The organism is Streptococcus sp. 'caviae', from assembly GCF_001937065.1.
Taxonomy (GTDB): domain Bacteria; phylum Bacillota; class Bacilli; order Lactobacillales; family Streptococcaceae; genus Streptococcus.
Window position 1 is genome coordinate 1 of the sequence record NZ_MOWR01000012.1, and the last position, 44,343, is coordinate 44,343.

Genomic DNA, 44,343 nt, shown 5'->3' on the forward strand with positions numbered 1-44,343 from the left:
ATAAGGATTTAATTGACTCTCCGATTTGTCGTAACTCATAGATTTGAATCTTGCTTTCATAGCTTAATTTCATAAAAATAGCACCCCAATCGTTAGATTTTACGTCTAACTTTTGGGGTGCGGTTCAATAGGAGGAGTTTTTCATTATTTTTAAGAATGGCTGAGCTTCTCTTTAAACATATTTTTGACTGCCGGCACCTACTGACAGGCTTCCGGCAGCGGGTCTGTTTTTGGGACAAGTCTCTTTGCTTTAGTTCAATTGGTCAAAAATAGATGCAAAGTCCGTTTTAATCGCATCAAAGCTGACCGTCAGCTCTTCCCGCGTCCGATTATTTTTAATGGTTACCTGGCCGGTTTCAACTTCACTTTCGCCAAGCGTAATAACCGTTTTCGCCTTAAAAGCATCCGCTGACTTAAACTGAGCCTTAATTTTACGGCCAAGATAATCACGCTCCGCAGCAAAACCTTGTTCACGCAGTGCTTGAACAAGCTCCAATGCTTTAGCATTAACACTGCTTCCAAGAACAGCTACATACACATCTAAGCTGTCATCCAGCGGCAGCTTAATGCCTTGTTTTTCAAGAACCAAAAGCAAACGTTCCAAGCCAAGTCCAAAGCCAAAACCAGCTGTTGCAGGACCGCCAAAATATTCAACCAAGCCATCATAGCGCCCGCCCGCACAGATGGTCAGTTCAGATTTATCAACGGTCGTGATAAATTCAAAAATCGTATGGTTATAGTAATCCAGTCCGCGCACCATGTTGGTATCAATGATATACGGAATCCCAAGCGCTTCAAGCATCTCCCGCACTGCCGCAAAGTGCTCCTGCGATTCCTCATCCAAGTAATCCAGAATGGAAGGAGCATTTTCAACAGCAGCCTTGTCTTCTTTTTCCTTAGAATCCAGCACGCGCAGCGGATTTTCTTCCAAACGGCGCTGAGAATCCTTAGAAAGACTGTCTTTCATCGGTGTCAGATAATCAATCAAGGCCTGCCGATAGGCTTTGCGGCTCTCGCTATTACCCAGACTGTTAAGGTGCAAAACAACATCCTTAATCCCCAGCTCAGCAAACAGCTGATAGGCCATGGCAATGGTTTCCACATCAGTCGCCGGATTACTGGAACCAAAACACTCTACACCAATCTGGTGAAATTCCCGCAGGCGGCCGGCCTGAGGGCGTTCATAGCGAAACATGGAGCCAATATAAAATACTTTCACAGGTTTTTGAACTTCTGGTGCGAACAGCTTATTTTCCACATAAGAGCGCACAACCGGAGCAGTGCCTTCCGGACGAAGGGTGATGTGACGGTCCCCCTTATCGTGGAAATCATACATTTCCTTGGTTACAATATCAGTCGTATCACCAACAGAGCGGCTGATGACTTCATAGTGCTCAAACATCGGTGTCCTAATCTCACCGTAGTGATACTTCTTAAAGGTTTCACGCGCAAAATTCTCCACATACTGCCATCTGGCGGTTTCTTTAGGCAAAATATCCTGCGTTCCCTTAGGTTTTTGAAGTTTCATATTTTATGATACAAAAGGCAGCAAGCCTCAGCCAAAATAGAAAGGCGGCAGAAATCCTGATTTCCCAGACACCTTATCTTTTTCGCCCAGCGCTCAGCCTGTGTTTAAGTCCAACACAAAGGCTTTTTGCCTCTTGTCCTTCCTTTCTATACAGATAAAATTCTTATCTATTTTACCATTTTTTAAGCTATTTTTGGAAGATAGCAGAGCTTTTTTCTAAAAAAACTGTCAAGTAACTTTACTTTACAAAAATCTTTTGATATACTGTTAAAGTTGACGCAAGTCATATTAACCCAAAAAATGAATACGGGCTAAAGAGCCCTTTATATCTTATGGAGGAAAGAAAAAATGGCAGTACCTGCACGTCGCACGTCAAAAGCGAAAAAAAACAAACGCCGCACACATTACAATTTGACAGCTCCAGCTGTGAAATTTGACGAAACTACCGGAGATTACTCACGTTCTCACCGTGTATCCCTCAAAGGATACTACAAAGGACGTAAAATCGCCAAAGCTAAGGCTGCGGAATAATTAGAAGGGAGATACCATGCGCGTAAATATTACACTTGAACACAAAGAATCTGGTGAACGCTTGTACCTTACTTCAAAAAACAAACGCAACACCCCAGACCGTCTGCAATTAAAAAAATACTCACCAAAATTGCGCAAACACGTGATTTTTACGGAAGTAAAATAAGACAACATACAGAAAGCCCTTGAAATTAATGTTTCAAAGGCTTTTTTATTTTGATTTTTGCAAAATAACTGAATTTTAACTGATTAAGATAATCAAGTGATTATTTCAGCAAAAATAACTAAACCGCAAGGTAAAGCTGTTTGTTGTAAGACAAGCCATTCCCCCATTAACTTTTAAAGCAAACTACTTAAAGTTTCTTTGATAAGTTGCTCCAAGATTCTGCAGTCTAGCAATGCGGTCATTTTTTGAGGGATGACTACTAGATAAAGAAGCAAAAAGCCCCTGTGCTCCTGAAGCATCAATAGTATCCAAAAGAATACAAAGATCATTACCATAACCAAGACGGTAAGCAAATTCATCAGCTTCATATTCATTTGCTCTACTGGATTTCATTACAAATAGAATGCCAATCCAAGTCCATAGTTTAGTCAGACTAACTACCACTGCTGTTATTAATAAATGATAAATCGTTGAAATAAGAGCGACAATTGCGCCTTCTTGGCCGCCAGCTAATGATGATATCGTGTGAAAAATAAAATGAAATAAATCAATAGCCAATCTGATGAATATGATTATACCTGAAATAATCATATTCCCAACAGAAACGACAAGGATCAAATCCGTATCTTTATGTGCCAAATGTCCAAATTCGTGTGCAAGAATTGCCTTGATTTGACTTTCTGGAACAGATAATAACCCTTCAGTAATGCAAATCGTTTTGCGACCGGTTGCAAAAGCATTTGGAGCTTCGTCTTCATTCATAAATAGTTGAATATCCTCAGGAATTGAAGTGTCCATAGCTCTTGCCTTAGTGTAGACTTCTTGAAAAAGAGGTTCAATGTAATTACTATATTCAACTCTCTTAATGGGTTTACAACCCGTTTGCAGTCTAAGAATCCATTCTCCTATTGGTGACAAGGCAATGAACATTGATACAGCATACAAGGCTAAAGCCAAAAAGAAAGATTGTATAAAGTTTATTTGACTATCACTAAACATTACTTGGATAATGATAGCAATAATAAACACATTAAGCGCTAAATAGATAAGAACAGGGATATTTGATTTCCGCGACATCCTTTTGATAAAGTTAATTAAATACATTAAAACTTCCTCTCGGACATAATACTACCGTTGAATATTACAATGATTACCCTACTATATTAATAGTAAAGATATTATATCATGTTGAGATTAAAATACAACATTCCCATAAATTTAAAAGCTTTGATATCAGCTACAGCAAATAAAAATACTTTAGAAACTCCATTGAAATCCATTTACTTTGGGAGTTTGAAGACTGAGATGTTTTATGGTTACGAATCCACTTTTAAAACGATTGACCAATTGAAACAAGCTATTTCAAACTACATCGATTACTGCAACAACAAACAAATCAAAACAAAATTAAAAGGACTTAGTCCTGTACAATACAGAATTAAATCCTTTCAATAATATTTCTTGTCCAACTTTTCGGGGTCAGTACAGGGTCGGTACAAAACTAGAGTGTTTTTTATTGATTAAAAATCAAAAAGTAAATTCTTAACACAATATAACACTTCTACAACAAGTAATAAATTCAACTAAAAATTGATAGAGATTTACTTATAAAAATCCGTCATTAGATTATTTAAGTCAGTTTTTAAAACAATCTGTCTATTTTGAGTTAATTGACATTTTCCTTCATGAATTAGTTTTTCTAATATCTTTTCTCCTAATGCTCCGCCAATATGAAATTTTCTTTCAGAAAAATCTAAACATAATTTTATATTAGAATTGGGCTGATAGCCCAGCCATTGCTGCATAGCATTACTTCCTGCTTGAGTTAAAGAGTAGTTAATAGGGGATTCTTGTTTCATTAATTTATTTTGAATAAACCACTCAAATATTGTAACTCCTGCTTTTCCTGCCAAATGGTGTAAACATGTTCGTGCTTGGCCAAGCTTAATTGCTTGAGGACGTCTGGCTAGTTTTTCAATGGCTAGTCTTCCTTGCTTTGTGATGGAGACATTATTATTTAATTTATAATAAACCTGCCCGTAGAAGTTAAATAAGACTATTTCAGGACTAGCTTTTAAAAAAGTAACTTCATTTTTCGACAAAGAATGCCCTAGAATTCTTTCAATCTCAATTTGAGTTAGAAAACGATTAGCTGATAAAACCGAAATAATTTGTGACATTGATATAGTAATTCACCACCTTTTTAATGAGTAAAGCTTCAATTCTTAAAGAATTGGTAAAAGTTTGGCATTAGTTGTGTAACGAGCTGTGTTGGCTCATAAAGGACGAATTTTTTCGCTTTTTTAGTGGTTAGTAATTTTGCTTCCTTTAAAATTTGCAGATGTCTGGACACGCTGGAATTACTCATTAATAAAATTTGAGCCAAAGATTTTGTTGTACTGGGTTTATCAATGACATAATTCATAATTTGTAAGCGGACAGGATCACTTAAAGCTTTAAAAATAGTAATCAAATTTTCCGGTGTGGCGTTATAGTAACTTGACTGCTCAGTAATATCATAAGTAATGGCAAGCCCTCGGTCGAAAGTTTCAACAAAGAGGTGAGGCCAAATAAAATAACTTGGTAATAACATGATAGTGTCACTGTCCTTTAGCTGGATTTCTTGATCAAACGGCTTAATAATGACCAGCTCATCCTCTTTCCAATGGATGCGGTCAACCTGTAAATGATTAAACATTTCGATTAAACCGTTTCTTCTTAAAAAAGAAGATTGCTTCTGAATTTCATCTAGCAGTTTCTGCTGAATGGCTTTCTCTTTCCAAGTATTATCAAATATTTCTCGTCTATACCAATCGATAAAGGAGAAAAGTCGTTGGTAGACATCAGAAGCATCCTTTTTTAAATCCTTAAGCAGCTGCTTATCGTTACTCAATGAGAAATCCTTCCACTCCAGTCCTTTTGCTAATGTCGGAATGAAGGAATTTTCTCGGTCACTGGTTACTTTTTCCAAATGCTCAATTAGCTGAGCAGCAGGCAAGTCACTAAGAAATTTCTTTAGATTTTGTATCTCTTCTTCAATCGTTGTTGCATGATAGCGAAAATCGCAAAGCAAGATAGGAGAAACACCGAGTTCATAAAAGAGTTGAAAATAGTGAAGGTTCTCATAGAAATCGTCTGTCAATCTGTCTTGTATCTCAATGACCCAATCAATATTTGTACCATGGTGACGGGGATTTAATAAGACATGTAAACTTCTAAACAATTCATTGAGCGGAGAATAGACAAATTGTATTCTTTGCGTCAATGTTTCGTCTGTTTTCCGAGCATAATTACTAAATTGAACTGTAATAGCCAAATGTTATCCCTCCAAACGATTCGATATTTCTAGGAATGATTGATTATTGGTTGTTTTCATTGTATCATAAACAGCGTTGAAGGAGGTAAATATGAACAGAAGTTTACAAGATTCATTGATAACAGTTATTGCAGGTATGGGGATGCTGCTTTCCACTTTAGACACGGGCATCATCAATGTCGCCCTATCTTTTCTGACGGGAGAATTCCAAACGACAACTAACATTGCATCGTTTACAATAACCGGCTATACTTTAGCATTAGCTAGCTCTATCCTGCCTTTAGGGGTATTAAGCGATAAATTTGGAAAGTTAAAGATTTCCTACTTAGGATTTGTACTTTTTGGACTGAGTTCACTATTTTGTGGGTTTGCTAATAGTGTAGAATGGCTTATTATCGGACGGATTATTCAAGGAATAGGAGCGGCGGCCTTGCAAGCTACTTCAGCAGCTCTGATTACTACTTTAGTCTCTGAAGAAAGCCAAAACAGCTCTATCAGCATTTTAGGCGTTATGATTGGCTTAGGGCCTGTCCTTGGCCCGTCTTTAGGAGGTATATTACTTTCTTTAAATCTCTGGCGCTTTATCTTTTGGCTAAATGTTCCTTTTGCAATCCTCGCAATAATATGCAATCACTACCTTCTTAACAAGGTCTCCGAAGAGACTAGTAAACGGACATTAGATACTCTTGGAACAGTAGTCAATGCTACCGCACTAGTTTGCCTTTTATTAGGATTGTCTTTGTTAAGTAAATCTAATCTGTTAGTAGTTAGTCTTATCTTAATCATATCCGGCCTGTTCCTCGGAATCATCTTTTACCATGTGGAATTTAGGAATAAACAGGCACTTGTTGATGTTGAGGGATTAAAAAACAACCCACAAGTAATCTCCTATTTTTTTCAAACGGTCGCCTTTGGTTTTGCTTCTGCAATGATATTTTTACTGCCTCCCTTTATTTTTGAACAGTTATATCATTTAGGAGTGGGGCAGACTGGCTTTCTTGTGCTAGGCGCACCAGCAGGATTAGTAATCTTTTCAAGATTATCAGGGAAGTACAATGACGGCAGCAAAAATAAAGCCTTTAGCCATTTAGGTCTCGGAATTATTATTGTTTCTTTGCTTTTCCTCCTATTTCTCACTCCTAACTGGCCTTATTTCTTCTTAACTTTAGGATTGTTTATTTATGGTATTGGCGGAGGATACTTTCAGCCTGCCAATATTGCTAGTATTATGCAAGCTAGTCCTATGGAGATGCAAGGCAGCACGGGAGCTTTACAGCGAATGGTACAAAATGTTGCCATTTCAGCTGGTTCAGCAGTTGGATCAACCTGTTTAAATCTTTGGTCAAACAATCTATTATTAGCCACTCGGATTGGATGGGGAATTACATTAGTACTAGTTATTATGAGTTTAAAGAACATAATTTTTTCAAAACACAATAATTGACTATAAAAAAGATTTCAGTGACTACTTACTGAAATCTTTTTTATATATAATTACCCCTTTTCAAACAATACTTTCACACGAGCTAACAAGCTACTCAATAACCCATCTGAAACATTTTCGATATACCGATAGTCTCTAGCATTGAAATCTATCGTCACCAACTGGTCGAGTAAAACTTTACCTGTTGTTTCGGTATCTTTCAGAAGAACATAAAAGGGGTAATCTCTTTTGGTATTGCTGATAGGGGCAAAAATAGCAATGTTAGAATACTTCGTAACAACGCTATGGCTTAAGCAAATATAAGGACGATAGCCTTTTTGTTCATGACCTTGTTTAGGGTCAAGGTTAATTTTAATAATAGTCCCTTGCTTGATACTTACCATTGCTCATTACCAACACTTTCAAAAATGAATGGCGTTACAGAAACTGGCTCACCCTGATAATCTTTGAAAAGATCATCAACTGTTAATTCTGGGACTGTCGTTGCCTTTTTAAGAATAATCTTGTTCCCTGACACTTCATAATCAAGAATATCGTTGGTATGTAATTGTAGTTGCTGTACTAATTGTTTTGGAAGACGTATAGCTGAACTGTTCCCCCATTTATTAACTGTTAGTTGCATAATGCCACCTCCTCTTTTTAAGCATTATATCACAAAAGTATCATTTTGTATATACTTTGAATTATATCAACTCTTTTTATCTAATAGGTCTTGAGTATTCACGATGTATTGCGCTTTTTGGTACAAATCTTCAATTTCTAACTCACTAAGAAATAAGCTAAAATAGACTTATCCTATAAAAGGAGGAAAAGTCTATTTTTTAGCCTAATTCGTGATTATCCGGTACGAAGGAGGCAAAATGAAAACAGAAACAATTAAACGCAACAATAAAAATATTATCAAGAAAACCAAGAAAAATGGTGATATTAGCTACTCTCTTAAAGGGGCTTATCTGGGAATAGATGAAAAAACGGGTAAGCAAGTCACAACAACAATTACTGCTAAAACTTTGAAAGCTTTGGACAGGAGACTTATACAAGCAAAGTTAGATTTTGAGGCTAAGGGGTCTACCAAAAAGAAGAAATTGGAAATTGACCGTTTTAGTGACCTTGTTGAAATCTGGTATAGTAGTTTTCAAACATGGGTAACATCACAAAACACTCTAAATCGAGTAAGAGGGTATATTGACACTTACATTCTCCCTAAATTTGGCGATTATAAACCAGATAAAATTGAATCTGCTGAAATTCAACTCTGGGTAAATGAATTAGCTCAAAAAGCGCAGAAATCTGTTAACAATGGAAATCGACGAGCTCCTAAAGGAAGTGCTAAAGATTTTGGAGCTATTATCCATAAAGTTAGTGATATTTTTGATTTTGGGGTAACGAATTTTGGCTTGACCTCAAATCCTGCTAAAACAGTTAAAATCCCACCAAAACCAAAAGCGCAAAAGAAGCTCGTTATGGTACTTCATGATAAAGAATTAGCAATATGGCTGGCATATTTAGATACCTTACCTAACACAAGAGCAAATAGATGCTTTAAAATCATTTGTGACACCCTATTAGCCTCTGCTCTTCGTATCAATGAGCTATTAGCCTTGACTACTAAAGATTTGGATTTTGCAACGCATGAAATTATTGTGTCAAAAACGCTTATGTGGAAACAGGCAAATAGAAAATTGGGAATCAAAGGTCAAGTTGTTTGTAAAAATACTCCTAAAACTGACTCTGGGTATAGGAGAGTTCCTGTGCCACCTATCATTTTGACACATTTAATTGATTTTCATAATGAAATGGATACTTATTTTGAAAAGCATCAGTTACCAACAACTGATTTAATCTTTCCTACAATATACGGAAACTATATGTGTGATAGAAATGAAAGAACAACTTTAAAAAGAAGACTTTCAGAATTAGGTTTACCTGATTATGGCTTTCATCTTTTTAGACATACCCACGCCTCACTTATGCTTAATGTAGGAACTAACTGGAAAGAGTTACAAGTTAGAAGAATGGGACATAAATCTATTACCACTACAATGAATTTATATGCAGAATTAGCACCTGAAAAGAAATTTGAATCAGTTGATCATTATCTTGATAAAATATCTAAACTTACAAGCTAATTTCATCTCTACTTTTTTCTCTTCCTTTTCTAAAAAGAAAAATCAGATGATTTATAAACCTTGATTTAATGATGTTTATAAGAGGCTAAATTTAGATTACTTCAGCCTTACTGAAGTTAAGTAGGCATTCACTACACGTCAGTTGAGACGAAAAAACTTGATTTTATGCGATTTTTGAAAGATAAATTTTCAGTAGATTGCAATAAAAATCAGCCGAATGACTACATTTCTAGTGAAATAAATTTAAGAAATTCGAAGATATAAAAAGAGAGGCTCTAGCAATGCTAAGGCTTCTTTTTCACTTTTTTGTCAATGAGTTCTTTCAAGGCAGGGAAGTCCTTTTCCTCAACTGTTGTTTCAACTAAATACATAATACTATTGTCAATCATTTTAATTTCCCCTTCTTATTTGCCAAGGGTCACATAATAATCTGTAGCTATTGCTTATAAATCTCGATAATCAAGCAAAGTTACATCTTTATGGTGTAGATAGTTTTTTAAATCAGTATCAATCAGAACCGTTACTTCTTTAGTACGCGGCACTGTTAAACTCGAATGTGTCAAGATATAATCATCCAGATAACCTGGATGAAAAATCGCTAATTGAACCACTTTATCATCAGCTTTTTCAACCATCCGTTTGATCATATCAAATGGATTATAGTTGGGTAACATAGATTCCATATTAAACTGAACCAAGCTGTCACCTATTTGTAAATCTCTGTTTCCTACGGGAAAACCCGAATATTTTAGATTGTATTTGTCTGCCACATATTCCAGCCCCTTGAAAAAATTGGTTGATGCAACAGCATGACCTTCAAAATAATCCGGCTGACACCCGAACAAATCAATAAATTTGTGATACTGCGCTTCAATTTCTAAAACAACTTCATCAAAAACCACAAAATCTTCTTGGCTAGAACGATAAACCTTAGATGATTTGAAATAACCATTCTCATCCACCAAACTCTGAATTAGACTAGGATCTGTTAAAGGTTTTTCAGCACAAATGTTAGTATGAACACCAAGTGCAATATCATAATCCTTAATCAAATCAACACCATGCTGAGTTGCAGGCATATTAACCATGACCCCAAGACTGCGAATAAGCCCATCTTTAATAGACTTTTCAATCCCATAATTAATTGACTCAGAGTAGCCAAGGTCATCTGCACGTAATAAAAGTTTTTTAACCATATCGCTCCTTTACTTCACTAGTTCCATTAAGAAATCGTTTTGAGCTACGTCTGTTTCAATTGTCAGAGAAGTTTCCGAAAAGTCATTGGCATTTGTTACAATGATTGGAGTTACTGCTGACAGACCTGCTTCCGAAATAACCTTCATGTCAAAATTAATCAAAACTTGACCAGCTTTAACTTTATCACCAACTATGACATGTGTCGTAAATCCTTGACCATTCAGAGTAACTGTATCCATACCAATATGAATGAGAATCTCAGCACCCGTTACTGTTTTCAATCCAATTGCATGCCCTGTTGGAAAAAGCAAAGTTACTTCTGCATCTGCTGGTGCAATAACCTGTCCTTTCGATGGCTTAATGGCAATACCTTGCCCCATAGCACCCGACGCAAATACCTCATCTTTTACCTCATTCAATGGAATGACTGTCCCAGAAAGAGGACTATTGATAACTATTGAATCCACATTCCCAGAGATCACTGTCACTTCCTTTTCAAACCCAAAGAAATAGGTCAAAAGAGCTGTGCCGAAAAAAGCAATGACCGTGGCAATGAATCCATTGATGATATTGTTCGTTCCGCCCGCAAAGTAACCAACTACACTGAGAAAGTTAGATGCACCGGCAACATAAAGACCAACCTGAGTTAGGCCTGCATACACACCTGCTAAGCCACCACCGATTGCTAGTGTCACAATCGTCCGTTTGTATTTGAGCATGACTCCGTAAATTGTTGGTTCTGTCACCCCTCCTACAATACCACTAACAACATATCCAAAGGTCAGTGCTTTTTCTTCTTTATCCTTGATACGCAAAGCTGCACCGAAAGCTAAACCAAAGGTTGCCCAAGTTGCAAGAACGGCTGCTACCATGACAAAATTATCAACACCATTTGTCATTAATCCTGTCAATGCAAAGGTAATCAACACCATATGCATACCTGTCATGACAAGTAATTCCCACAGCGCAGCGACAACTGCAACGGCTAGGAAGCCGCCAACATTTCCAAAAGCAATCAGCCCATCACCAATCCATGTTCCTAAAATGTTTCCAATAGGAGCAAGCAGAGTTAAGATAAGTGGTGTCATCACTAACATCGTTAAAAAGGGCACAAAAATCGTTGATAATACAGCTGGAATAATTTTCTTAAATCCTCTTTCAACATAGGACATAATCCAAACACTCAATACTGCTGGGATTACAGTCTGAGAGTAATTATGAATAGTCGTTGGAATAAAACCGTAAATCATAAATGCTTTGCCATCTAACTGAATTAACTCCGGAACTACTAGCAAAGCCCCAATATAAAGCCCCATGACCTGATTGACTCCCAATTTCTTAGCTGCTGTAAAGCCCAGAAAAATCGGAAGAAAGTAGAAAAAAGCACTGTATAAAAATCCACACAAGAGATACAAGTCACTCTTTGAACTGACAATGTTGAGCAGGTCTGGTCCAACTACTACTTGGATAGTTTTAAACATTGCTGCTGTAATCATAGCTGGTATGAGGGGGGTCATACTTCCCGAAAGATAGTCTAACACTTTTGTAAAAGCCATTTTAAATGTTAATTTTTCTTTTGCTTTTTCTGAACTATTGGTCGTTTCAGTAACAGTAAAACCAGCAAGCTCTGTAAATGCGGCAAAAATCTTATCCACTGTTTGTCCGATAATGATTTGGTATTGTCCTGACTGTTTGTTCACACCAATAACACCATCAATAGCCTTAATCTTTTCGTCGTTAGCTAAATTTTCGTCTTTCAAATTAAAACGTAATCGGGTCATACAATGAGTCACATTTGTAATATTAGTAGACCCACCAATCCCATTCAGTATTTGTTGAGCGATTGCTTTAAAATCTTGATTCCCCATAATCAAACTCCTCTTTATTTCTTGATTATAGTATATTGCAATTTTTGCAGGATTTCTATTCCAATTATTTGCTGACATTTTTTTGTTAGCCTTTTCAAAAGCTTTTATTAAAAGCTTTTATAAAATAAAAGCTCTAACACCTTGTTTCAAATCTTGCTTTTAATCGAAAAGAAGACTATACTTAGCGTGAGGAGGGTACTATGTTTACTTATAATTTTCATCAAAATTTTCCAATATCTGTCCCAGGAAATCCCTATATAACCAATATCCATTACATTCAAGCCAAAAATGAGCTGAATTGGTCATTTAAGATGCATACTCACAAAGATAGTGTAGAAATCTCCTATATTTTATCTGGAAAATGCGGTCTCTATATTGATGGCAAAGTATACGAAGCCAAAGCTGGCGATTTTGTCATCAAAAATCAAGGGGTTCCTCATGCTGAGAAAAATAATCTCGCTTATCCCGTGGAACAAATTTGTATCAATATTAGCGGTTTACAAATTGAAGGAATGCCAGCTAATAACTTATTAAGTTCTGAAACATCCCCTGTCATCACTTCTGAAAAACACCAAGAACTCTTGAGCCTTCTTTTTAGAAAGATATTAAATGAGGTCATGGGTAATAATGGCGTTAATGAAGAACTTGCTAACGTACTTATGTGTTCTGCTCTTCAGATTATTCTTTATGAAACCAAAGACTTTCGTATAAAATCCATTAATAAACATGAAAATATTATAAAAGAAATAAAAAATTACATTGATCAGCATTTTAAGGAAAACTTATCTTTAGATCTGCTCTCCACAGCCTTTCATATTAGCATCTATCATTTATCAAGACAATTTAAAAAATACATTGGCTACACCGTCAATAACTATATTGTGAGCTGTAGATTAGGTGAAGCACAGAAAAGATTATTATTCAGCAGCGAAGCAATCGCTGATATTGCAAAGAGCTGCGGCTATTCCAATCTCTCCTATTTTTACACTGTTTTTCGCAAAAAAGTTGGTTATACACCATCTGAATACAGACAACAATACCAAACACACTAAAAAGACTTTGAGGGATGATGTCCGTAACCTTCAAAGTCTTTTTTTAGTAATCATATTTATTTGGCAGCTCATAATGCTTAGTTGGTAATTCGGGTGAAAAAGAAGCAAATTCTGCCCATGCTTCAGTCAGATAGTAAGCAACGACAAAATCACGACGCTTGTCAAATTGTGATGTGAGAACCGGACTAGCCTCAAAACAACGATTGATAATCTCTTTGTCAGTGGTAAAGTTTACCCTTCCACCTAAGCGCAGATAGGTCATGGTCTCTTGGTCACAGATACACAACTGCACATAAGGGTGCACCAGCATTTCCTTGTAAGAGGTATAAAACGTGACCGTATCAAAATAAAGAACACCATCCTTTTCAAACTTAAACTCCAAGGGACGAATCTGCGGATGCCCATCCAACCCTAATGTTGTCCCGTATTGTAAAGGAAACCGCTGAAAAATTCGGGTCACTACTTCTAAAGCATTGTCAAAATCAAGCGATTGAAAAAATGATAAATGTGACAATTTCTTACCTCAGCTAATTCTCTCGTTATACCAATTTCCCCAATCAGACATGCTGTCAATAATAGGTTTCAAGGTCCAACCTAGATCAGTCAAAGAGTATTCTACCCGAGGAGGCACTTCTGCATAGACTTTACGATTCACCAAGCCATTGGCTTCCATTTGTCTCAACTGCTGAGTCAGAACTTTTTGACTAATCGGCGCCAGAGATTTTTTCAATTCACCAAAACGCATAGTTCTCTTAAAAAGATCGCGCAAAATTAACACAATCCATTTATTGCCGACTAAAGATAAGGTTGTCTCTACCGGACAAACTGGTTGATTTTCAGTCATCATAAAATCCTCCAAAAAAATTATTATCGTCAATAAGCTATTTAAGACATTTGGTACCCAAAAGTAACTAGAAAACTTTAAAGTGCGTACTTGCCGATAAGATTTCTTAGGTTTATTATAATGGTGTAACTTGAAAAAAACAAGTTATAAATTTCAGTTTTAAAGGAGTTTTTATTATGGCTGCTATTTCTATTTTCGGTAAAGGTAACATGGCTCAGGCTCTCAAAGCACGTTATGAGGAAGCGGGCAACACCGTTTCATTGATTGGCCATGAGACAGATGCTAACCTCGGCGACATCGTCATTCTGGCTGTTCCATATCCTGCGGTTGCAGAAATCACTAAGAACTATGCCGATGCTTTGGCAGGTAAAATTCTTGTTGACATCACAAATCCACTTGATTTTTCAACATTTGATAGTCTTGTTGTCCCTGCTGATGGTTCCGCAGCTGCTGAGATTGCTAAAGAATTGCCAAATACAAAAGTCTTGAAAGCTTTTAATACAACATTTGCAGCGCATTTGGCAACTAAAAAAGTAGCGGATACCGTTGATACAACAGTTCTAGTTGCCGGTGATGATGCCGATGCTAAAGCAACTTTCACCGCTGCACTCGAAGGTTCTGGTTTGCGTATCATTGATGCTGGCAGTTTGAAACGTGCCCGTGAATTGGAAGCAACCGGCTTCCTCCAACTTACTTTTGCAGTGTCTGAAAAAGTGTCTTGGACAGGCGGCTTTGCTATTCTTGACTAATACCGTTATTCAGACTCATACTGAGGACCAGCCCAATGAAAGGGCTGGTCCTTTTTATATCCATAAAGCTATTTCCTTACGAATCAACTCACTGTAATACCCAATATCCACTTTCTCCAAGGCAAACGCCTCCATAGGTTCCAAGTTTTTTTGACTGCCAGCAACTTCTTTCCAATCCTTGTGAATCGGAAGACTATATCTGATCAGAAAATCCTGCATGTGATTGTCAACCTCTTTTCCTTTACTTGAATAGAATTGCTTGTAATGCCAGGCCTGATGAGATTGGGAGGCAAAATAAGCCTGTGCTGATTGTATCTCGTGGCAGTTATTTCCTTTATAAAGATATTGATAGCGATTTTTTAGTGGGAATAGCGGTACCATGAGGTATTCTTTTATCGTGCTAAAATTAGCTGTTTCTAAAAATGATTGGAGAGAAGTTTCGACCAAATCCTCTCGAACATCCCCTTGTTCTTTAACCATCTTCTGTAAAATAGAATCAACGATTGGTGGTGTATCCATATTTGTTGTCACATCCGCACCCTCATGATGATTAAAAGAAGCCCCTCGGAAAACATAGTCGCCCTCACGCGGATCAAAATAAGTATAATTATTCGTATCCTTAATAATGAGATTTTCAATGATGCGATAATCATAAAAGGTATCAAGCACTTGCAGATACTGTTCAAATCGATCTTTTTGAAAATGAGTTACCTCTAGGAAAATCACTTCATTGTTCAGACTGATGGGCCTCATACCTTCTTCACTTAAAGTCGTCAGAAGACCAACTAATACTAAATTATGCGTAAAACGCATACTGTAAGCATAGTTCGGTGTATGCAAATCATGAGTAAAAGGAGTGTCCATGCTGCCTTGGATAGGGTACAGTAAGCGATTTAAGGCAGGGCGTTTATCTGGACAGCTCTGCCATTTCTCCAAAACCTGACCTAAAGCTTCCCGAAAATAGCTGTCAGCAACCACTTCTTTCATTATTCTGGCTTGAATATGGGTTAGATCAAGTCGAATAGCCTTTTCAAAACGTAAGGGTTTGACTTGACTCGTCCAGGACTTCTTAGGATTATACCCTTTAATTTGAAATCCCATTGGCGCCGATGCGCCTGAAGAAATGATAAAATCTCCCAGCGGTGTTAGTGCACCGTCTTTTCCAAATGCCTTTCTGATAGCCGTTTTGGGCTGTCGTTTCTGATAAGTATGATACAATTTCTCCAGATTTCCCTTCAGAAAATAAGTAAAGGGAAGGTACTTAGGCGGGATAAAGACAGAATTGACATCGCGGAGCTTTCCTCGAGTGTAAAAGGACTCTGTCAATTGCGCATCCGTAGTCGTTGCATTAACTGGAATGTGAAAATGTCCTGCAAATGTTTCCAGAAGATAGGTTTTTTGCTGAAAAACTTTTTGAAAAGCCGGTGTCAGAAATAACATTTCTAGATGTTTCAAATATTCCTGCGGTGTTTCGGCAGGTGTCAATTGAGCTTGAATTTCAAGCCTGTCAAAACGATTATGGTAAATACGGCCATCAAAGGTTTCAATATCCAACAAGAGCGGCTGCGCCAAGAGTTCAAGGTAGTTTTCATAATATTGTTTAGAATACTCCCCTAAAACCTGCCCTAGTCGCTTACTAGGCGCACCGTCCAAAGATTGCAGCTCAGACAATTTTGCTACAACCTCATCATCCGACAAGTCCTTGCCAGCTAAAGTTCGTACGGCGATTATCAAGGGCTTTTCCACATGACTGCCTCGATAAGAAATTTTATAAAGAGATTGATTCGCTGTTAGCCAAGAGAGTTTATCTAAGAATTGTGTTCGATCTTCTCGAAACGAAAACTTAGCATATGTATCTTGATGCCAAAAATGAAGAAATAAATCTTTATCAGTTGTCAATGTATAGTAGATAAATTGATCCATTTTTTCTCCTATCATAATAATATAGGGGATTTCCCCATAATAGTAAATTCCCTTCGTTGAGAGTATCGCCGAAACTATTCGCTGTTATTCTAAACAACTAAACTTGCTCCCAATGAAAATCAGACAGTGATTATTATAGAAAATAAGCATTTTCAGTCTTCAAATAAACGTTTCTAGGCTTTTTTGCTGCTAAAAACATGTCCTATCTACTTGCTGTCTGGTTAGATTTTTAGTCTGCTATTTTTTGTATCTCTTCTTTATAATACGCAATCTTTTCAATCAGCTTCTCCCTGTTTTCCAGTAATTCTGAAATATTGCCGTCCAATAATTTTAAGTGGGATTCCAACAATACGAGTCTTTCATAATAGGTGGTGTCACCTTGTAAACGAAGGTCTGAATAGGTTTTGATGTCTTTGATGGGCATGCCTACTTTTTTTAACCGCTGAATAAACTGAATCCATCTATAATCGTTTTCGTCGTAATAACGTCTATTTCCATCATTTCTCTTTGGAAACAACAGACCTTCCTTTTCATAATATCTTAACGTATGGATGCTAAGATTTGTTAATGCTGACATTTCTCCAATTGAATAGTTCATTTTTTCTTTTTCTCCTTGACCTAGAGTTAACTCTAGAAATTATAATGAAGCTATCTTAAAAAGGAGGAACTTAATAATGACAGCCAAACTTAATCAATACGTTTGCATCACCGGCGCTAGTTCCGGCATCGGACGAGCGTCCGCCAAAGCTTTTGCGCATCTCAGATTCCATCTCATTCTGGTAGCCAGACGAAAAGACTTATTAGAGGAGCTGAAGCAAGAAATTCTGCATACCTATCCCGACCTGGATATTGTTGTCAAAAGCGTTGACCTAGGTATCTCAGATAACGTCTATCAATTATACGAAGACTTAAAGAATTATCATATCTCTGTTTGGATAAATAATGCTGGATTTGGCGATTATAATAGTCTCGCAAATGTTAACCTTGACAAAATTTCTGCTATGATTCATCTAAATATTGAAGCCTTAACAGTCTTATCAACTTTATATGTCAGGGATTATCAGAATATTGAGGGCAGCCAGCTAATCAACATATCTTCTCGCGGAGGATATATGCTTGTAAAAGATGCTGTAACTTATTGTGCTGCAAAATTTTATGTCAGTGCCTTCACCGAAGGACTGGCCCTAGAGATGAAAAGCCAGCACCGTAAACTGCGGGCAAAGGTGCTTGCTCCGGCTGCAACCAAGACCAAATTTGGGCAAGTTGCAACAAACTCCAGCACCTATGATTACGATCAACATTTCAAGCAATACCACACTGCTAAAGAGATAGCTGATTTTCTAATCCAACTGTATCAAAGCGACAGCGTGGTGGGATTAGTGGATATCAAAGATTTTAGCTTCCACCTGAGCCAGCCGCTGTTTAAGCATTAAGATAACTACCATTTAAATGCTGATACATAAAAGTTTAACGTTGAAGCAGTAAAATATCCTAACAATATTAGCGCGACCATGACAGATAGGGTAATTTTACCATGATTTACCGATTTTTATCCTACTCTCTAATGTTTTAATAATCAAAATCATCCTGATCAGCTAAGAGCCTGGTCAAAGCTTGGTGGTCTCGAATGATGATTTGTTGACCTGATTTGCTCAGAATATTTTGAATCGCCAGAGTCTTAGTTAGCTTGGCGACTGTGACCGGATGAATAGCGAGGTAATCAGCGATTTCCTGATATTTGAAGAACTTGGGCAGTTCATAGCGACCGTTGATAAGCTTGCTGTGCTCCAGCAAAAAGCGACAATAACGTAAAGCAACAGGCTCGTCCATCAGGCTTTTAAAGTGCTGGATGAGGTTAATATTATTTTCCGTCAAAGTCTGGGTTACAATTTTCAAAAAGTCATTATCAGTAAGGAGATTCTTAAAGACTTGATGGCTCACCCGGTAAACCTCACAGACCGTACGCGCCTGAATACTGAAAGAAGACCAGAAAACATCGGTTTTGACCAGCTGATGGTGCAGCAACGGCGCAAAATTAATCACCTTTGGTCCTGAATGATAAGCATAGACTTTTTCCCGGCCGCTAAAAGAACTCGACAGCAAAGCACAAGTCCCAGAGGCAAGAAGGTAAATAGCTTTAGTGCTGCCGCCTTCGTCAGATGTCTCCCTTTTTGAAAGTCATCCGTGTTCCCAGTGCAAAATAATTGCTTAAAGTTTTCATAAATCCTCTAAAATCTTAGTTTAAACTATATTTTTTTAGTATAGTTTACCGTAAACTAAGCCTATCCACAAGGAAATGAGGTTATTATTATGAAAAAACTTTTAATCCCCCTGATCACCTTCATTCTAGTTATCCTTTTAGCCGTTGGATTTTTTACCTTTAGGTCAACCAACAGCTCTAACCAGTCAAGTTCCACTACAAAAACTACCACCTCATCAACAGCTAAATCTAGTATCGGTCAAGTCAACAATGCTTTGGCTGAAGACGAAGATGCTCTCATTAGTGATACAACGTCTAAATTCAAGCAAGTTGACTACACTGATGAAGAGACCGGTAAAACCATCACTTACAATGTTTACCTGCCAGAAGATTACGATGAAAACAAAGAGTATCCGACCGTTGTCTTCATCGGCGACAGCAGCACAACCGGTGATGATGCGACCAAGTCTCTGACGCAAGGTCTGGGAGCTAACGTCTGGGCCAGTGATGATTGGCAGTCTGTCAATGAAGCTATCGTTCTCGTGCCAAGCTACCCTGAGACCATCTTGGATGATCACGGCAGTTATACAACGACTGAATATGTCGAGTTGACCAAGCGCTTTATCGACTATGCGAGCGAAAAGTACGCTGTTGATACTGACCGTATCTACGGTACTGGTCAGTCTATGGGAGCCATGACTACCTTGCTCCTTGCTAGCCAATACACTGACCTCTATGCAGGCATCATGATTGTTGATGGGCAGTGGGACATCAGTAAGCTCTCTGGGCTCGAAGGTCAAAACATTGTCTATTTCGCCGCAGAAGATGATGAAAATGCCTGGACTGGTATGCAGGAAGTCATGGACATGTATGACAAAGATGATGAATCGTATACCTATGCTCAATGGGACGGCTCTTGGACACCTGATCAGCTGAGCCAAGCAGGTAAAAAACTGACCGCCAATGGCAATAAGGCCTACTTCATCTCCTGGAAGTCCGGCAGTATCGAGGCTGACAATTCGGGCATGGGCGGCAGCTCAGCCTACCATATGGCCAGCTTTGACTACGCCTACCGCTCCATCGCCATGATGGAATGGCTCTTCCAGCAAGAGAAATAATTTCTTCCAAAAGTTGGATATCTTTGTCAAACGGCTTAATAATGGCTAATCGGTCTTTTTGCCAATGACTGCAATCAATTTGCAGATGATTAAACCATTTTTTCTTAAAAGGATAAAGTAAAAAGGGATTTCACCTAAACTTATGCTGAAATCCCTCTTTTAATTACCGATTTTCTTCAAATAATACTTTGGCACGCGCTCAAAGACTATCTGATAAGCCTTCTTGTCCCACATAGCGATAGTTTCTGGCCTTAAAATCAAGCGTAGCCAATACTTTTCCATAGATTCTGTTCCTTCTATGAAAACGTAAAATGAGTAATCACGCTTGGTGCTGCTGATTAATGCAAAAGCACTTCGTCTTTTGTCAAGTATCAAAAAATATGGAGATGAAAGATAATGAGTAAATCCTAGAATAACATTTTAACTCAGTAATCTTCTTTAAAATGAAAAATTATTTATTTTCAGGCTGTTAGGATCAACAAAAGGAGTTTTGTTTTTTTATTTTACTGGACTTTTCAGATAAATCTTTGACAAAAGTGTTATTAAACTGTATTCTTAAGGTAAGAATACATTAAAATTTTTTGATATGAGGTGATTGCAATCAGTCAGTATAAACGTGATGCTCAAATTTTTAAGGCACTTGCGGATGAGAAACGCCTGCAGGTATTGGATTATTTACAGCGCGGGGAAACCTGTGCCTGTGTCTTGATTGAAGCTTTAGATATTCCCCAGTCGGCACTTTCTTACCATATGAAAATTTTGTGTCAGTCCGGGCTTGTCAGCAGCAGGCAGGAGGGAAAATGGAAACATTACAGCATCAATAGTCAAGGTTCCAGCTATGCCATAGAGCGTCTCGAGCAATTAACCCTTGCTGACAGCAGCCATTCTAGAATGTGCCATTGTCAGCGAAAGTCATCTTAAGTATGACTTTTATTTGAACATAATATATCAAATTTTTTTGATATATTATCTGTAAAATAGGAATGGAGGCAGAATAATGGGGGCATTTATCCAAGATCAGCTACTCGGTATGAAATGGCTCAACAGCCTTATCGGCAGAATCCTGTCATCGCTCGGCCTTGACTTAGAGTCAAGACTGGGCGGCAGCTTACAATTTTTTATTTACGATGTCATCAAGATTACCATTCTTTTATGTGTCTTGATTTTTATCATTTCTTATATTCAAAGTTACTTTCCGCCAGAACGCAGCCGAAAGATTTTAAGCCGTTTTGACGGTTTGGCAGCAAATAGTATCTCTGCTCTGCTGGGAACCGTAACACCTTTTTGCTCTTGTTCATCCATTCCTCTTTTTATGGGATTTTCGAGTGCCGGTCTGCCGGTCGGTGTGACCTTTTCCTTTTTAATTTCATCACCGATGGTTGATTTGGGAAGCTTAATTCTGCTGATGAGTATCTTTGGCGGTAAAATTGCTGTTATTTACGTTGTTTTTGGCCTGATAGTTGCTGTTGTCGGCGGCTCCATTATTGAAAAACTGGGCATGGAAAAATATGTTGAAGATTTCGTCAAAAATGCTCAGGCTGTCAATTTGGAAGCAGCAAGCTTATCCCAGCATGACAGACTGTCTTTTGCCAAAGAACAGGTGGCTGAAACCTTTAAGAAAGTCTTTCCCTATATTCTGGCAGGCGTTGGCATCGGAGCTCTTATTCACAACTGGATACCAGAAGGTTGGGTAACTCAGGTACTTGGCAGCCATAATCCTTTCAGTGTGATCCTCGCAACACTGATTGGTATTCCTATGTATGCGGATATTTTCGGCTCCATTCCGATTGCTGAAGCCCTGCTGAGTAAAGGCGCTCAGCTGGGAACAGTATTGTCTTTTATGATGGCTGTCACCACTCTCAGTCTGCCATCACTCATTATGCTAAAAAAAGCTGTCAAACCTCAGCTCTTAGCTGTTTTTGTTCTTATTTGCACTGTTGGTATTATTTTAGTAGGATATGTCTTTAATGTCCTGCAGTCATTCATCTTTTAGGAGGTCTAAAAATGTCACTATTTGCCAAAAAAGAAAACAAGCACCCCAATAAGACTGCTGCCGGAAATGGTGCTGCCGTTTTTAAAGTGCTGGGATCCGGCTGCAAGAAATGCCAAGCCTTAGAAGCCAATGTCAGGCAGGCCTGTGAGGAAACGGCATCGAAGGCCGTTGTTGAACATGTCACTGATTTCAGCCAAATCGCTGCCTACGGCGTGATGTCTACACCAGCTCTTGTTTTAAACGATGAAGTCATCTCTTCCGGCAAAGTCTTATCAGCAGAAGATGTGAAAATCATTATTCAGGAGAAACTGTCATGACCGCAAAGCCTAAGGCTGCCTTTATCTGCCCTGTAGAAGTCAGATGGCTAGGCGCCATTAAGCTGATGTTTCCCAAGCCTATTCGGCTGAGATAGAGACAAAATTAAAACAGCTACGGTAAAATAATCTGTAGCTGTTTTTTATGTTGAAAAAGCAAAGTTTCGACTACTTGTACCGCTATATTTAAGTCCTTAACATCTATGGATAAACCGCAAGAATAACATAAACCAAATCAAGAAGACAGGAATAATGATAAAGATACTCCCAAATGGCAGTAACCAAGGATAGGCCAGGACAAACTGTGACAGTGCGGCGACTATCCCCATAACTAAAATGAGCTTGGATTTCTTGGACAGCGAGAAACTGACGGTTACAATGAACACAGACAGCGCCAGGGAAGCCATGTGAACTGCTGCCACCATAGATGAGATAACCAGTTTAACAACAGCATCATTCAAAACAATATGATAGACTTGGTAAACAAGCCTTCCTGAAAATAAAGAAGTTAAAACTAAAGCCATAGCAAGGATGATGATAAAACTCTTGCTAATACTTTTGACTAGCCGGCATTTAACGTTTGGTAATAAGAGATTGCTGGAGATAAGCAGAAAAACCGCAGAAAAAATGGCTGCTTCAGAAATAAGAGAGAGGGCTGTGTGGTTTTTTTCTGCCCATAATACCAGTTCAGAAGAAGTTGATAAATCTTTCGTTATGGACATAAAAAAGTAATAAATGACCGAAATGAATACTGCAAAGCCACCAAGCGAGCAAAATAGTAAGCTTTTCTCTATTCTTCCCTTGTTTTTCATTTTACCTTTCCCTCCATGATATGCCCCATTTCACAAGGCACTCACTATTTCAAGCCATTAAACTTCTCTGTTTTCATCCGCTTTCTGTCAATCCCCTTGTCCGCAAGAAACTTTTCCATGGCCTCAACATCATCAGGCTGACCGGCTAAGAGATAAGTGGCTTTGTTGCCGTACTTATCTACTGCTTTCTTCAAGCTTTCTTTACTTTGGGAAAGGCTGGTGCTTCTGCCATAGTTCAGTTTGTCATCTTTTTGCGCTATTTGAGATAATTCCTGATCAAAGACCGTCACTCCCTTATCCAAATGGTTGAGGATAAGGTCACGTTTACCAGCCCACTCTTTGACGATGGGCCGCATAGCTGCGATGCCGACATCGGACGCGAAACAAACAAGGGGTGAATCATCATTTTGAATCTTTAAGGAGGACTCCAGCCAGCTTATTTCAACAGTGTCTCCCTTAGAAAGCTGTGTCAAGCTTTTCTTATAGAGACTGCCGCTGTTATGCGTCAGAATGAGGATTTCATTGTCATCAGGATTGGAAGCGATGGTCAGCCAGCGGCTCTTTTGACCGCTTGCCTCAAGGTCAGGTAAAGTGAGCTTAGCATAGGAACCGGCTTTCCAAGTCATATTTTTAGGTTTTCTCAGGTGAATGAGGTGAATATCTCCCTTAGGATTCTCAACGGATTTGACAGTCAGGGTCTGACTGCGGCCAAGATAGGCAATAACTCCCCATATCATGAGAGCAAGCGCAGCTATAACAAGAAGGCTAATCATTAACATTTTCTTACCTCTTTTCATTGCTTTCCTCATTTCCAAAATTTAAGCGATAGCCAGACAGCTAAAGCCAGAACAGGAACAAAGCCTATCACTTTAATCATCAGAGGCGTATCTGGCAGACTGTAGATGTAGAGCATGGTCGTTACTGCTGCCAGCCAAAGCCCTGCAATTTGTACCATTGCAGGCAAGCCAGTGATCATACAAAGCCCTGCAGCCAGCAAAATCAGACCTCCAGTCGCAAAGGACATAAAATCAGGGTTAGATAAGTCAATCGGCTCTAGAGTCGCTCCCCAAATAAGAACTAAAATCCCTACGAGGGCAAAACATATTCCTGTAATCGTTAATCCGCTCATGCGTTTTCCTCCATTTGTATCCACGATCTTCTCCTTATCATTTTTAATTGAATGAATAAAATAAATTATTCATTCAATTCGCTTTAAAAAATAAAGAATTGACATTCTTTATTTAAAAAGTCCTTTAACAAAATAAGTGGCCAAAATTTCGATTGTCTGACTGACATTAGGAAAATCCTTTTCCGTGATATGCATATCCATATAGTAGAAAAGCTGATAAACCTGCAGCACCTCTTGGATTTTCTCTTGAGAATAGCCTTCTGCCAGCATGCGATTGGTAAAAGTCTCCACTAAAAACTGGTGAAAGGGATTGTCAGACTTGCCTTTTTCTGAAGAATAATAGCTGTGCAGCTCATCAGAAATAGCTGGATTATACCATTCCGTCAGAATTTTATTAGAGGAAATGAGATTTCGTGACCGCCCAAAAATCTGACCGATGAGTTCAACCGCATCGCCTTCCCAATCAATCTCGTCCATCATAGCTTGACGCACACGGTTATTCTCCTCAATATAGACATCCAGAAAAATGGCTTCCTTGCTGTCATAATAATTGTAAAAGGAGCCAACTGCCATACCTGCTCGCTTAGCGATTTCTGAAATTCCTGTCGCCTTATAGCCTTTTTTCGAAAAGATATCACAGGCAGCTGTCTTTAAGGCTTGTTTTTTGTTTGTCAGCATCAACACCCTCTTTCTCAGCAAAATAAATATGAATGAATTTATATTTTTATTCATTCATATTTTACGATAGTCTTTTCTGTCTGTCAAGTGACGGGGCAAAATTAAAGGCCTCATCGCTTTAAACAGCAGAAAAGAGAAGGGAACAGACAGCCATTGCAGTTAACAATAAAGTTTTAGTCTTTATCCATCTGATGTTTTTCTTTCCACTCTTTGATATAGTTGAGCCGCTGTTTTATTCTGGCTTCATGGCCTTCTTCGGTCGGTTTGTAGTAGGTATGGTCAGCGATACTTTCAGGGCGTGTCGGCATGGCTGTCAGCTTATCTTTATAAAAATGCGCCAGCTGGTAGCCCTTGCCGTAACCGACTTCCTTCATGAGTTTGGTGGTCGCATTGCGCAGGTGCAGCGGTACGGGTTCATCAATGGTCTGTTTGATGTCCTTTTGCACAGCCGTTCTGGCCTTGTAAACTGCATTGGACTTTGGAGCCAGAGACAGATAAATCACACACTGAGTCAAATGCACATCACACTCGGGCAGGCCGATATAGCGGCAGGCCTGAAAAACATTGACTGCCAGATTAAGGGCGCTGTTGTCCGCCAGACCGATATCCTCACTGGCAAAACGAATCAAGCGTCTGGCAATATAAATAGGATCTTCACCGCCGTCAATCATCCGTCCCAGCCAGTAAATGGCCGAGTCCACATCGCTGTTGCGCATAGACTTATGAAGGGCAGAAATAATATTATAGTGCTCTTCGCCTGCCTTATCATAGTAAGCTGTTTTCTTATCCAGCAGCTCTTCTAAGAGATCGCCTGAAATGGTCACTTGTTTGTCTTTTATATCGCTGTTAATCACCAGCATTTCCAGCGTATTGAGAGCCGTTCTTGCGTCTCCGTTGGAATAAATGGCAATTTGTTTCAGCAGATCATCGCTGATACTAATCTCTAAATCCGGAAAGGCCTGCGGCGATTTGAGAACACGTTTGAGCAAGTCTGTAATATCACTTTCACTCAGCTGTTTGAGGACGAAAACACGAGTGCGTGACAGCAGGGCTGAATTGACCTCAAAAGAAGGATTTTCCGTTGTCGCCCCGATCAGAATAATACTGCCCTTTTCGACATAAGGCAAAAAAGCATCCTGCTGAGCCTTGTTAAAACGGTGAATTTCATCAATAAAAACAATGGTCCGCTCTCCCAGCTGACGGTTTTCTTCCGCTTCGTTCATAATTTTACGGATTTCTTTGATCCCATTTAACACCGCGCTGAAGGTAATAAACTTGGATTTGGTCTTTTTGGCAATAATTTCAGCGAGCGTCGTCTTTCCCACTCCGGGCGGTCCCCAAAAAATCATAGACGACACCTGATCCTTATCAATCATTTCCCGCAGAAACTTTCCCTCTCCCACCAGATGCTTCTGACCGACAAAATCATCCAGATTGGTCGGCCTTACACGGCTGGCTAGAGGTGCTGCCATATCCATATCTTGATCAAATAAAGATGTTTGCGCCATAGCTGTCCCTCCAATCTCAATACAATAAAATCTTAACGAATCATTTTTAATTTTATGCTGTTTGACTTCCGGTTAACTCTAAGAGCTATCCTTATTATAACGCAAAAGGAAGGCATTTGACATGACGGCAAATAAAAAACTTACAGCATAAGTCCGGCAGCGGCTTGAAAACGGCTAAAGCTTAAAAGAATAAATACTGGCAAGCCATCTGAGTCTGGAATTCCTGATAAAAACAGCAGACTGACTGCGTTTTGAGGCATTTGCATATCATCAATTCCTGCCGGACAGGCTCTTCATTTTTCAGGAAAAATCATCAAAATTTAATGAAACTATTTTCCGAAAATGATTTGATTCATAAAAATATTTCATTTTTTTACATAAATTTGATAAACTACTAGTAAATAGAAATTTTTTTCTCCATCTATTACTGCAAACTGATAATTGAAAAGAACTAAAGGAGGTCAGTATGGTAAAAGAACCTGTTATTGAGTTTAAAGAGGTTAATAAAATTTATGGAGACAATGTTGCTGTTGAGCACATTAATCTGAAAATTATGCCTGGAGAATTTGTCTGCCTGATTGGTACCAGCGGTTCCGGAAAAACAACCATCTTACGTATGATTAACCGGATGCTGAAACCAAGCAGCGGTGAAATCTTGATTAACGGTCAGGACATTGCACAGTTCAACCCGGTTCAGCTGAGGCGCAAAATCGGCTATGTCATTCAAAATATCGGCCTTATGCCTCACATGACGATTTATGAAAATATTACTCTGGTGCCAAGGCTCTTGAAATGGCCGGAAGAAAAGAAAAGGGCTAAGGCTAAAGAGCTGATAAAATTGGTGGAACTGCCGGAAGATTTCTTAGACCGCTACCCTTATGAACTGTCCGGCGGGCAGCAGCAACGGATTGGTGTTATCAGAGCACTGGCTGCCGATCAGGAGATTATCTTAATGGATGAGCCCTTCGGAGCCCTTGACCCCATAACCAGAGAAGGTCTTCAGGACCTTGTCAAATCGCTGCAGGAACAGACTGGAAAAACCATTGTTTTGGTTACCCACGATATTGATGAAGCCTTGAAGCTTGCAACTAAGATTGTCGTCATGGATGAAGGCCACACCGTTCAGCAGGACAGCCCTACCGAATTGCTGCGGCATCCGGCAACGCCTTTTGTGCAAAAGATGATCGGGGAAGACCGGCTGATTCAGGCACGCGCTGATGTGACGCCTGTCAAGACAATCATGCTGAAAGATCCGGTTTCCATTATGCCGGAACAGTCTCTGCATGAAGCTATTTCTTTAATGAGACAAAGACGTGTTGACTCGCTTTTGGTTACAGATAAGGACAATAAACTGCTTGGCCTTGTTGATATTGAAACCCTCAACAACAACTACAAGAAAGATCTTTCTGTCGGCGATATCCTAAACAAGGTTAATTTCTACTTGGAAGAAGACCAGCTCCTGCGCGACACTGCCCACCGTATTTTGAAGCGCGGCTTGAAATACGTTCCGGTAGTTGACAAGGAGCATCACCTCAAGGGAATTGTAACACGGGCATCATTGGTGGATATGCTCTATGATATTATCTGGGGCAGCCAAGATACGGAGGACACGCTATGAGTGATTTTTTAGCACAATACGGCAGTGAATTAATCGTTAAGACTTGGGAGCAGATTTATATTTCAGCAATGGCTCTGCTGATGGGAATTGTTGTAGCTGTTCCTATCGGAGTTGCGCTGACGCGCTTTCCTAAACTGGCTAAATTTTTCATCGGTCTGGCCAGTATCCTGCAAACCGTTCCCAGTCTGGCTCTTTTAGCAATGATGATTCCTTTGTTTGGTGTCGGAAGGACACCGGCAATCATTGCCCTTTTCATTTATTCTTTGCTGCCAATAATGAGAAACACCTACATTGGAATGAATAATGTTGATCCTATTTTAAAGGACAGCGCGAAGGGTATGGGAATGACCCCCATTCAATCCATTTTTCAAGTTGAACTGCCCTTGGCAGTCCCGGTTATCATGACGGGAATCAGGCTGTCTGCTATTTATGTCATTGCCTGGGCTACCCTGGCATCTTATATCGGTGCCGGAGGCCTTGGAGACCTTATTTTCAGCGGTTTAAGCCTCTTTCAGCCTTCTTTAATCATTGGGGGAACCATCCCTGTTATTCTCCTGTCTTTAATTGTTGATTATCTGCTGGGACGCCTTGAAAGTTATTTGACACCGCGACAAAAGAGGAATATATGACATGAAAAAACTAATCTATTTTTTAGCCATCCTTACAATAATTCCAATAATTGTCTTAGCCAGTTGCGGTAAAGGCAATAGTTCGAAAAATAAGGATGATGTTAATATTAAAATTGCCGCACAGAGTACGACAGAATCCAGTATTATGGCCAATATGATCAGCGAATTGATCAATCATGAGCTGGGCTATAAGACAACCCTGATTTCCAACCTTGGTTCTACCAATGTGGTTCATCAGGCACTGATGCGAAAAGATGCGGATATTGCAGCAACCCGCTATACAGGAACAGACCTGACAGGAACACTGAACCTGCCGGCTGAAAAGGATAATGTTAAGGCCAGCAAAATTATCAAAAAAGAATTCACCAAGCGTTTCGATCAAACCTGGTTCCCAAGCTATGGTTTTGCTGACACTTACGCCTTTATGGTGACTAGCAAATTTGCCAAGGCCAACAACCTTACAACCGTATCGGATTTACAGAAGGTAGCCACAACGGCTAAGGCAGGTGTTGACAGTACTTGGATGAAGCGCGAAGGCGATGGCTATAAGGAATTCAGCCGCACCTACGGTTTTTCCTTTAAGAGTATTTACCCTATGCAGATAGGTCTCGTCTATGACGCTGTTGAGAATGATAAGATGCAGGTGGTTCTGGGATATTCCACAGACGGCCGCATTCAAAGCTATGACCTTACTATTCTTAAAGACAACAAGCACTTCTTCCCGCCTTATGATGTATCCATGGTTGTCAACAATCGTATCTTAAGACAGTATCCTGAGCTGAAGCCGCTCTTGCACCGCTTAGACGGCAAGATCGATCTTGAGACGATGCAAGAACTCAACTATCAGGTAGATGACCAACTGCTGGAGCCGTCTGTCGTCGCCCATAATTTTTTGAAAAAACATCATTACTTCCGTGAAGGAGGGGATTAATCATGAGTCACATGAGTACCACAGAGCAGCTGATTTACTATTTTCAACACAACAGCAGCTATATTCTGACACAATTTCTGCAGCATTTCCTCATTTCCATATACGGTGTGCTGCTGGCTGCCCTTATAGGAATTCCGGTAGGCATACTGATTGCTAAGAAGGGACACCTAAAAGGATTTATCATGGGTATCGCCAATGTCATACAAACCATTCCTTCCTTAGCCATGATTTCCATTATCATGCTGGCTTTGGGACTGGGTACGAAAACTGTTATCGCTACTGTCTTCTTGTATTCCTTGCTGCCTATTATCGGCAATACCTATGCCGGTATCCGAAATGTGAACGCTGACTTAGTTGACGCGGCTAAGGGCATGGGAATGACCGGCAAACAGCAATTGCTGATGGTCGAGCTGCCCTTGTCTTTAGCTGTCATTATGGCCGGTATTCGAAATGCCTTGGTACTGGCTATTGGAATTACGGCTATTGGCGCCTTTGTCGGCGGCAGCGGTCTGGGAGATATTATCATTCGCGGTACCAATGCAACCAATGGCGGCGCTATCATTCTTGCAGGTTCCCTGCCAACTGCTTTCATGGCTGTTGTTTCCGATTTAATTCTCGGAGCTATCCAGCGCTACTTGGAACCCAAAGGCATGTCAACCAACCGTTAAAAGCACAAGCGCCTGTTTGACGGGTGGCTGCTTGGCGGTCAAGGCTGCGAAACGAATTAAAAGTTACATAATCAAAAAGGAGTTAAACAGACACACTTAACTGCGTTGCAATCATGGATGTCTGTCTAACTCCTTTAGCTTAACCAAGTCTCTTCATCTGCTAAGAGGCTTTTTTTAGAAATGTTAGAAACGTGTCGATTACCCGCTACGTAAAAACAGAGCGGTTTGTCCCGCCAGCTGTCGCTGCAGGTCACACCGATCCGGGGTCTGGAGGCGATGCTGCGAGGCGCCCGGTCCTTTAGCAGCTGCAGTTTAGAATCTGGTAAAAAATCGCCGTTGAACCTCTTATCAATCCCTGCAAATTTTGTCAGTTTTCCCGGTCCGTTGGCCAAAAGGTCCCCATTTGGAATCTCCAAAGCCCGGATAAGAACGGCTTCTGCAACATCGCGACTTTTAGTCACCAGGTTAAGCATCTGATGTCCGTAAATCTGATAAACATACCAGTGGCCTGCCGGCAGATACATGGCTTCATTTTTAGGCGTCCGCCGGCCGTTAGCACTGTGGCAGGCGCTGTCTTTGCTGCCCAAGTAGGCTTCTGTCTCCACGATTCTGCCCAGAGGCCGACCGTCTAAGCACAGCTCCATTCCCAGCAAAGCCTTGGCCGTTCCAATGGTGTCTGTTTTCATTAGCTGCTTAAATTCATGTGATAACATAACCTTATTATAACATTTTACAGCTTAAGCAAACTATCACCATCTAAGATTTTCAGCAGCCAAAAAACCGGAAAAAGTAATAGTTTTATCAGCTTAAACCAACTTTGTTTTGTGAGGTGCAGCAAAAAAACAGGCACAATTCTTGAAATCGGTTTCAAAAATGCTATAATGAATTTAATGAAATAAAAATTGGAGGAAAAACTATGGCCTATAAGACAACCTATCCTTATACGAACGAAGTTTTACAAGAATTTGCAAACAACAGTGATGCAGATTTGGAAAAGGCACTGGCAACAGCACATGCCCTTTATAAAAAATGGCGCGCTGAAGGCGGCTTGGAAGAGCGCAAAGCCCAACTGCATAAAGTAGCTGACCTGCTCCGCCGAGACCGTGACAAATATGCTGAAGTGATGACAAAGGATATGGGCAAACTCTTTGTCGAAGCTCAAGGGGAAGTTGAGTTATGTGCAGAAATCGCAGACTACTTTGCCGATAAAGCTGAAGAATTCCTGCAGCCTAAATCATTTGAACCCATTCATGGAGATGCTTACTATATCAAGCAGGCGGTCGGCGTGCTCTTTATGGTAGAACCATGGAATTTCCCATTCTATCAAATCATGCGCGTGTTTGCTCCTAACTTTATGATCGGCAACCCAACTGTCTTAAAACACGCTTCTATCTGCCCGGGCTCTGCTCAAGCTTTTGAAAATCTGGTCAACGAAGCAGGGGCTCCTGAAGGATCTTTCAAGAATCTCTTCCTCACCTATGACCAAGTAAACAATGCTATTGCAGATCCGCGGGTTCAAGGTGTAGCACTGACCGGTTCTGAACGCGGCGGCGCTTCCATTGCTGCTGAAGCAGGAGCAAACCTGAAAAAATCTGCTTTGGAACTCGGCGGCAATGACGCCTTCCTGATTTTAGAAGATGCTGATTTTGATCTCTTAAATGACACTATTTTCTTCGCCCGTCTTTACAATGCAGGCCAAGTATGTACATCATCCAAACGCTTCATTGTAGTCGGTGAAGAAAATTATAAGAAATTCGTAGACATGGTTGTCGAAACCTTTAAGACAGCTAAGTGGGGCGATCCAATGGATTCTGAAACAACACTTGCACCATTGTCATCAGCTGAAGCCAAAGAAGAAGTTCTGGGACAAATCAAATTGGCTGTGGACAACGGAGCACATGCGGTTTACGGCAATGAACCGATTGACCATCCGGGCAACTTCGTTATGCCTACTGTGCTGACGGATATTAGCAAAGACAACCCAATTTACAACCAAGAAATCTTTGGTCCTGTTGCTTCTATTTACAAAGTTGATACCGAAGAAGAAGCCATCGCTCTTGCTAATGATTCCAGCTACGGACTGGGCGGTACCGTCTTCTCCAAAGATCTTGACCATGCCAGAGAAGTCGCTGCTAAAATTGAAACGGGTATGTCCTTCATCAATTCTGGCTGGACATCTCATCCGGAAGTTCCATTCGGCGGTATCAAGAATTCTGGTTACGGCCGTGAACTCAGCAACCTCGGTTTTGATGCCTTTGTCAATGAACACCTTGTGTTCACGCCTCATTCATAAAATTTTGCCAACCATTTCCTATCTCTTGGATGCAGCTGCATCCAGGAGATTTTTTTGTGATTCTATTTTCCAGAAAAGTTAAACTTTTTTTGCGCCACCTTCAGAAAATAGGCGTATAATCATCTTATAAAGTAAAGGTTTAATTAGATGGGAAGTGTTTTTCGTGATTAGAAAGCGCAATCAGCAAAACATTAACAGACAGCCTAATTTATACCAATACGATATACAGACTGTCTTTGAACAGGCAAAGAGCAGCCCTCAGGGACTCTCTTTTGATGAAGTTGCCAAAAGGCAGGAAACATACGGCTCTAACCAGCTGGAAAAGATTAAGGGAGAACCCATAATTGTCAAATTTGCTAAGAACTTTCTGTCCTTGATGGCAATTCTGCTCTGGATTGGCGGAGCGGTCGCCTTCTTCTTTGCAGGAACACCTGAGCTTGGGATCGCCATCTGGCTGGTCAATGTGATTAACGGCTGTTTTTCTTTCTTCCAAGAATATAAGGCCGGCAAGGCAACAGAAGCACTTGAACATATGCTGCCTTCTTATGCCCGTGTGACCCGGCAAAATCAAGAAGAAAAGATTCTCGCTCAAGAGCTGGTGCCGGGCGATCTGATGATCATTGAAGAGGGAGACAGTATTTCTGCTGATGCCCGTGTTATTTCTGCGACAGATGATTTTCAGGTCAATCAGTCGGCCCTCACAGGTGAGTCCAATCCTGTCGCTAAAAACAATCGGCCTATTTCCGAGAACAATCCTGACCTCCTCAGTCTGGATAATCTCGTTTTTGCCGGTACGTCCGTCAGTAAGGGGAATGCCAAGGTTCTAATCACCAATATCGGCATGGCAACAGAATTCGGACAGATTGCCCACTTAACACAGGGGGTCACCAATGTCACCAGTCCCCTGCAAAAGGAACTCAATCGACTGACCAAGCAGATTTCTTTGATTGCTATATCAGTGGGTGTCTTCTTCTTGCTCACTTCTGTTTTGATAATTAAAGAGCCGATAGCGCAGGCTTTCGTTTTCGCACTGGGAATGATTGTCGCCTTTATTCCTGAAGGGCTTCTGCCAACGGTTACCCTGTCACTTGCTATGGCCGTTCAAAAAATGGCTAAGAAAAATGCGTTGGTCAAAACTCTGGCTTCTGTAGAGACCTTGGGCGAAACATCCGTTATCTGTTCTGATAAAACCGGAACCCTGACACAAAATGAAATGACGGTCAATCATATTTGGACGCCGCAGCAAGAATACGACATAACGGGGCTGGGCTATGCCCCCCAAGGAACTATTCAAGTCAATCAAAAACCTGTCCAAGTCAGTGACATTCCCAGCCTAAACTGGCTCATTAGAGGAGCTGCCCTTTGCGGCAACGCTTCGATTGAACCGCCTCACGGAGATCAGACTCGCTACACAGTCTTAGGCGACCCAACCGAAGCCTGCCTAAGCGTCCTTGCTCAAAAAGCTGGAATTGATTTAACGGATAATGAAAAGACAGCTCCCAGACTCCATGAACTGACCTTTGACTCTGAACGCAAGCGGATGACAACCATTCACCAGCTTGAAACAAAGCTTGCAGGAAGCCGCCTCGTCAGTTTCACCAAAGGAGCACCTAAAGAAATCGCAGAGCTGTCCAGCAGAATTTATGACCAGAATCAGATCAGACCCCTAACCGATCAAGAAAAAGCTGCCATTCTCAAAGCCAATGACCAGTATGCCAAAGACGGCCTGCGCGTGCTGGCTCTTGCCTGCCGTCAGCTTGATAAGACAGCTGATCTGCCGCAGGATTTTGCCGATTATACCTCTGAGATGATTGAGCAGGATCTCATTTTCATGGGACTCCTTGTCATGCAGGATCCTCCGCGTATGGAGGTTGCCAAAGCCGTTGAAAAATGCCATAAAGCAAACATCAGAATTATCATGATTACAGGCGACTATGGTCTGACGGCTCTTAGTATTGCCAGAAAAATTGGTATTGTCCAAGGAAAAAATCCCCGCCTAGTTACAGGTCAGGAATTAGGACAATTATCCGATACAGAGCTTCAGGCAATTTTGAAAGACGAGGTGGTTTTTGCCCGCATTGCTCCCGAACAAAAATACCGCATCGTTACCAATTTGCAGGAACTGGGCCATGTTGTTGCCGTAACCGGCGATGGTGTCAACGATGCCCCCGCTCTTAAAAAAGCCGACATTGGTGTCGCTATGGGGATTAGCGGAACGGACGTTGCTAAATCATCGGCCGATATGATTTTGACCGATGATAATTTTGCCTCCATCGTTAATGCTATCGAAGAAGGACGAACGGTTTATCAAAATATTAAGAAGTTTTTAACCTATATTTTCAACTCCAATACGTCTGAGGCGGTTCCTTCAGCCAGCTTTCTTTTCTCCCGCGGCTTTATCCCTTTGCCTTTGACCGTCATGCAGATTCTTGCCATTGACCTTGGCAGTGACATGCTGCCGGCTTTGGGCTTGGGTATTGAAAGTGCTGAAAAGGATATTATGGAAAGGCCGCCCCGTCGTAAATCCGATGCGCTGCTTACCAAAAATTTGCTGATAAAAGCCTTTGTCTGGTATGGATTGTTAGAGGCCTGCCTGGCCATGGGAGCTTTCTTCTTCACCTACCTGATTCACGGTCAGAGCTTAAATTTTAATAGCAGCTATTATGCAGAAGCTACAACCATGACGCTGGGAGCCATCATTTTCTGCCAAATCGGCATGGTGCAAAACTGCCGGACAACCAAACAGTCTGTCTTTGACCTCAAGCTCTTTTCTAATTCTTATATCAATCTGGGAATGCTGGCTGAAATCCTGCTCTTTATTCTGCTGAGCTACCTTCCTCTTTTCAACCGTATTTTTAACACGGCACCCTTAGAAGCAGTAAATTGGCTCTATCTGATTCTCTGTCCGCTGCCTATTCTTGCTTTAGAAGAAATTCGCAAGGCCTGGCTCAGAAAACAGCTTCATAAATGATCTGAAGGAGAGAACAGAATTTTTCAGAAAATAATAGAATTTTGCAACAATTATAATGATGACAAGCATGATTTGTGTTATAATGTTTTATAAAGTTATAGTATTCTGCTTCAGATAACTATATACGATGAGATGAAAGGAAGCGGTCAAATGACTGACAAAGAAACTCTTAAAAATTTAAGAAATCGCAGTTCTGTCTACGATTCAATGGTTAAATCACCCAACCGTGCTATGCTGCGGGCAACGGGCATGCAGGATGAAGATTTTGAAAAACCTATCGTTGGTGTTATTTCTACCTGGGCTGAAAACACACCATGTAATATCCACCTGCACGACTTTGGCAAACTGGCAAAAGTCGGGGTTAAGGACGCTGGAGCATGGCCTGTTCAATTCGGAACCATTACGGTTTCGGACGGTATTGCCATGGGAACCCAAGGAATGCGTTTCTCACTGACTTCACGTGATATTATTGCGGATTCGATCGAAGCCGCTATGGGCGGACACAATGTTGATGCCTTTGTAGCTATCGGCGGCTGTGATAAGAACATGCCAGGTTCTATGATTGCCATTGCCAACATGGATATCCCGGCAATCTTTGCCTACGGCGGTACCATTGCTCCCGGTAATTTAGACGGTAAAGACATTGACCTCGTCTCTGTCTTTGAAGGGGTCGGCCACTGGAACCACGGTGATATGACCGAAGAAGAGGTTAAGGCTCTTGAATGCAACGCCTGCCCTGGTCCTGGCGGCTGCGGCGGTATGTACACAGCAAACACCATGGCAACAGCTATTGAAGTTCTGGGAATGAGTCTTCCTGGCTCTGCTTCACACCCTGCCGAATCTCCTGAGAAAAAAGCAGATATTGAAGAAGCCGGCCGCGCTGTAGTGAAGATGCTGGAAATGGGCATTAAGCCATCAGACATCTTGACACGTGAAGCCTTTGAAGATGCTATTACAGTAACTATGGCACTGGGCGGATCGACCAACTCAACTCTTCACTTGTTAGCTATTGCCCATGCAGCCAATGTTGAGCTGACCCTTGATGACTTCAACACTATTCAAGAAAAAGTGCCTCACTTGGCTGACTTGAAACCTTCTGGTCAGTATGTCTTCCAAGACCTTTATAATGTCGGCGGCGTACCAGCCGTAATGAAATATCTCTTGGCAAATGGCTTCCTTCATGGAGACCGCCTCACTTGTACCGGTAAGACTGTCGCTGAAAACTTAGCTGAATTTGAAGATTTGACCCCAGGTCAAAAAGTCATTATGCCGCTGGAAAATCCAAAACGTGCTGACGGTCCTCTGATTATCCTTCACGGTAATCTCGCTCCGGAAGGCGCTGTTGCCAAAGTTTCAGGTGTTAAAGTTCGCCGCCATGTCGGCCCTGCTAAGGTCTTTGATTCAGAAGAAGCTGCTATTGAAGCTGTATTAACAGATGAGATTGTTGACGGTGATGTTGTTGTCGTACGTTACGTCGGACCAAAAGGCGGACCAGGTATGCCGGAAATGCTTTCTCTTTCATCGATGATTGTTGGTAAAGGACAGGGAGATAAGGTTGCCCTGCTCACTGACGGACGCTTCTCAGGCGGTACTTACGGTCTTGTTGTCGGCCATATCGCTCCGGAAGCCCAAGACGGCGGACCAATCGCCTACCTCCGCACCGGTGATACAGTTATTGTTGACCAAGATACCAAAGAAATCACCATGGATGTTTCAGAGGAAGAACTTGAACGCCGTAAGGCTGAAACCGAGATTCCACCGCTTTATTCCCGCGGAGTTCTGGGCAAATACGCTCATATCGTGTCATCTGCTTCCAAAGGAGCTGTGACAGACTTCTGGAAACCGGAAGAAACTGGTAAAAAATAAAGTTAACGCTCAAAAGAACAAAAACTCACCGTTCGCTAAAACGGTGAGTTTTCTTATTTAGGACTGATACCCAGTGCAATTCTGCCAAAACGGCTGATCCGTGTAACCTTCCAAGCCGGAGACCAGACGACCTCTACTCCAACTTTATTAATACCTTCAATTTCAGACAGAGAATCGATGATTTCTGCCGGCAGCGTATCGATACAGCCGCAGTTAACCTCAGTAAAGGTAATGACTAATTTGCAAAATCCTTCTTCATCTAAGTTAATTTCGTAAATCAATCCAAGATTATAAATATCCAGTTCAATCTCTGGATCATATATTTTTTCAAGTTTTTCAATCAGCTGATCGCTAATAGCTGCGGCGCGCTCATTGATTTTGATATCATCTCTCATTGATGCTCTCCTTCACAAAGTGATTTGGCTATATTTTCCCATAAATAACCCTTTTTTTCAATGTTTAATAAACGATTTCTTCGATTTAAGATAATTTTCTCTCTAAAAACAGCCTTTTTTTATGTTACAATAAGGAGAATTATAAAAAAAAGAGGAGTTTAGAGGAGATGAAAGCTGTGAAAAATCCACCCCTTGTGATGTCAGGTCTGAGTCTGGGCTTGTTTGCTCTGGGAAATCTGCTGGAGCTCTATCATCCGGCCCTGCGCTACTTATTAGGGATAGCTGCCATCTTTATCTATTTGCTTTTAATCATTGGGATTTTGAGAAATCTTCCTCAGGCCAAAGAGCAGCTGCAGCAGCCCTTAGTTGCTTCGGTTTTTCCGACCTTTTTTATGTCTGGCATGCTGCTTGCAGGCTACATTCAACTTTTTTCAGGATTAGGACCTTGGGTTACCGCTGTTAGCCTCCTTGTCTGGTGGCTGGCTTTCTTGGGAAATGCTTGGCTCATCCTTTACTTTACAGTTACATTTGTCCTGCATTTCAGCTGGGATTATGTCTTTCCCTCATGGTCTGTCCTCTATGTTGGTATTGCGGTAGCCACTTTGACAGCCCCTATCAGCGGTCAGTATTTGCTGGGACAACTAATCTTTTGGATCTGCTTAATTTTGACTCTGTTGGTTTTGCCTTTTATGACGATCAAAGCCTACCGTATTGGTCTGCCTGAAAGTGCCAAGCCTAATATTTCTACATTTTGCGCTCCCTTATCACTCCTGCTTGCAGGCTACTTAAAAACTTTCCCGGACGGACAAAGTCCAAACACCAGTATCGTCTGGTTATTGCTTTTTGCTTCACAGCTCCTCTATATCTTTGTTGTTATCCAATTGCCTGTTCTTTTAAAACGAGAGTTTAACCCAGGATTTTCCGCCTTTACCTTTCCTTTTGTCATATCAATCACTTCGCTGCGCTCAGCCGGTCTTTACCTGAATATCCAGCATCCCTTCTTTCATGTCTTGGTTAAACTAGAAGAGATACTGGCTGTTGTACTGGTTTTCTTCGTCCTTGTTCATTATCTGAGGTTCTTATTTCAAAGCAAAATACCTAAAGGATAAGCAGCAGGAATAAAGTCTTAGCACAGCTTTACATGGCATACTAATCCGTCAAACAGCTACTTCTAATCTGTCTTTGTAAGTTCTCCTTATCATTACTTACCTTTACAGGTCTGTCAACCTGTCAACAGACATCCGGCTTTTATCTGTGCGGGATTTATGTTAAACTATTAGCATGAATTATAAAGGCTTAGTATTTTTTGATCTTGACGGAACGCTTTTAAACAAGCAGTCACAAATTTCACCCGATAATAAATTAGCTCTTCAGGAACTGACGGCAAATGGCTATCTTCCTATTATTGCTACCGGACGTTCCATAAAAGAGCTTAAAGGAGTTCTCAAACAATCAGGAATAACTTCTGTCATTATGATGAATGGTATGTCTATTTATATTGAAGGCAAGGAAGTCTTTGCTCAAACTATTGACAGTGACATTACCGACAAATTGCTTGGCTTAGCCCGCAGTCTTGGAGAAGAAATTGCCTACTATACTCCTTTTGACATTTACTTGTCAGGAGACTGTCAAGGCCTGAGGGACCATTTTACTTATTTTAATGAGGAACTTCCGCCAGTTAGTGAAAATTTCTATCTTGACAATCCTGTCAACATGCTGCTGGTCGGCAGTGCTGATAAAAGTCATGATACTATTTATCAAGAAGCCATTCCTCAGCTTCATTTTTTCAGAAACAGTCCCTATTCTATTGATGTCACAAAGGCAGGATTTGATAAGGGAACAGGTGTCAATATCGTCAAAGATATCCTTAATCTGCAGCACATTCCAACTTACGCCTTTGGAGACGGTAAAAATGATATCCCCTTGCTTTTAGCCGCTGATCATGCCATTGCCATGGAAAATGCTGTTGACGACGTTCTGGAAATAGCAGATTTCATCACTCACCACCATGATCAAGACGGTATCAAACATGCTCTGCAGCACTATCATTTAATTTAACAGTAAAAAGATTGGCAATCATTTGATTACCAATCTTTTTGTTTTTGTCCCCATGCAGTCGACTCAAAATGGTAATAAGACGATGATCTACAGCCTGTGCTTGAGCAAAGTGAAGGCAACAACCATAGTTTTGATTTTTGAAGAGTCTAAGACATCACGAAAGCTGTCTCTACTGTTTAGGATGCTCTGGCTGCTCTTTGCAAAGCAACTTTGCGTTTTCCAACCAGCAGGCTTAAAACAGCAAAGATAAGGAAAAATACTCCTAAAGCCAAAACCTGACTGCCGATTGTACCAGCCATTGAAATCGTTTCTCGCAAACCAGATACCGAGTAACTCATTGGTAAATAAGGATTAACGTCTTGGAAAAACTTAGCCGTTACATCAAGAGGATAGGTTCCCGCACTGGATCCTAATTGCAGCAGGAGCAAAATCAAGGAAGCAAAGGCACCAAATTTATCATGCCAGGTTACTAAAGCTGTTACCAGCGCCATAAAAGTGATACTTGTAAGAATCGTCAGGCCCAGAGTCCTGAGCTCAAAATTAGAAGTCAGACCTATCATACGAACGCCAAAATAGAGGATAACGGCTCCTGCTACAGCAATTAAACCATTGACTGCAAGCTTTTGCTCAACCCATTCTTTAAGAGTTTTGGCCTTTTTGCCTGAAAGAGCTTCTCTAAAGATAGTGTTGGTTGACAGAGCCATGACCATCAGCGCTGCTGACATCATATAAGGCGCCATCCCTACTCCATTGTTCTTGACATGATCGTCATCTCGATGCTTGATGGATACAGGACTTGCTAACGTTTTAGCATTTGGATCAGCAACTGCAACTAGGGACAGTTTGTTCTTGGCCTTTGACAAAGCTTTAGCAAGCTGGTCGGAGCCGCTTGACAGAGCTGTCAAATTCTTCGTCAGGGTATTGCTGCCCTCTGCTAACTTACCGGCTCCTGCAGAAATTTGATTGGCTCCGTTAGCCAACTGACTGGCTCCCGATGTTAACTGACTACTGTTTGCAGCCAAAGTATTAGCACCGTTATTAAGCGTTCCGACTGCATTGGTATAAGCTGTCAAGCCCTTAGACAGCGCAGCAGTCCCTGCTGACAGACCATTTCCAAGCAGATTGGCACCATTAGCTAAAGAACTGCTGGCCGGAATAATCTGTGACGTTAAAGCAGTATTGATTTGTGTCAATCCACTTGACAATGTTGTCAAGCTGCTAGAGGCACTCGGCAGAATTGCATTTGCTGTTTGTTTTAATTGAGCCAAGGCCGCCGTATTATTAGCAGCATTTTCTGATGCAGGCTGACTGTTTGGCAGTGAATTTTGAATATTTTGTACACTGGTCAAAATAGCATTTGCCTGAGAAACTGCCGCAGCACTTGGCCCTGTTGCTGAAGCTGCAGTTGAATTGCCTGTATTGGCTAAGGCAGAAGCAATTTCAGATTGATCCGCTGCAGACATCTTTTGATAAGCACTGGTTGCCTGCACCGCAGCCAGTGGATTCTGCTGACTGCCTGCTGCTGGCTGTGTCGTATTTGCCGAATTAACAATAGTTTGTGCTGCTGACGTAATGGCTGATAGGTGGCTGCTGATATCAACATTGCTCGCTGTGGCTGCAGAAGCTCCGCTATAATTTTGAATAGCCGTATTGAGACTAGTTAAAGAAGCAATCAGCTGGTTAATCTGCTGGCTTTGTTCTGCGGACAGACTGGTTTTGTTTGACAAGGCTGTCAATCCCTGATTGAGCTGATTGGCAGCTGTTACCAATTGCTGAATTTGACCTGACCCGTTGGTTAATTGGGTGACTCCTCCTAAAAGCTCTTGTGATTTGCTGTTCAGCTGGTTGGTTCCAGCAGCTAACTGCCCGACTCCTCCTGTATAGGTCTGCAGACCTGAGTACAGAGTGTCGGCCCCTTGATTAAAGGTTTGACTGGAGGTGGCCAAAGTTGCCAGATTGCTGCCAATCAGCTGGCTTCCTTTTTCCAGCTGCTTAGAGCCGCCTGCCAATTTTTGACTGGCAGTACCTGCCTCACCAAGACCTGTTTTTAAGCTTGACATACTCTTAAAAAGGGATTTTGTGTAGGTGCTGGTAATATTTTTTGAAACAGATTCTTTTAAGGTTTTGGCAGCTGTTTCGCTCATTTTGGAAGCAACGAAGCTATGCCCTTTGGAGGTTTGGTAGGGAATGGTGATTTGCTTGGGATCATCTGTCAAAACACTAGCTGCATTTTGGGATAGATCCTGCGGCAGTGTAATAATCATATAGTAATCACCCTCTTGCAGTCCCTTTGCGGCCTTCTCACTGCTGACAAAGTGATAATCCAGATTTTTATTTTTGGCCATAGTGTCAACCATGTCCTGCCCAATTGTCATTTTTTTATTGCTGTAAGATGCCGGTTTATCTTCATTAACCACAGCAACCGGTAAGTCAGATACATGGCCGTAAGGATCCCACATCGAACTCAAAAAAATAATATTATATAAAGCAGGAACAAGGGCTATCCCAACCATTGTAATCCAAAGCATAGGCTTTTTTAAGACTGCTTTTAATTCCGCTAACATTTTCTCTCCTTTTTGTACATCATGTCTAAATATTTGATATAATAGATTATACTCATAAATAAGTATTTTACAAGACAAAAAACAAAATTTTAGACAGTGTGTATAATTTTGTTCAAAAGGAGTTTCGCCATGACAAAATCTTTAAAAAAAGAAAAAACAAAACAAGCCTTAGAAGCAGCTATGGCTCATTTATTAGAAAAGGAAAGTTTTAACGACATTACAACAACTGAGTTGGCAAAAGCAGCCCATATCAGCCGCAGCGGTTTTTACACGCATTATAAAGATAAATATGAAATGATTGATATTTACCAGCAGACGCTTTTCAGCAAATTGGAGTATATTTTTGATAAAAATTCCTCCAATCAGGAAGGAGCTATTTTGGAAGTCTTTGAGTTCCTCCATCGAGAGCCGCTTTTTGCAGCTCTGCTGTCTGAAAATGGAACTAAGGAAATTCAGGAATTTCTGAAGAACAAATTTCGGCTCTTAATCACTCAGGATTTGCAATTCGGTCTTTCAATCACCATCCAAAATAATTTCCAAAACAAAAATCTAACTGATGTCGAAAGGGAATATGGAACGATTTATATCATCAATGCCCTCTTTGGCGTCTGCCAAATGTGGATTGCCCGCGGTAAAGTTGAAAGCCCCGAACAGATGACAGATTTTATTATTAAAATGATGCATTAACTTTCTAGATCTCTTTTTAAAGATCAAAAAACGCAAGAGAAGCTGTTTCTTGCGTTTTTTATAGTAACGAAGCACCCTTTCATCCTGTCACACCTGACTGGGTTGGCACCAATCAAATTATAAAAGGCTGAAACGTACAGTTTCAGCCTTTTGATAATAGGTAATCCTATATTAAAGCATTTTGTTGTAGTATTCAACGACAAGAGCTTCATTGATTTCCGGATTGATTTCATCACGTTCCGGAAGACGGGTCAGTGAACCTTCAAGTTTATCAGCATCAAAAGAAACAAATGCCGGACGTCCGACAACAGCTTCAACAGCTTCCAAAATAGCTGGAACCTTAGCTGATTTTTCACGAACTGAAATCACTTGACCTACTTCAACACGATAGCTAGGAATATCAACACGTTTGCCATCAACAAGAATATGACCGTGGTTTACAAATTGACGTGCCTGACGGCGAGTAGTTGCAAGACCTAAACGGTAGACAACATTGTCAAGACGGCGTTCAAGAAGGATCATAAAGTTGAAACCGAGTGTTCCGCCTTTAACCTTAGTAGCCTGAACGAACAAGTTACGGAATTGTTTTTCACCAAGACCGTATGAGAAGCGCAATTTTTGTTTTTCAGCCAACTGCAAACCATACTCAGAAAGTTTTGAGCGATTGTTTGGACCATGCTGACCTGGTACATAGTTGCGGCGTGCCAATTCTTTACCTGTACCTGTAAGAGACAAGCCAAGACGGCGAGATTGTTTCCATGATGGACCTGTATAACGTGACATATCATGTCCTCCTATAAAATAAAAATTTTGTAGGAAATAACGTTTTGAGCAAACCTAATTCGTGCAGATGTCCTTCGCCTAAACAGCAAAGGTTACTGATAAAAGTTAGTAAGCCAATTTGAGCTGAAACAAAGTATGGATTCAGCGCAGTCAGCCACTGGGGACACCTGTTGACGAGCTTTATTTTGCTCTGCTGCTATTTCACACAAACGATAGTATAACACAGAAAAAAGGCTTTGTAAAGCCTTTTTCATAATGAATCATTCCCGTAGTTAGTTTTTTGTCCGATTTGTTATGGTTCGATGGAAGATAGTAATGGTATTTCCGTATTCTTAACAGTTAGTACACGATATGCAATGATAACATTTCTTACAAAAGCAA

General features: G+C 40.6%; 43 protein-coding genes and 3 pseudogenes. 22 read left to right on the forward strand and 24 right to left on the reverse strand.

All coding sequences use genetic code 11. The annotated features are described in order from the left end of the window. Nucleotides 1-250: 250 nt before the first annotated feature. Nucleotides 251-1,528, reverse strand: a complete 1,278-nt coding sequence (gene hisS, locus BMI76_RS09625; RefSeq protein ID WP_075347355.1) for a histidine--tRNA ligase — start codon at nt 1,526-1,528, stop codon at nt 251-253. Nucleotides 1,529-1,876: 348 nt separating this feature from the next. Between hisS and rpmF the strand changes: the two genes are divergently transcribed. Both rpmF and rpmG read left to right on the forward strand, forming a co-directional pair. Beyond that, nucleotides 1,877-2,059, forward strand: coding sequence for a 50S ribosomal protein L32 (gene rpmF, locus BMI76_RS09630; protein WP_075347356.1), 183 nt, complete (start codon nt 1,877-1,879; stop codon nt 2,057-2,059). Between the two features lie 16 nt (nt 2,060-2,075). Then, nucleotides 2,076-2,225 carry a 50S ribosomal protein L33 gene (rpmG, locus tag BMI76_RS09635; RefSeq protein ID WP_002262412.1) on the forward strand — a complete coding sequence of 50 codons (150 nt, stop codon included), beginning with the start codon at nt 2,076-2,078 and terminating at the stop codon, nt 2,223-2,225. Between the two features lie 183 nt (nt 2,226-2,408). On the opposite strand, the gene BMI76_RS09640 is transcribed toward rpmG, so the two are convergent. Beyond that, a complete protein-coding gene (locus BMI76_RS09640; protein WP_075347357.1) occupies nt 2,409-3,329 on the reverse strand; it encodes a M48 family metalloprotease in 921 nt (306 codons plus the stop codon). Nucleotides 3,330-3,509: 180 nt separating this feature from the next. Between BMI76_RS09640 and BMI76_RS10570 the strand changes: the two are divergent. Beyond that, nucleotides 3,510-3,680: pseudogene (locus tag BMI76_RS10570) on the forward strand (IS3 family transposase); the annotation flags it as partial. 146 nt (nt 3,681-3,826) lie between these two features. Here BMI76_RS10570 and BMI76_RS09650 read toward each other — a convergent pair. The 3 genes and pseudogenes from BMI76_RS09650 to BMI76_RS09655 form a co-directional block, all read right to left on the reverse strand. Beyond that, nucleotides 3,827-4,084, reverse strand: coding sequence for a transcriptional regulator (locus BMI76_RS09650; RefSeq protein WP_075347393.1), 258 nt, complete (start codon nt 4,082-4,084; stop codon nt 3,827-3,829). A gap of 22 nt (nt 4,085-4,106) precedes the next feature. Next, nucleotides 4,107-4,417: pseudogene (locus BMI76_RS10955) on the reverse strand (hypothetical protein). Nucleotides 4,418-4,443: 26 nt separating this feature from the next. Then, on the reverse strand, nt 4,444-5,541 hold the full coding sequence (locus tag BMI76_RS09655; protein ID WP_075347359.1) for a DUF5937 family protein: 1,098 nt from the start codon (nt 5,539-5,541) through the stop codon (nt 4,444-4,446). Between the two features lie 91 nt (nt 5,542-5,632). Between BMI76_RS09655 and BMI76_RS09660 the strand changes: the two genes are divergently transcribed. Next, complete coding sequence (locus BMI76_RS09660; protein ID WP_075347360.1) at nt 5,633-6,985, forward strand: MFS transporter; 1,353 nt, start codon at nt 5,633-5,635, stop codon at nt 6,983-6,985. A 50-nt stretch (nt 6,986-7,035) separates the two neighbouring features. On the opposite strand, the gene BMI76_RS09665 is transcribed toward BMI76_RS09660, so the two are convergent. Both BMI76_RS09665 and BMI76_RS09670 read right to left on the reverse strand, forming a co-directional pair. Then, the gene (locus tag BMI76_RS09665; protein ID WP_075347361.1) at nt 7,036-7,368 is read right to left on the reverse strand and encodes a type II toxin-antitoxin system PemK/MazF family toxin; all 333 of its coding nucleotides are present in this window, start codon (nt 7,366-7,368) and stop codon (nt 7,036-7,038) included. Beyond that, nucleotides 7,362-7,607: an AbrB/MazE/SpoVT family DNA-binding domain-containing protein gene (locus BMI76_RS09670; protein WP_003089974.1), complete on the reverse strand. Its 246-nt coding sequence runs from the start codon at nt 7,605-7,607 to the stop codon at nt 7,362-7,364. The genes BMI76_RS09665 and BMI76_RS09670 overlap by 7 nt, the downstream gene beginning before the upstream one ends. A 238-nt stretch (nt 7,608-7,845) precedes the next feature. Between BMI76_RS09670 and BMI76_RS09675 the strand changes: the two genes are divergently transcribed. Further along, a complete protein-coding gene (locus BMI76_RS09675; protein ID WP_075347362.1) occupies nt 7,846-9,114 on the forward strand; it encodes a site-specific integrase in 1,269 nt (422 codons plus the stop codon). A 443-nt stretch (nt 9,115-9,557) separates the two neighbouring features. On the opposite strand, the gene BMI76_RS09680 is transcribed toward BMI76_RS09675, so the two are convergent. Both BMI76_RS09680 and BMI76_RS09685 read right to left on the reverse strand, forming a co-directional pair. Then, on the reverse strand, nt 9,558-10,310 hold the full coding sequence (locus BMI76_RS09680; protein WP_075347363.1) for a ChbG/HpnK family deacetylase: 753 nt from the start codon (nt 10,308-10,310) through the stop codon (nt 9,558-9,560). Between the two features lie 9 nt (nt 10,311-10,319). Beyond that, nucleotides 10,320-12,179, reverse strand: coding sequence for a glucose PTS transporter subunit IIA (locus BMI76_RS09685; RefSeq protein WP_075347364.1), 1,860 nt, complete (start codon nt 12,177-12,179; stop codon nt 10,320-10,322). A gap of 200 nt (nt 12,180-12,379) precedes the next feature. Between BMI76_RS09685 and BMI76_RS09690 the strand changes: the two genes are divergently transcribed. Then, entirely contained in the window at nt 12,380-13,231 is an 852-nt protein-coding gene (locus BMI76_RS09690) for an AraC family transcriptional regulator (RefSeq protein ID WP_075347365.1), read from the forward strand. Nucleotides 13,232-13,274: 43 nt separating this feature from the next. On the opposite strand, the gene BMI76_RS09695 is transcribed toward BMI76_RS09690, so the two are convergent. Together BMI76_RS09695 and BMI76_RS09700 are read right to left on the reverse strand one after the other, a co-directional pair. Further along, nucleotides 13,275-13,745 (reverse strand): pyridoxamine 5'-phosphate oxidase family protein, encoded by a 471-nt coding sequence (locus BMI76_RS09695; RefSeq protein WP_075347366.1) that lies wholly within the window; start codon nt 13,743-13,745, stop codon nt 13,275-13,277. A gap of 9 nt (nt 13,746-13,754) precedes the next feature. Beyond that, nucleotides 13,755-14,075 carry a helix-turn-helix domain-containing protein gene (locus tag BMI76_RS09700; RefSeq protein ID WP_075347394.1) on the reverse strand — a complete coding sequence of 107 codons (321 nt, stop codon included), beginning with the start codon at nt 14,073-14,075 and terminating at the stop codon, nt 13,755-13,757. Between the two features lie 176 nt (nt 14,076-14,251). Between BMI76_RS09700 and BMI76_RS09705 the strand changes: the two genes are divergently transcribed. Continuing rightward, nucleotides 14,252-14,824 (forward strand): NADPH-dependent F420 reductase, encoded by a 573-nt coding sequence (locus BMI76_RS09705; protein ID WP_075347367.1) that lies wholly within the window; start codon nt 14,252-14,254, stop codon nt 14,822-14,824. A gap of 54 nt (nt 14,825-14,878) precedes the next feature. Here the strand turns inward: BMI76_RS09705 and BMI76_RS09710 are convergent, their stop codons facing one another. Both BMI76_RS09710 and BMI76_RS09715 read right to left on the reverse strand, forming a co-directional pair. After that, nucleotides 14,879-16,747, reverse strand: a complete 1,869-nt coding sequence (locus BMI76_RS09710; protein ID WP_075347368.1) for a hypothetical protein — start codon at nt 16,745-16,747, stop codon at nt 14,879-14,881. A 229-nt stretch (nt 16,748-16,976) separates the two neighbouring features. Further along, complete coding sequence (locus BMI76_RS09715) at nt 16,977-17,345, reverse strand: MerR family transcriptional regulator (protein ID WP_075347369.1); 369 nt, start codon at nt 17,343-17,345, stop codon at nt 16,977-16,979. Nucleotides 17,346-17,421: 76 nt separating this feature from the next. Here BMI76_RS09715 and BMI76_RS09720 point away from each other — a divergent pair, with 76 nt between their 5' ends. After that, a complete protein-coding gene (locus tag BMI76_RS09720; RefSeq protein ID WP_075347370.1) occupies nt 17,422-18,180 on the forward strand; it encodes an SDR family oxidoreductase in 759 nt (252 codons plus the stop codon). A gap of 136 nt (nt 18,181-18,316) precedes the next feature. Here the strand turns inward: BMI76_RS09720 and BMI76_RS10995 are convergent, their stop codons facing one another. Both BMI76_RS10995 and BMI76_RS11000 read right to left on the reverse strand, forming a co-directional pair. Further along, a complete protein-coding gene (locus BMI76_RS10995; RefSeq protein ID WP_374057274.1) occupies nt 18,317-18,577 on the reverse strand; it encodes a helix-turn-helix domain-containing protein in 261 nt (86 codons plus the stop codon). Between the two features lie 87 nt (nt 18,578-18,664). Then, a pseudogene (locus tag BMI76_RS11000) lies at nt 18,665-18,889 on the reverse strand (Crp/Fnr family transcriptional regulator); the annotation flags it as partial. Between the two features lie 168 nt (nt 18,890-19,057). On the opposite strand from BMI76_RS11000, the gene BMI76_RS09730 reads away from it, so the two are divergent. The 4 genes from BMI76_RS09730 (at nt 19,058) to BMI76_RS09745 (ending at nt 22,375) form a co-directional block, all read left to right on the forward strand. Further along, nucleotides 19,058-20,065: an alpha/beta hydrolase-fold protein gene (locus tag BMI76_RS09730; RefSeq protein WP_075347372.1), complete on the forward strand. Its 1,008-nt coding sequence runs from the start codon at nt 19,058-19,060 to the stop codon at nt 20,063-20,065. 591 nt (nt 20,066-20,656) lie between these two features. Next, the gene (locus tag BMI76_RS09735; protein ID WP_083623749.1) at nt 20,657-20,986 is read left to right on the forward strand and encodes a helix-turn-helix transcriptional regulator; all 330 of its coding nucleotides are present in this window, start codon (nt 20,657-20,659) and stop codon (nt 20,984-20,986) included. 76 nt (nt 20,987-21,062) lie between these two features. Then, nucleotides 21,063-22,058, forward strand: a complete 996-nt coding sequence (locus BMI76_RS09740; protein ID WP_075347373.1) for a permease — start codon at nt 21,063-21,065, stop codon at nt 22,056-22,058. An 11-nt stretch (nt 22,059-22,069) separates the two neighbouring features. After that, nucleotides 22,070-22,375 (forward strand): thioredoxin family protein, encoded by a 306-nt coding sequence (locus tag BMI76_RS09745; RefSeq protein ID WP_075347374.1) that lies wholly within the window; start codon nt 22,070-22,072, stop codon nt 22,373-22,375. A gap of 191 nt (nt 22,376-22,566) precedes the next feature. Here BMI76_RS09745 and BMI76_RS09750 read toward each other — a convergent pair whose 3' ends face one another. The 5 genes from BMI76_RS09750 to BMI76_RS09770 all read right to left on the reverse strand — a co-directional run bounded on the left by BMI76_RS09750 (nt 22,567) and on the right by BMI76_RS09770 (nt 26,499). Beyond that, nucleotides 22,567-23,184 carry a hypothetical protein gene (locus tag BMI76_RS09750; protein WP_075347375.1) on the reverse strand — a complete coding sequence of 206 codons (618 nt, stop codon included), beginning with the start codon at nt 23,182-23,184 and terminating at the stop codon, nt 22,567-22,569. A gap of 44 nt (nt 23,185-23,228) precedes the next feature. Further along, complete coding sequence (locus BMI76_RS09755) at nt 23,229-23,981, reverse strand: ferredoxin reductase (RefSeq protein WP_075347376.1); 753 nt, start codon at nt 23,979-23,981, stop codon at nt 23,229-23,231. Between the two features lie 8 nt (nt 23,982-23,989). Continuing rightward, nucleotides 23,990-24,313 carry a hypothetical protein gene (locus tag BMI76_RS09760; protein WP_180372844.1) on the reverse strand — a complete coding sequence of 108 codons (324 nt, stop codon included), beginning with the start codon at nt 24,311-24,313 and terminating at the stop codon, nt 23,990-23,992. Nucleotides 24,314-24,421: 108 nt separating this feature from the next. Next, nucleotides 24,422-24,991, reverse strand: coding sequence for a TetR/AcrR family transcriptional regulator (locus BMI76_RS09765; RefSeq protein WP_075347378.1), 570 nt, complete (start codon nt 24,989-24,991; stop codon nt 24,422-24,424). Between the two features lie 173 nt (nt 24,992-25,164). After that, a complete protein-coding gene (locus BMI76_RS09770) occupies nt 25,165-26,499 on the reverse strand; it encodes a replication-associated recombination protein A (RefSeq protein ID WP_075347379.1) in 1,335 nt (444 codons plus the stop codon). Between the two features lie 466 nt (nt 26,500-26,965). Between BMI76_RS09770 and BMI76_RS09775 the strand changes: the two genes are divergently transcribed. Genes BMI76_RS09775 through BMI76_RS09790 form a run of 4 tightly spaced genes read left to right on the forward strand, consistent with a single transcriptional unit; the run spans nt 26,966 to nt 30,345 of the window. Next, nucleotides 26,966-28,117 (forward strand): betaine/proline/choline family ABC transporter ATP-binding protein, encoded by a 1,152-nt coding sequence (locus BMI76_RS09775; RefSeq protein ID WP_075347380.1) that lies wholly within the window; start codon nt 26,966-26,968, stop codon nt 28,115-28,117. After that, nucleotides 28,114-28,746 (forward strand): ABC transporter permease, encoded by a 633-nt coding sequence (locus BMI76_RS09780; RefSeq protein WP_075347381.1) that lies wholly within the window; start codon nt 28,114-28,116, stop codon nt 28,744-28,746. The genes BMI76_RS09775 and BMI76_RS09780 overlap by 4 nt, the downstream gene beginning before the upstream one ends. A 1-nt stretch (nt 28,747) precedes the next feature. After that, nucleotides 28,748-29,677 carry an osmoprotectant ABC transporter substrate-binding protein gene (locus BMI76_RS09785; RefSeq protein ID WP_075347382.1) on the forward strand — a complete coding sequence of 310 codons (930 nt, stop codon included), beginning with the start codon at nt 28,748-28,750 and terminating at the stop codon, nt 29,675-29,677. Between the two features lie 2 nt (nt 29,678-29,679). Then, entirely contained in the window at nt 29,680-30,345 is a 666-nt protein-coding gene (locus BMI76_RS09790) for an ABC transporter permease (protein WP_075347383.1), read from the forward strand. A 134-nt stretch (nt 30,346-30,479) separates the two neighbouring features. On the opposite strand, the gene BMI76_RS09795 is transcribed toward BMI76_RS09790, so the two are convergent. Continuing rightward, the gene (locus BMI76_RS09795) at nt 30,480-31,058 is read right to left on the reverse strand and encodes a DNA-3-methyladenine glycosylase (protein WP_075347384.1); all 579 of its coding nucleotides are present in this window, start codon (nt 31,056-31,058) and stop codon (nt 30,480-30,482) included. 203 nt (nt 31,059-31,261) lie between these two features. On the opposite strand from BMI76_RS09795, the gene BMI76_RS09800 reads away from it, so the two are divergent. From BMI76_RS09800 to ilvD, 3 genes are all read left to right on the forward strand, one after another. Then, a complete protein-coding gene (locus BMI76_RS09800; RefSeq protein ID WP_075347385.1) occupies nt 31,262-32,638 on the forward strand; it encodes an NAD-dependent succinate-semialdehyde dehydrogenase in 1,377 nt (458 codons plus the stop codon). A 190-nt stretch (nt 32,639-32,828) separates the two neighbouring features. Then, nucleotides 32,829-35,609: a cation-transporting P-type ATPase gene (locus BMI76_RS09805; RefSeq protein WP_075347396.1), complete on the forward strand. Its 2,781-nt coding sequence runs from the start codon at nt 32,829-32,831 to the stop codon at nt 35,607-35,609. 150 nt (nt 35,610-35,759) lie between these two features. Then, nucleotides 35,760-37,475, forward strand: coding sequence for a dihydroxy-acid dehydratase (ilvD, locus tag BMI76_RS09810; protein ID WP_075347386.1), 1,716 nt, complete (start codon nt 35,760-35,762; stop codon nt 37,473-37,475). A gap of 53 nt (nt 37,476-37,528) precedes the next feature. Here ilvD and BMI76_RS09815 read toward each other — a convergent pair whose 3' ends face one another. After that, complete coding sequence (locus BMI76_RS09815) at nt 37,529-37,870, reverse strand: metal-sulfur cluster assembly factor (protein WP_075347387.1); 342 nt, start codon at nt 37,868-37,870, stop codon at nt 37,529-37,531. A gap of 167 nt (nt 37,871-38,037) precedes the next feature. On the opposite strand from BMI76_RS09815, the gene BMI76_RS09820 reads away from it, so the two are divergent. Both BMI76_RS09820 and BMI76_RS09825 read left to right on the forward strand, forming a co-directional pair. Next, on the forward strand, nt 38,038-38,979 hold the full coding sequence (locus tag BMI76_RS09820) for a TDT family transporter (RefSeq protein ID WP_075347388.1): 942 nt from the start codon (nt 38,038-38,040) through the stop codon (nt 38,977-38,979). 172 nt (nt 38,980-39,151) lie between these two features. Beyond that, nucleotides 39,152-39,928 carry a Cof-type HAD-IIB family hydrolase gene (locus BMI76_RS09825; RefSeq protein WP_075347389.1) on the forward strand — a complete coding sequence of 259 codons (777 nt, stop codon included), beginning with the start codon at nt 39,152-39,154 and terminating at the stop codon, nt 39,926-39,928. 176 nt (nt 39,929-40,104) lie between these two features. Here BMI76_RS09825 and BMI76_RS09830 read toward each other — a convergent pair whose 3' ends face one another. Further along, nucleotides 40,105-42,492 carry a YhgE/Pip domain-containing protein gene (locus BMI76_RS09830; protein WP_075347390.1) on the reverse strand — a complete coding sequence of 796 codons (2,388 nt, stop codon included), beginning with the start codon at nt 42,490-42,492 and terminating at the stop codon, nt 40,105-40,107. A 129-nt stretch (nt 42,493-42,621) separates the two neighbouring features. On the opposite strand from BMI76_RS09830, the gene BMI76_RS09835 reads away from it, so the two are divergent. Continuing rightward, entirely contained in the window at nt 42,622-43,179 is a 558-nt protein-coding gene (locus BMI76_RS09835; protein WP_075347391.1) for a TetR/AcrR family transcriptional regulator, read from the forward strand. Between the two features lie 171 nt (nt 43,180-43,350). Here BMI76_RS09835 and rpsD read toward each other — a convergent pair whose 3' ends face one another. Beyond that, nucleotides 43,351-43,962, reverse strand: a complete 612-nt coding sequence (rpsD, locus tag BMI76_RS09840; RefSeq protein WP_075347392.1) for a 30S ribosomal protein S4 — start codon at nt 43,960-43,962, stop codon at nt 43,351-43,353. Between the last annotated feature and the right edge of the window lie 381 nt (nt 43,963-44,343).

Excerpts from the sequence above, each read along its gene's own strand:
- hisS (WP_075347355.1), bottom strand. The coding sequence starts at position 1,528 with ATGAAACTTCAAAAACCTAAGGGAACGCAGGATATTTTGCCTAAAGAA.
- rpmF (WP_075347356.1), top strand. The coding sequence starts at position 1,877 with ATGGCAGTACCTGCACGTCGCACGTCAAAAGCGAAAAAAAACAAACGC.
- rpmG (WP_002262412.1), top strand. The coding sequence starts at position 2,076 with ATGCGCGTAAATATTACACTTGAACACAAAGAATCTGGTGAACGCTTG.
- BMI76_RS09640 (WP_075347357.1), bottom strand. The coding sequence starts at position 3,329 with ATGTATTTAATTAACTTTATCAAAAGGATGTCGCGGAAATCAAATATC.
- BMI76_RS09650 (WP_075347393.1), bottom strand. The coding sequence starts at position 4,084 with ATGAAACAAGAATCCCCTATTAACTACTCTTTAACTCAAGCAGGAAGT.
- BMI76_RS09660 (WP_075347360.1), top strand. The coding sequence starts at position 5,633 with ATGAACAGAAGTTTACAAGATTCATTGATAACAGTTATTGCAGGTATG.
- BMI76_RS09665 (WP_075347361.1), bottom strand. The coding sequence starts at position 7,368 with ATGGTAAGTATCAAGCAAGGGACTATTATTAAAATTAACCTTGACCCT.
- BMI76_RS09670 (WP_003089974.1), bottom strand. The coding sequence starts at position 7,607 with ATGCAACTAACAGTTAATAAATGGGGGAACAGTTCAGCTATACGTCTT.
- BMI76_RS09675 (WP_075347362.1), top strand. The coding sequence starts at position 7,846 with ATGAAAACAGAAACAATTAAACGCAACAATAAAAATATTATCAAGAAA.
- BMI76_RS09680 (WP_075347363.1), bottom strand. The coding sequence starts at position 10,310 with ATGGTTAAAAAACTTTTATTACGTGCAGATGACCTTGGCTACTCTGAG.
- BMI76_RS09685 (WP_075347364.1), bottom strand. The coding sequence starts at position 12,179 with ATGGGGAATCAAGATTTTAAAGCAATCGCTCAACAAATACTGAATGGG.
- BMI76_RS09690 (WP_075347365.1), top strand. The coding sequence starts at position 12,380 with ATGTTTACTTATAATTTTCATCAAAATTTTCCAATATCTGTCCCAGGA.
- BMI76_RS09700 (WP_075347394.1), bottom strand. The coding sequence starts at position 14,075 with ATGACTGAAAATCAACCAGTTTGTCCGGTAGAGACAACCTTATCTTTA.
- BMI76_RS09705 (WP_075347367.1), top strand. The coding sequence starts at position 14,252 with ATGGCTGCTATTTCTATTTTCGGTAAAGGTAACATGGCTCAGGCTCTC.
- BMI76_RS09710 (WP_075347368.1), bottom strand. The coding sequence starts at position 16,747 with ATGGATCAATTTATCTACTATACATTGACAACTGATAAAGATTTATTT.
- BMI76_RS09715 (WP_075347369.1), bottom strand. The coding sequence starts at position 17,345 with ATGAACTATTCAATTGGAGAAATGTCAGCATTAACAAATCTTAGCATC.
- BMI76_RS09720 (WP_075347370.1), top strand. The coding sequence starts at position 17,422 with ATGACAGCCAAACTTAATCAATACGTTTGCATCACCGGCGCTAGTTCC.
- BMI76_RS10995 (WP_374057274.1), bottom strand. The coding sequence starts at position 18,577 with ATGGACGAGCCTGTTGCTTTACGTTATTGTCGCTTTTTGCTGGAGCAC.
- BMI76_RS09730 (WP_075347372.1), top strand. The coding sequence starts at position 19,058 with ATGAAAAAACTTTTAATCCCCCTGATCACCTTCATTCTAGTTATCCTT.
- BMI76_RS09740 (WP_075347373.1), top strand. The coding sequence starts at position 21,063 with ATGGGGGCATTTATCCAAGATCAGCTACTCGGTATGAAATGGCTCAAC.
- BMI76_RS09745 (WP_075347374.1), top strand. The coding sequence starts at position 22,070 with ATGTCACTATTTGCCAAAAAAGAAAACAAGCACCCCAATAAGACTGCT.
- BMI76_RS09750 (WP_075347375.1), bottom strand. The coding sequence starts at position 23,184 with ATGAAAAACAAGGGAAGAATAGAGAAAAGCTTACTATTTTGCTCGCTT.
- BMI76_RS09755 (WP_075347376.1), bottom strand. The coding sequence starts at position 23,981 with ATGAAAAGAGGTAAGAAAATGTTAATGATTAGCCTTCTTGTTATAGCT.
- BMI76_RS09760 (WP_180372844.1), bottom strand. The coding sequence starts at position 24,313 with ATGAGCGGATTAACGATTACAGGAATATGTTTTGCCCTCGTAGGGATT.
- BMI76_RS09765 (WP_075347378.1), bottom strand. The coding sequence starts at position 24,991 with ATGCTGACAAACAAAAAACAAGCCTTAAAGACAGCTGCCTGTGATATC.
- BMI76_RS09770 (WP_075347379.1), bottom strand. The coding sequence starts at position 26,499 with ATGGCGCAAACATCTTTATTTGATCAAGATATGGATATGGCAGCACCT.
- BMI76_RS09775 (WP_075347380.1), top strand. The coding sequence starts at position 26,966 with ATGGTAAAAGAACCTGTTATTGAGTTTAAAGAGGTTAATAAAATTTAT.
- BMI76_RS09780 (WP_075347381.1), top strand. The coding sequence starts at position 28,114 with ATGAGTGATTTTTTAGCACAATACGGCAGTGAATTAATCGTTAAGACT.
- BMI76_RS09785 (WP_075347382.1), top strand. The coding sequence starts at position 28,748 with ATGAAAAAACTAATCTATTTTTTAGCCATCCTTACAATAATTCCAATA.
- BMI76_RS09790 (WP_075347383.1), top strand. The coding sequence starts at position 29,680 with ATGAGTCACATGAGTACCACAGAGCAGCTGATTTACTATTTTCAACAC.
- BMI76_RS09795 (WP_075347384.1), bottom strand. The coding sequence starts at position 31,058 with ATGTTATCACATGAATTTAAGCAGCTAATGAAAACAGACACCATTGGA.
- BMI76_RS09800 (WP_075347385.1), top strand. The coding sequence starts at position 31,262 with ATGGCCTATAAGACAACCTATCCTTATACGAACGAAGTTTTACAAGAA.
- ilvD (WP_075347386.1), top strand. The coding sequence starts at position 35,760 with ATGACTGACAAAGAAACTCTTAAAAATTTAAGAAATCGCAGTTCTGTC.
- BMI76_RS09815 (WP_075347387.1), bottom strand. The coding sequence starts at position 37,870 with ATGAGAGATGATATCAAAATCAATGAGCGCGCCGCAGCTATTAGCGAT.
- BMI76_RS09820 (WP_075347388.1), top strand. The coding sequence starts at position 38,038 with ATGAAAGCTGTGAAAAATCCACCCCTTGTGATGTCAGGTCTGAGTCTG.
- BMI76_RS09825 (WP_075347389.1), top strand. The coding sequence starts at position 39,152 with ATGAATTATAAAGGCTTAGTATTTTTTGATCTTGACGGAACGCTTTTA.
- BMI76_RS09830 (WP_075347390.1), bottom strand. The coding sequence starts at position 42,492 with ATGTTAGCGGAATTAAAAGCAGTCTTAAAAAAGCCTATGCTTTGGATT.
- BMI76_RS09835 (WP_075347391.1), top strand. The coding sequence starts at position 42,622 with ATGACAAAATCTTTAAAAAAAGAAAAAACAAAACAAGCCTTAGAAGCA.
- rpsD (WP_075347392.1), bottom strand. The coding sequence starts at position 43,962 with ATGTCACGTTATACAGGTCCATCATGGAAACAATCTCGCCGTCTTGGC.